The organism is Leptospira haakeii (assembly GCF_002812045.1).
Lineage (GTDB): Bacteria > Spirochaetota > Leptospiria > Leptospirales > Leptospiraceae > Leptospira_B > Leptospira_B haakeii.
On sequence record NZ_NPEG01000002.1, the window covers coordinates 403700 to 461370 of the forward strand.

Below are 57671 nucleotides of genomic sequence, written 5' to 3' on the forward strand. Positions count from 1 at the left end.
CTTACTGCTTATATGACTAAGCTGGACCAAAACGATAAGGCTCTTAGACAAGTCGGGATGTATCGTTGGTTAAAATCCAAAGGTAAACTGATCGCTCAAGCTGGTGCAGATTCGGGAGAAGGGGCTTTCGTCCAAGCCGGATGGGAAAACCAACCAGGTGTTGCTGCTGCAGTTGCAAGAGGAAAAGCAACCTTCCAAAGAGATTGTGGATCTTGTCATAATGATAAAGTGGGTTTGAACTCGAACGAGAAGATGTTTAAAATAAACGAAGTCGGAAGATTTTTCGCACCGACCATTTATCATAAACAACAACAATCTATTCGAGCCACTTTCTTAAGAGATATGTATTGGGTGCAGCATAGAGGTTTATTGAGTGACGGTCACGTTCGTAACTTAGAAGACCTGGTCAATCCTGCTCGATGCACGGAAGGATCTGCTCTTTATAACCAGTACTATACTTTACACGCACCTGTTTCTCCTGCATTGGGCGGGCCGGATCATCCGGAACCTTATCCTCCTCAAAACAGGAAGTCGGACGTGTTTAGAGCATTTAAATCTCCCAATAATGACGCTGGAACAAAAAGAAACAGATTCATCGAAAGGCATAAATATTTCGTAACTGTTCCTTGGGATCCGGATTGGTACTATTGGGATTACCAGAAGATGAGAAGAGAATACGGTGTTCAAGAGTTGGGAACTTCCCAGCCTATCGGAATGCCTGCCGCTCCTCACCCATGGTGTTCTGCCTCTGCAACCGAGGTGGATGATCTAGTGGAGTATATCCTCACTCTCTAACTCTCTACGCCCGGGGAGAAAGATCGAATACCAGATCGATCTCTCCGGGTCCTTATTTCGGGGAACTCTCCCCGAAATATTTGTTTTTCAGAATATTCTAAAATTCTACTCCAACATACTTCTGAGCATCCAAGCAGTTTTCTCATGGATCTCCAATCTTTGGGTAAGAAGATCAGTAGTTACCTCATCCCCTCCCGAATCTGCAGAAGGAAGGATTGCTCTTGCGGTCCTAATCACTGCTTCATGTCCTTCTACAAGATTTTTTAGCATGTCTTCCGCTTTCGGAACTCCGTCTTCTTCCTTTAAAGAAGTTAAAGAGGAAAATGCTTTGTAGGTTCCAGGTGCCGGATAACCAAGGGAACGAATTCTTTCCGCAACCAGATCCAAAGCGTTCCAAAGTTCAGTGTATTGGGTCATGAACATCAAATGTAATGTATTAAATAAGGGTCCGGTAACATTCCAATGATAGTTGTGAGTCTTTAAATATAAAAAGTACGTATCTGCTAAAAGTTTTTGCAAGCCTTGGTTGATGGCCTCTCTATCCTTCTCCGGGATTCCTATATTCGGTTTCATACTTATCTCCTTTTTAGTTTGGTCAATTTAGAATCATTCTAAACTTAAATCTTAGACAGTGGCAATCTAATTTCTTTCGGAATAATGATGATTTTTTTCCGATTTTGGCGAGAAAGAAAATAAAAAAGCCGCTGTTTCCAGCGGCTTTTTTACATTTTTCAGACCATCTAAGGATCTTACTTTTTGTATTCTTTAATCGCAGCAAAAACCTCTTCCAGTTCGGAATCAGTCATGTAAGGAAATAAAGGAAAATTTAATATTGAATCACAGATCTTTCCGGTTCTATGTTCTTTTCCGAATTTACCTACGATATACGGTTTTGCTCCGGGTTGATCACTCATTGCCCCAGGATAAATAACCGCGAAACCGATCCCCTTTCCTTTTAAAACTTCTTGGATCTTCGGTCTTTCCGCAGGATCAAAAAGAGTAACGTTACAATATCCGTTTTCTTGAAAGTCTTTCGGAGGATGGATTACATTCACTCCTAAACTTGGAAGAACTTGGTAATATTTTTCAGCAGCCTTTCTGCGAGATGTTATCCTTGCATCTAAATAAGGAATATTCAAATTTAAGAATGCAGCCTGAAGAGTATCCATTCTGGAATTCCAACCCACATCTCCGTAACCGTAATGAGAAGTTCTTCCGTGGTTTCCGAGCATTCTTACTTTATTTGCAAGTTCTTCGTCGTTCGTGAAAACCGCTCCACCGTCTCCTGCCCCGCCTAAAACTTTTGCAGGATAGAAAGAAGTAGTGGTGATCAATGCGTCTTGGTAAATAGGTTTTCCTTTATACAAAACTCCGAAGGATTGAGCTCCATCCTCTAATAAGAAAACTCCTTTTTCCTTACAAAGTTTACGGTAATCTTCTAACTTGGAACTTCCCCAACCGTATAGGTGAACAATGATCGCTGCTTTGGGTTTTACTTCTTCGAGCGCTTTTTTGAATTCTTCGAAATCCATTTGCAGATCGTCTGGATTTGTATCTACTGTAGCAGGGTCAGCACCTACGTTTACCACTGATTCAAATGTTGCCCAGAAAGTAGAATCAGGAACTAATACCTTGTCTCCCTTTCCTACTCCTAAGGCTCTTAGCGCTAATTGAAGCGCGTCTGTTCCGTTTGCACATGCAATCGAATATTTGGTCCCGGCAGTTGTTGCCAGATTTTTTTCTAATAATGCGACTTCTTCTCCTCCGATAAAGGAGGCGTTCTTGCTGAGAGTTTTTACTTTATCTTCCCAAGCTTCTAGTAATCCCGGCTCGAATCTTTTAATATCTATGAAAGGTACGCCCATTATGGTCTCCTCCGAACAGCGTCGGAAACGGGTCCTAAAAAGCAAATTATTTTGATCTACTTAAGGACCCGTCATAATGGGGCAAATATAGAAGATTTACTTCTTCTTACGAGGTGCTGCCTTCTTCTTAGGAGAGACTTTTGTCTTCTTCGCCGCTACAACTTGTTCTGTTTTAGGTTTTAAAATCCCATCTATCGTTTTCGGTTCGAATAAAATTTTAGCAACCTCTTCGAATCTAGAAACTGGAAAGAATTCCATTCCCTTCTTCACATAATCAGGTATTTCGTCTAACTGAGGCCTATTATCCGAAGGAAAAATGATCTTATGGACTCCAACTCTTTTTGCTGCCACGATCTTTTCTCTCAAACCACCGATTGCTAAAACTTCTCCAGTAAGGGTTAATTCTCCAGTCATACCGAATCCAAGTTTGATCCTTTTGTTTAGTACCAAGGAAAGAATGGTCGTTGCCATTGTAATCCCTGCACTTGGTCCGTCTTTAGGAGTCGCACCGTCAGGAACATGAAGATGGATCGTTTTTTCTGTGAATAATTCTTCGCTACCTAATAGATTTTTAATATAGCTAAGAGCGATACTGGAAGATTCTTCCATGGATTTTCCGATCATTCCGGTAAGAAGTATCCCGCCTTTTCCTTTTACGAAAACTGCTTCGATTAGTAATGTCGCACCTCCTACAGAGGTCCAAGCAAGTCCTAAAGCTGTTCCAGGAACCGTAGGTTTGGTCATTCTATCATCCGTGTATTTAGGAACTCCTAGAAGTTTTTCCACATCGGAAGGTTCTATATGTTTCGGATATGACTCCCCTTTTACGATCTGCAGTGCGAGTTTTCTTGCCAATTTATCGGATTGTTTTTCAAGACCTCTCACTCCCGACTCTCTTGAATAATGATCGATCAGAGATACTACTGCCTTTTTATCTATTTGGATACCGTATGGTTCTATCCCGTTTTTCTCCAGGACCTTCTTCCATAGATGTTTATTAAAGATCTGGACTTTCTCATCCGTAATATAACCGGAAAGATTGATCACTTCCATACGATCTAAAAGTATTCTACTAATAGAATCCAAAGTGTTTGCTGTAGCAATGAAGAATACGGAAGAAAGATCAAATGGAAGATCCAAATAATGATCTCTAAAAGTTTTATTCTGTTCCGGGTCTAAAACTTCTAAGAGTGCAGCTGCAGGATCCCCTTGCATTCCAAGACCAAGTTTATCTATTTCATCCAAAAGAATTACCGAATCTTTTTCTTTAGTAATTCTTAATGCAGTGATGATCTTACCCGGCATTGCGCCAATATAAGTCCTACGATGCCCTTTTATCTCTGCCTCATCTCTCATTCCACCTACAGAAAATCTAAAAAACTTTCTGCCCATAGCTTCTGCGATAGATTTTGCGATAGAGGTTTTTCCTACTCCAGGAGGTCCTACTAAAAGAAGAATGGAACCTTTCTCAGTCGGCTTTAACTTCTTCACTGCTAAAAATTCTAAAATTCTTTCTTTTACATCATCTAACTTATAATGATCCCTATCCAAAGTTTTTCTGGCTTTTTCTAGATCAATCTCTCGAGAAGGAGCAGCCTCCCAAGGAAGACTTTCCATAATATCTAAATAATTTCGGATGACGTTATAATCTGCAGTGTTTTGATCCGTATAGAAGAACTTATCCATTTCACGTTCTACTTCTTCTATTACTTCCGGATCTGCAGGGATAACTTTAAGTCTTTCTAAGAATTTCTCATACTTCTTCTCGTATTTACCTTCTTTTTGACCGAGTTCAGCTTGGATGGCTTTCAATTGTTCTCTTAGGAAAAACTGTCTCTGCTGTTTATCAATTTTATCCTGGATATTTTCCTGGATCTCTCTCTGGAGGGAAACCAGATCGATTTCCTTTTTCAGATAGAGTAAAACTTTTTCGATCCTATCCTTTAGATTCACGGACTCTATTACGGATTGATAATCTTCCTTCTCTATATTCAAAATACTGCATACAAAGTCCGCCATCTTACCAGGTTCATTCACATTCAGCATTGTTAGTTTCATCTCTTCGGTAAAAAGAGGATTATTCTGAGCGAGTTCCCTTGTCATGATAAGCAAGGTTCTCATCATAGCTTTGATTGTATTTTTAGAAGCGCCTGGCTCTTCTTCCGGATAATTTACTTTTGCTATCAACAAAGGTTCTACGGAAGAAAAAGATTCTACCTTGAATCTGCGAACAGTATTGATAAGTATATTCACAGCACCGTCGGGAAGATTTACCTTCTTCAAGATCTTGGCAACGACTCCGTAATCGTAAATATTCTCTTCCGTTTTCTTTTCGTTCTCCTCATCCCTTAGGAGAACAAGTCCGATGAAAGAATTACCTTTTAAGGCTTCTTCGACAGCCTTTGCAAATTTTCCCCCTGGAACGATCAGAGGAGTAATGATCCCTGGAAATACCGGTCTGGTTTTGATAGGCACCAAGAATAATTCAGGGGGAAGAATGGAGTCTACCGGTATAATACTTCCTTCAACTTCTTCCAAATTATCAAAAAGATCCACGTTTCACCTTCGATTCAAAAAATAATCGGACTGATTCCAGTTTCTGGGTTCGCCCCTAGTACTCAAATCTTTCTTTTTCTTCGACAATGAAAAGGGCTTGAATCTTTAAAGAATTGCGTCAGTCTAAATGGAAAATATAAAACAATTCGACTGTTTTCTAGAACGGGGATGAAACGAATGCAGGCCAAAAACCTATCTCTTCTATTTATAGTTCCGATATTATTTTTTGTCGGGTGTAAAAAAGACGAACCGGACAATACAAAGGCTCTTACAGGCGCAGTTTTAGCAGAAGTTCTTTATAATCCTTACGAAAGGATCACACCTACAGACGGAACCATCTCCATACCGAACACAAATACCACTTATCAAAATAACAGGCCATATTTCCCGAAATGTTTCGGAAATGCCGGGAATACTAAGTTTTATTTTTTCAGAAAAACTGCTTCGGCAAATAATAAAAAATTGCTCATCAATTTTATGGGGGGAGGAGCCTGTTGGAGCAATAACAACTGCTTCGGAAAGAATACCACAACATTCTTCAATTTCCTAAATGATGTACCCGATCTATTCGTTAAGGTCGCTTTCCAGGGAATCCTGGATGCTGGAAATTCCTCTAATCCATTAAAAGATTATGATGTTCTATTTATTCCATATTGTACGGGAGATCTTCATATAGGTTCCAGCGATGTTACTTATGACGACCCATACGTTACGCCTGATCCTTCTACTTATAGTCATAGAGGACATGATAATGTTCTTTCGGTCTTAAAGTATATCCAGTCTAATTACACACAGGTAACTGACGTAGTAGTGGCAGGACAAAGTGCAGGAGGATACGGAGCAATATTAAATTATCCTCATATTCGCCAAGTATTCTCGGAAAGTGCAAAATTCCCAAGCTTCAACAAGATCAGCTTAGTGGCGGATGCTTCTAACGGAGCAGTGATCAATGGATTTTTCTCTGGCATTGTAAAAACAAAATGGGGAAGTGCACAGAATATGCCGGATTGGGCAGTAGGTGCCAGCTACTTAGATGGATCCCCTTCTATCCAGGATTATCTCAGTAAGATCACTACTAAATATCCGACTGATGTTGTGGGGCAATACACTGCAGCATTTGATTCTACCCAAAGATGGTTTTTCAATGTGATGGGAATTATAGCAGGACCTTCTTCTTATTCAGACTCCAGTTCTTATTTCGGACCAGGAGACGCTCGAGATGTAGCCGACCTTCCGAAGGACGCCTCCAATACCCCTTCCAATTGTAATTGGGCGATCAATGCGAATAATGCGATGAATGCTACAACGGGTTCTAAATACTATTTTTATAGAGCTCCTGGAGATATTCACACAATCACTACAAGCGATACGATGTATGGACTCGTAAGTAACGGAGTAAATTTTAATACATGGTTAAAATCAATCGTATCCAATGTAGGATCTCCTTCAATTGTAGATTGTTCTGACGGTTCAGGCTCTCATCCATGCACCGATAAAAATTTCGGGTCAAACTCCCTGAATGACACCCTAGGAAGAGCCACCTCCCAGGACTCGTTCGATAACGGGAAAGATCTTTACGAGACCTGCTTCGGTCCTTGACATTCTATAAACCAGGAATAAAATAGAGTCTATATCGCCTTTTTCAAGGCGATATCAGGCTTTTATGAAACTCCGACTGATAACGATTTGCTTATTATTCTTTCAAATATACTGCACGAAAGATAAAGACAATACCCAACAACTCCTTGCCACTGCAGCCATTGTAGATCTGGTTACAAGTCCGTTTACAAGGATCACTCCAAAGCCTGGAACATTTACTACCCAGGTGGATCATGGAGCCACGCCTTACACTTATACGGCAACCTTTGATCCGAAATGTAGTGGGACTGAAGGAAATGTGGATTTTTACTTCTTTAGAAAAACTGTAGCAGCGAATAATAAAAAACTTCTGATCAATTTTATGGGAGGAGGAGCTTGTTGGGACAATGCGAATTGTTTCGGAAGTAATACCGTCACTTATTTTAATCAGTTGAATGTAATCCCAGATTTTGCCTTAGACCTCATATTCAAGGGAGTCATAGACCAATCCGTGGCCGAGAACCCATTCAGGGATTATGATATTATTTTTGTGCCGTATTGTACCGGAGATCTACATATAGGAAGTAAGGACAAAACTTATACAAGTGGGACCATCAAACACCACGGTTATGATAATGTGATCTCTGTTCTGAAATTTATCCAAAGTTCTTATCCTCAACTGGACCGAGTTTTCGTGACCGGCCAGAGCGCGGGAGGTTACGGAGCTATATTAAATTATCCGATTATTAGAGAAACCGTAACCACAATAGATTCAGGTGCTCAAGTAAGAATGTTATCTGATGCTTCCAATGCAGTTGTGCCTACTGCCGCCTACGCCTTAAGTAATCCTGCGTTTTTTCCATTATTAGAAAGTTCTTGGGGAGTAGAAACAAATGGGATCGGAAGCGGAACCGGCTTTTCTAATTCGAATCTTCCGATTTGGGTGAATGGGATCAGCGCAAATTATACAACCGGTGGCTCACCTTCTATCAATGACTTCTTCAAAAAAGTAGCTACTGAATATCCAGGAGATGTTTTAGGGCAGTACACTGCATTATTCGATGGTAACCAAAGATTTTTTTATCATACGATGGGACAGATCAATAAGATCAATAATTCGGTTTTAACTTATTCGACTGCAACTACTCCTGATCCTTACCAAGCAGGAAAATCATATTCTGTCATTTACGGAGACAGCGACGGAAGTTCAGTCCCGGATGGAAGTTCTTCCAGTTCCAATGATTATACTACTTGTGATTGGTCCAAGCAGGCAGTTTCTAAAATGAAAGACGCGGCTACCAAAACCAACTATAGATATTATATTGGCCCTGGAGATGTTCATACGATCACTACTTATAATGATATGTATTCTTTAAATAGTGGAGGAGTTAATTTCGCCACATGGCTGAATACTTTGGCGAATGGAGCAAGCCCTCCGGCAAACGTTCAATGTAATGATTCTTCAGGATCTTGCGTGAATACGAATCTATTCGACAGCACAATCAATGGAAATTTTGGAGCGGCGATTTCGGACCAAGCTTATGGCTCTAATCCTAGATTGGATCTATATACTACCTGCGGAGAAGCGGCAGGAATAGGTCTTTAATATATTAGAAGGAAGAGATCCCTTCTTTAAAATTTACCCCGGACTGATTTAGGATTTCCTCATATAGATCCTTTGTTTCCTGATCGAAACATACGAAGATCAACTTCCTTGGGAACTGATCCTTATGCTCCAAAACAGTTCGGATCGCAATAGGGGCAGCCAATTCTTTTGGATAAGCATAAATCCCAGTGCTAATGCTTGGAACAGCAATCGATTCAAATGCACGATCCGAAGACAATTGTAGAACGTTCTTATAACAGGTTTCTAATAGAGAGGCTTCTTGATAATCTCCTCCCTTCCAAACAGGGCCGACTGCATGTATCACATACTTGGTAGGAAGTTGCCCTCCAGAAGTAAGAACACATTGACCAGTAGGAAGACCGTTCGGATATTTTTTGATCTTTAATATCCTGGATTCTTCCATGATCTTTGGGCCGCCCACCCTATGAATGGCACCGTCTACACCACCACCTCCTGCCAAGGAAGAATTGGCAGCATTTACTATCGCATCCGTTTGAATGGACGTGATATCACCTTTCCAAACAAAAATTTCCATCGACATTTAAAGAGACCAAAAACAATCCCCTTGCAAGTAGAATTTGTATTTTATTTTTATAATTCGTTTAATAATATAAAAATATATTGGCGGTTTGGCGAGAGAGGATAGGCCAAATACGGTAGTTCAGTAAAATTTTAGAATAAAATAATGGTTATTTTATAAAAGAGAGGGCTTGGCGAAGGTTCGGAGATACGATTGCATTTGCGAGCATGGGCGCAAGTTCGCACATGCGAACTGATTTTTCATCTTGCTTGACAACTATAATAATTTTTCAACCGGTCTCCCCGCCCCAATTTGTTGCAATCCATTCTAAAACAATTACCATTGGTTAGAACTCCTACAAATTTATTAAGTTCTAACTAGAGGGATCAGAAATGGAAAAAGACTTTTGGTTAAGTAGATGGAAAGAAAACAATATCCCTTTTCACGAAAGCGAAACAAACCCGCTTCTATTCAAATATTTTAAAGAACTTTCTTTGGCAAAAGATAGCCGCATTTTTATTCCATTATGCGGAAAAACATTGGATATAGCCTGGCTTCTTTCGAATGGATACAGAGTTGCGGGCGCGGAACTCGTCGAAATGGCAATCCAACAGCTATTCCAAGAATTAGGAGTAGAGCCGAAAATTTCCAAATTAGGTAAACTGATCCTGTATAGCGCGCCAGGTATTGATATTTTTGTAGGAGATATATTCGATTTATCTAAAGAAGTTTTGGGCCCTGTGGATGCTGTATATGATAGAGCTGCATTAGTGGCCCTTCCCCAAGAAACTAGAATTCGTTATTCTGTACATTTAACTCAAATCACGAATAGAGCTCCTCAACTACTGATTACATTCGAATATGACCAAACCAAAATGGCAGGTCCTCCTTTTTCTATCCCGACAGAAGAAGTTAACTTACATTATAAAAGTATATTTACTTTAAAGAATCTTTTAAGTCAGGAAATGGCAGGGGGATTAAAAGGGCATTCTGCAAAAGAGAATGTTTGGAAATTATCTTAAGAGAGGATAATGCTCGCATATAAAACATGCGAGCATTCAAAAATTGATCCTTATTGGATTTCTTTTCGCTTAGATTGGGCGATTACAAGAATGATAGGAAGTAATATCTCAGGAGTTAAATAACCGATCCAAAGTTCGGGAGGCTCAGGTAATCCAACGATAGAGATAGAATATATTCTTCCAAGCGCAGCAATAAATATACCCAAAGCAATCAGATAAACTAGAGTTTTTTGGATACGAATCGTATAAGCTGCCCAAAAACAAATCAATCCCATCGAAAAATAGATTCCGGCCATGAATCTATGTATATTATCCAACCTGGCGCTAACGCTAGGTTCTCCTAAATACATTTGTAAACTTCCGCCAAAAATTGCGATGGCTGCTGCTAAAAATAAACAGATCTGGACTACGCGGGTACTGATCGATACGGATTGATTTGTTTGCATAATTCTCACAATCGGATCGAATCAATCTCGATCCGTAAAGTGTTAAATTCCTTTTAATAATAGATCGATTGTTTTGGAGAGAACCGCTCTAATATCATCCTTCGCATCTTCACCCGGAAGAACCTTATGATTCCATATTTTCAAACCGAATCGGATGAAAAAATTATCTAAAAACTCGGTTTCTATATGAGTCTTCATAGTTGTTCTGGAAGAATCTCTGTCCCATCGTAGTACGATACTTGTTCCTTTTCCATTATTTGCTTTTACTAGAGTTTCCGTGAACTCATAGATAATGGACTGTAAATTTCCAGGAATGAATATATTGATCGCCCAAGAAGGTGCGAAATATCCGAAAGCACCACTCACATCGAACTCTTCTATTTTGGTTAATTTTAGATTCAAAATACCGGAAGTAGCAGTGTTGGAGAATCTTCCTAATAGCTGAACATCGTTGTTTTCGAGCATTAAACCGTAAAGGTTCGCTTCTAAACTTGCTTTCACGACGAAAGGAAATTCCGAAAGAGAACTAAGCGTAAAGGCTTCCTGAGGATAAAAATTTCCCTTAGTATCATAAGGAATCACTTTGCCGTTTAATGTGAAAAACTTGAAGCGGATCTCTCTCGTTTTGGATTCGATCGCAAATTCCGCCAAAGACCTTCCGGAAACATTGGTAATTCTTAATTTAATAAAACCTAAATATTTGATATCATCCAAATAATCGCCTAGATCCGGATAATCTCTCATCAAGGTTTGTTCAATATTCCCTTCGAATGCAAAAGCAGTAACTCCAGGAAGTTTCCCGTCTTGTTGGACCTTCAACAGGGAATCCAAACCGAAATAATAACCCATAAATTTTGCAAGCGCAGGAAATGATTCAGTGAAATCGTTGATTGCCTTTCTAGCTTCTGGGTCTTTAATTTTTTTGAAAGAAGTGGTCTCCGGTGCGTTGATAGATTTCAGATTATTCGCATCCAGAAAATGTAATCCGGAATCCATAGCACTCAATCCATGTTTATGAGTGAATGGTCCCATATGAGTTAGAACATCCAGATTTCCTGAGTAGGAATTCCCACCGTAAGTAGGATTAGGATTATGTTTTAAGGCAAACTCAGCAGTAAAGTCACCGAAACTAGGGATCGGAACTTCTTTCATACGTATGGTTTCAAGACTTACTTTATACCCGTCGTTAGCAAATCTTCCCCTATAGGTAACATAATGTTGCCCGTTCTCATCCTTATTCATGTATTCAGAATTAAAAAGATTTTTTAATTCGAATCTTTCCAAGGAACGGTCCAGGTATTTATGAAAACCTTCCGCTCTTCCGTCGTACTTGTTTTTGATGATTGCAGTTTTCAAAAATTGGAAGAACTGTCTGGAGATATTTCTTCCATCCGGACCGATAGAATCCGGAATTTGTTTCAAAGAAAACGCTGCGGATAAGGACAGTGCTGATCCACTGATCGCAAGCATTAGGATCAATAAACGGAGTAGCAGTTTCCCGGATGTTTTTTCTCTTTCTATTTTTTGTTTCAGAAGGCTCATTACCGCCTCTCCCTTTTTATAACGTTCGTATTATATAAAGCCAGGGGGCTTGATCTCCGACATTAGTCGTCATTCCGGTACTGTCAAGTCTATAGCAATCGCTACAATAATCTAAACCGGGGTAAATCAGATAACTAACAGTTGTTTCACTAAGGTAAATTCTATTTCGTATACGTAAGATAGATTTTGTATAGAGAAGAAGAAAAAATCATCCCCTAGGAAATAAATTCTCCTGACAGACTTCAATCTTCTCATTTAGTAAGTGGAAGCGTTCTAATTTGCTCGATTTAAATTGCGTTCTATGTTACACTCCCCGGCCGGAGTGTTTTCATGAAATGGTATTTACGACTAAGTCTAAAATCTAAACTTGCGATCTTATTCTCTTCTGTATTAATTCCTTTTTTAATTATATTGGCGCTTTCTCTCATCAATTCCGCTTCTAGAATCAAGGACATAGAAAGTATCCGAAACGATAGATTAATTCCGTTAAAACAGTTAAAAACAATCTCTGACCATTATGCAATTTCAATCGTAGACTGTGTTCATAAGACAAGAAGTGGTGCCTTCACATACGAAGAAGGGATACAAAACCTTGACAAGGCAATGAAAGATATCAAGTCGGAATGGAATACTTATCTCCAAACATACTTGGTCCCAGAAGAAACCGTCCTTATCGAAAAATTAAAACCCTTATTTGAAGAAGCAGATAAGAGTGTAGAAGAAGCGAGAGCTCTTATGATCGCTAAAGACAAACTAGGTTTGGGAGATTTTGCGGACAATAAGATGTATTCTAAGATAGATCCGGTAGCAGGCAATATCGAAAAGTTGATCTCGGTCCAGCTTATGATCTCCGAAAGGATTTATCAAAGAGCGGAGACTGAGTATGCGTTTAGTCTGGCACTTTTCCTTTTTATCTCAGCGATCACTCTTGCATATATCCTATACGCCTCCATTAAATTTTCGATCCGACTTGTAAAGGGATTGAATCGAGTAAGGAATTCCATTCGAGATGCGGATTTTAGTAATCCGATAGAAGTAGAAGAAGATATTTTAAATCTAGACGAACTTTACCTTCTATCTTTGGTATTCCGAAATTTTCAAAGTAAGGTCAAGGAGATGCTTTCATCGATCCTTACTTTTTCGGAATCTATCTTAGTCGCCGCGGAACAACTTTCTAAATCCAGTGACTATCTTTCCGAAAATGCCCAGACCGAATCAGCTTCAGTAGAACAAATTTCCGCATCTGTCGAAGAGATTAGTGCAGGTATGGAACAGGTAACTACAAATGCAGAAGGTCAGTATAAGTTGATACTTTCTTTCTCCGGAGAAATGAAAGAGTTAGACGGTCTGATCACTCAGGTAGGAGATTCAGTTTCTGATTCTTTAGGAAAAATTTCGGATATGTATTCCAAAACGGAAGCCGGTAAAAAAACGATGGGGAGCCTCTCCGAGAGTATGATAAAAATCGAATCAAGTTCGGGAGAAATGAGATCCATCACCGCTATCATCCAAGAGATTTCCGAAAAAGTAAACCTTCTCGCATTAAACGCTGCGATAGAAGCCGCAAGAGCAGGAGAACATGGAAAAGGATTTGCGGTAGTTGCAACCGAGATCACAAGGCTCGCAGAACAGACCGATCAAAGTACTAAAACAATCGAAAGTCTGATCCGAACCAGTAATCAGGAAATTGAATCAGGCAAAAACTTCGTGGATAGTTGTGTGAAAGTTTATGCGGAAATCCTAGAAGGCCTTTCCTTTATAAAACTTTCTTCTGATAATATAGTCTCTACAATGAAGGTCCAACAAGAGAAGAAGTCGACGATCATCACTGCCGTCAATGAAGTGGATTCCAAATCGGAAGAGATCCGAACCTCCGTTAAAGAACAAAAGGTGGCGATAGCTGAAACTGCAAATGCAGTTTCGAATATTTCTGTAACTGTCCAGAATAGTGCTGCAAACTCGGAAGAGATCGCAGGAAGTGCAACCGGACTTTTAAATATCGCAAAAAGTTTAAGAGATACTATGAGCTTCTTAAAAGCTTAAACGTTATCAGGACCTTCGGTGGTTTTCTTCTCAGTGCGAACCAAATAATAAGTCGGATATTGTAAAAAGATATCCGAGGTAAGCATAAAGAAGAAGATCACGATCAATAAGACTTGCCCGAATATAGAAACCATCATTTCTTCCGAATTAGAAATAAGAGAAACCAAAAGATCCGGAACAAACATGATCACGAAAGGTGTCCATGCTGCGACTATATAATCGGAACGTTTGACTACGTTCGGTAATTCTTTCAATCCTTGGATTAAACTTAATTTTGCAAAAAGTGCAGGCAGGATCAGGTGAAGAATAAGTCCTAATACGAATGCAAATATCAGATAGAATCTGACGAATTCTGCAGGAAGAGGAGTGCTTGGCTCAGTACTTTGTTTCTTTAGAAACTCCTGTAATTGTGTTCCTAAAAGAGGTTCTATCAATCTAGCTACGATCAAAAAGAAAAGTATCAAAAATAAAGCTAAGGTAAGTAAGAATATAAAGTATTTGGGAAACTCTATAGGCTTTTCCGGGTCCATTCCGGATCGGATCACAAATCCGTTTACCACATAAGTTCCGAATAATCCTAAAATGATCAGAACTCCGCCCAACGCAACCGCTCCTCCTGCTTGCATTGCAGGAATTGCACTAAATACTAATAAAAATAAAACGGATCGGACAAGTACGATGAATCGAATTTGTCCTCTGGAAAGTACGTACTGTAAGTATTCTTTAAACATCAGCTATCTATCTGTTAGGATTTAAGAACCGGATACGATAGCAAGCAAAGTTCGTTTCTGGAATAATTAAGGAGAGATCACAAATCGGATCGGATTTCCTTTCCTGTCTTCCAGATCTTCTAAACTTCGGTTAATGTCCTCTAATTTCCTCACATCCGTAATCGATCTACTTAGGTTCAGTTTTCCCTGCACATAAAGATCTATCAATTCAGGGATGGCCCTTCTGTCCGAACCATAAGAACCTGCAACAGTGATCTGTTTTTCAATGATGGAGAATGGGATAGAAAACTTCAAGGGTTCTCTTCCTATTCCTACCAGGACCATTCTTCCTCCAGGATTCATTGCGCGAAGTGACTCTTCTATATTTGTCATCCTTCCTGAAAAGTCTGCGAGAAGATCCACTCCTCCTTTGCAAATTTCCTTTAAGGTTTTACCCGGATTTTTGATTTCTCTTAAATTTACTACTTCGTCTGCACCGTAAGCTCTAGCATTTTCTAAGGCGCCATTGTCCACATCCAAAGCGATTACTTTACCTTTGGTAAGAGCCCTCGCAATTACTACTCCATGAATTCCAAGTCCACCACATCCGAAAACGGCAACATTGTCTCCGTCTTGTATCTTTCCTCTAAACTTGATAGCGTTATAAGGTGTGGAAACTGCGTCGGCCAAGATCGCTCCTTGTTCAAAAGGAACCGAATCAGGCAAGGGATAAAGATAACGTTCTTCTACTATATTATATTCTGCAAAACTACCTTCTCTATCAAAACCGAATACTCCGATCTCTTTGCAAAGATTTTCTCTTCCCGCAAGACAATGAGCGCATACACCGCAGCTAGTTCCTGCAGCGATCACTACTCTATCCCCTTTTTTTATACGAGTGACTTTTTCTCCCACTTCTTCCACTACACCGGAAGCTTCATGTCCAGGGATTTGAGGATAATGTTTACACTTTAAGGTTCCATGTAATACTAAATGTAGATCCGAACCGCAGATTCCGCAAGCTTTGATCCTTACCTTAGCTTGTTCTGGTCCAAGTTGAGGGATAGGAACCTCTTTGATGATCAAATTTCTTTTTCCGGATTCTAATACTGCGGCCTTCATCGTGAACTCCTCGACGGAAATGAGATTATAAACTGGCAGGAATCGGTCAAGGGATTTGAAGAAGAATTTCGGACTTCTTCCCTTTCAGTTCGGGAGCAAAACAAATACACTGTTCGTTACAGTCTTATCTCGAATTTCGTCCTTGTTAGAGAACTTTAAGATTTTTCCATGGTAGTTGAAAAGATAATATAAACAGATGACTGCGGAAGACATTTATAAACATATCAAAGCCAGCCAGAATGGACAAGACTGGCATCATAAGAACTGTTTCGGTTGTGGACCGGAAAATAAAAGAGGCTTACACGCAAGCTTTCCTTTTCATGAACCAAGTGGAGAAGTCCGTTTCGCTTGGACCATTGAAAAAGATTTTGAAGGAGCTCCCGGTTATGCCCATGGAGGAGCGCTCGCTACTCTATTGGACGAAGCACAAGGTGTTTTATGTTTTCATTTAGGTCATTTCGTGATGACCGACCAATTGTATATGCGTTATTATAAGGCATGCCCTTTGGGAGAGGAATTAGAGGTCCGCTGCTGGGTCACCATGGTCAGACGCAGAAGACTTTACACGAAAGGAACTGTACATCTGAAAAAGACGGGGGAACTTCTTCTTTCCTCTAAAGCCCGTTGGTATGATATGCCTGATCGAGTTTTTTCAAGAATGTTCCAGGGCACCGCGTTTCCTGTGGATATCATCCTGAAAGTTTTAGAAGAGAACCAAAAACGAGGAAAAGAAATCAGGAAACGACTCAAAAAAGAGAAACTGAAATCCGAGTAAGTTTATTTTTTGCTCGCATTAATCCGATTCAAGTTCGATTCTATGCTCCGTCAATCTTTGCATTTAGGAGTGTAGAATGGAATCTTCTTGGCAGGTCTTTGCGGTCGTTTCAGTAATTCTATTTTTAAAATTACTTTCCACTTCCATCGTTCAAGGTTTGGTCAGGATCAAAACCAAAACATTCCGCTGGAAAGAAGATGCAGAATTTTTCACAAATTCATTTCCGGCCACTGACGATCATACGATAGTCGCAACTGCAAACGGGGTATTCAGGAACGATCTGGAGAATATTCCAATTTTCTTATTCTTACTGATTGGATATATCCACACATATAGCTGGCATGAGGGAGCAATCATCTATTCCGGAATATTTATAGCATCCAGGATACTTCATGCGATTTTCTATTTTCTTCATAAACAACCTTGGAGAAATATAGTATACGATTTGGGAATTTTGAGCATGCTCCTTCTATCCGGACATATCATTCATTCTGTATTTTTTGCCTGATCTCTAAAATTCTTTGCAAAAATGAAAAGGATTTACTCCAAAAGAATTCCAGTGAGAGTCTAAAAATTATCGCCCATATCATATCCGGATCTTTCCGGCCGAATCATAGGAGAATCATTTGATCGAATTATACACTGCGGGGACGCCTAACGGAAAAAAAGCTTCCATCATGCTGGAAGAATTAGGGATCCCTTATACAGTACATCCAATCGACTTCAGCAAATTAGAACAAAAAGAAGAATGGTATTTAAAAATTAACCCGAATGGCAGAATACCCGCCATCGTAGATAAAGAAAATGGGGATTTTCCAGTTTTTGAATCGGGAGCCATTCTGATCTATCTCGCAGAAAAATACGGAAAATTTTTACCTAAAGACCCGAAAGAAAGATCCATCGCTATACAGTGGCTCATGTTCCAAATGGGTGGAGTCGGCCCAATGCAAGGCCAGGCAAATCATTTCGTTAAGTTTGCACCGGAAAAAATTCCTTATGCAATGAACCGTTATGTGGATGAAACAAAACGTCTATATTCCGTTTTAGAAAGACGACTTAAAGAATCGGAATACCTTGCCGGAAGCGAATTGAGTATCGCAGATATCGCCACTTGGCCTTGGGTCAAAGCAAGATCCTATATTGATCTTTCCTTGGATGATTATCCAAAACTAAAAGTATGGGAAGAAAAACTGGGAGCAAGACCAGCTTTCATCAAAGGAAGCGAAGTTCCTAAAAAATCCTAAAGTAGAAAAGCCGCTTTCTAAAGAGAGCGGCTTTTTAATATTTAAGCGTGCTTATCTATCGCTGCCCCAATCGCTGCAGATACAAATAAGATCTGCACATAACGAAGACCGATCTGAACAAAATAATCACTCACACTCATTCCGCTTAAAGGAAGAAGGATCACAAAATCCAAGATCCAATTCTCGATCAGCCAAATCGCTCCGATAAATAGAAAGGTTTTAAACGCAGGCCTTGGGACTCTTTTAGAAAGTAGAAATAGAAGATAAGAACCTGTTGCAGTTCCTACAAGAAGCATGACCGTTTTGAAAGTGAACATATCCACCAGAAGTTTTCTTTCCGGGGAGAAGAAGCCCATAGCCACCACAAAAGGTACTAACCAAACCAAAAAACCGAAACTAAGCACTCTAACCAAAATGTTTTTCATTCAGGAACCTATATATGTTTTCTTTAAAGAGTAAACTGATCTTTGGAAGGACGGAAATAAAAAATTAAAAATTAGAAATCCGTCTAAATCAGAATTTTTTCCGCCAAAGGCAGATGGACCCTGAATGTGGTCCTTCCTGGAGAAGAATCAAAATCTATTTTTCCTTGGTGTCTTTCCACAATCTTTCTACATATATCCAGGCCCAGACCGCTTCCTTCTCCTTTTTCCTTCGTAGTAAAGAATGGTTCAAAAATCCTATCCTGAATTTCTTTTGGAACACCAGGGCCATTGTCGGTAACCGAAACGATGAGATAATCATCTTTGATATGGGATTCCAAATCCAATCTGCCTTGGTAAGAGATCGCTTGGAATGCATTATTGATCAAATTAGCCCAAACCTGAGTCAACTGGTCTGCTTGTCCCTTTACAAGTGAATTGTCTGCAAAATTCCTGCGGATCTCAACTCCTTGTTTTACTTTATTATAATATAGCGTAAGAACAAGATCCATTTGTTCACGGATATCGATCAAACTAATACCTGTATGATCCTGATACACGTAGGTTTTTAAAGCACGAATTACTCTCGCAGCTTTGGAGGCGGCTTCTCTGACAACATTACTGTATCTTAAAATTCCAGAGAGATTATAAGCATTTGCAACTAAGGTAGGAAATTTTTCTTTATGAATTCCTTGCACTAAATCCGGGATATCTTCTATTTTTATTCCTAATTCAGCCAAATTTTCAGACAAAAACTCTGAAGATGGAAATCCAAGATTTTGTAATGTTTCACGGATGATCTTTCTGTTTTTCCTTTCTTCGGAAGAATCATAAAAATCGGGGAATATACTTCCTTTGGTGAAAATTTTCTTCCAAGTTTCTCTTTCTTGAGTATCCAAGTCTGCAAATTCACAGAGCAATTTTTCCCAATCTTCGCGAAACACACTTTGAATTCCTTCGTTGGAGGAAATGATCGCACCTAAAGGAGTATTCACTTCATGAGCTATACCTGCGATCAATTGTCCGAGCACTGCCATCTTCTCGGATTGGACTAGCTGTGCCTGAGTAGACTTTAATTCTTCTAATGTTAACAATAGATCTCTATTTGTATTTTCTAAATATGTATTTGTCGCCTTTAGTTCTTCCGTCCTTAGAACTACTTTTTGCTCTAAATCTTCGTTTAATTTTCGAATCTCTTCTTCCGCTCTTTTTCTTCCGGAAATATCTCTTACAATCGCTTGTAATAAGGCTTTTCCGTTCAGAGTAACGGAAGTTAAGGTCACCTCCGCATCAAAATTTGTTCTGTCTTTTCTGCAATGTAACCAATCAAAAGTTTGTGTTTTCCCTGCAAAGGCTGCCTGTATTTTTTGGAATGCTTTTTGAGAAGAAGGAACGCCATCCGGTTGTGTCTCTGGAGAAAAATCCACGGGAGAAGCACCTATAATGTCTTCTCTTTTACAACCGAACATCTCTTCTGTCTTAGGATTACATTCCAAAAAGACCCGATCGTCCATAAGAAAGATTGCCTCTCCTGCAGATTCGAATAATGTTTTAAATTTGACCTCGTTTTCTTCTAATGCTTCTTGCGCGATACGAATGTCCGAAAGTGTTACTGCTAATTTCTCTTCTGTTTTTTTTCTTTCTGTCAGATCCTCGAAGATTAAAGTAACACCAAAAACACCTGAATTATCAAAAAGAGGATTCACTCTAATTCGAACCTGCAATGTGAGTCCACTGACTGTAGTATTATAAGGCCCTTCGTAATCGGAAGCTTCTCCGCTTAAACCCTTGCCGATCAATGAGGAAACTCTTGTGTCTTTTAGATCGGAATAAGAAAGCCCGATGATCTTATCTCTACCTGCTCTTAGAAAACGTAGAGTAGAATCGTTTGCTTCTATAATTTTCCCCTGCCTATCGAAGATCATGAGTCCGATAGGGGATTGTTCGAATATATCACGATATACGTTTTCGTTCTTAGGTCCGCTCATAAAGATCTGGAAAAAAAAATTCGAAAGCTCGCACAACTCTGTACGGGCAATTTTTCACATCAACCTAATAATTAGGGCGAGGCAGGAAGGATAACGTAGAATGTCGTACCTTCTTCCGAACTTACAAATCGGATTGCTCCTCCATGTTCTTCTGCCACATTTTTGCAAATGTCTAGACCAAGTCCGGTACCTTCTCCAGGAGACTTAGTAGTGAAGAATGGATCAAAAATCCTATCTTTGATCTCGGTAGGAACTCCACTTCCAGTATCCTGGACCGAAATTTCCCAGAACTCGCCTTTTCGTTCCGCATCTACGAATATTCTACCCGAATAATTCATGGCATGTAACGCGTTTGTGATCAGATTAGTCCATATCAGGTATAATCTTTCCGGATCTCCCAATACCTTTGCGGACTCTGGGATATTGATATCCACGATCACCTTATTTTTCATTTTAGAATAATATAATGTGATAATATTTTCTATCTGTTCCTTAGGGGAGACAGATTCCGAGTGAGGTTTCCAATCTCCTTCTCCTGAAGCATAACTTTTTAATGCTTGGATTACTCTAGAGGCTTTAATAGAAGCTTCCAAGATTAGCTGGCTAGATCTGGAAATACTGGAAAGTGCAGATGCATTACTTACGATCATCCATCCTCTTTCTCCTTTCGGGATCTTCCCCACTAATTCCGAAACCTGATCGGGAGAAATCCCCAGATCAGTTAAAGCATCCGCCATCACCAGGGAGTTTTCTATGCCTGATTCTTTCAGAATGATTTCCGATTTTTTTCTTTTAGATCTTTCTTCTTTGGAATCGAAATCGGAATTAACTGTTCCACCATTCTTGAATAAGATACCCCAAAATTCTCTTTCTTCTTTGTTAAAACTAGAATAATCTTTTAGGAGTTTTTCCCAGGGTTCGCTCAGAATAGAACGTATTCCTTCAGTGGATGAACGAATTGCGCCTAACGGAGTATTTAATTCATGTGCAATTCCCGCAATCAGTCTTCCCAAGACAGCCATTTTCTCTGATCTGACCAAATTCTCCTGGGTTTTCTTGAGTTCTTCCATTGCCGATCTAAGTTTATCATTGGCAGTCACTAAATACGTATTAGTAGATCTTAATTCTTCGGTTCTTTCCGCGACCGTGACCTCTAATTCTTTATTCGCATTTCGGATCACAAGTTCTGCAGTTGCCAAATCTGCCACGAGTAAACTTTGCCTCAGGCTCGCGATCACTACCATTACACCTGCAGAAAACCAAATCACTAACCGAATGATCTCCGGAAGGCCCGGTAGAGTTAAAGAAAGGATGATTGCAGCGGAACAAACAATCACTTCCAACAAGGGAAGAATTCTCAAGAGTCCACTTTCTGTTCCGGATTCTCTTTCCATCTCTCCATCAGGTGCCCAAGTCAAGGTGCCGTACCCTAAAAGTAAAAGACTAGCTGAAAATCCTGCATTAGTTAAGGTTCCATCTTCCGGAACAACTATCAAAAATATAGAATTCCATTGTAACCAACTGATTCCCATTCCTGCGAGTCCGATTATTAAACATAAAAAGGAAAAGTCCGCCTTTAAACGTAAGGAAGGTTTCATCAAAGCACCGATGCATGCAGCGGAAAGCGTGAATACAGGATAAACCGACAAGGTTAATAACTGGAACCAGGGCCTATCTTCCTTTTTAGAAAGATATAATACTAGGGTGACTGCAAGAACTGCGATCGCAAGTCCCAAGGCATCCATCACTGCCACCTTCATTCTGTTAGCTGGAACTCTATCCTTTAAAAATCGAGCAAACCCTATTGCGAAAAATGGCCCTAACCATGGATAGAATAGATCGCTTGGAGCAGGAAAACTATAGAACTTGGAAATTGCTTGGATATCCCAAACGACTTGGCCAATAAAATAAGAAAGAAGCCCTAGGAAAAACCAGAATCTAAATCTTTTAATTTCTCCTTCGGAGGATTTATAACCGAACCAAGCAGTGATCGTAGCGATTGCGATAGACGAAGTCCAATGTATATTATCGTAAATCCGTAATAATTCCGTTTCATCCGTGAAATATATGAGAAGAAATAGTACTAGAACGAATGCCGATCCTAAGTATATGGATAGAAATCCTAAATTTCTATCCTTTGAGGAACGAATCTCTAGTGTAGATACTAAGGAATTCATGCGGATTAGCGGGGCAAAATCTTATACCTTTAAACATCTAAGTCCACACTTTTTTATTTCCAAAAGGCTGCACCTTGCTGTTGGAAGTTCTACAAACGTTTTACAACAAACTTCTTATCATTAGAACAAGTTTGGATTTAATATAAGGTTCGCGCACTTTTATCCGGAATATGAGGAAGGAAATTTAAACTCACAGGAATATATCTACCTCTTACCCAACGAAACATACTCACAGAACTATTCCAGATCCAAGGCATCCATGTAAAAACATCTTCGTCTTGTTTGAGTATCCTTTTCAAGGTTAAGGAAATAGGAGTACCTGAAGTAAAGATAAATGTCCTTTCTGAATTAGAAGGCTGAAAATATGTATCACAAGCCAGATCCACTCTGGATTGAAAGTTTTTAAAAGTTTCAATCCCTGGCGGAGTGAAGTCTCCTTTTCTCCAAACGGATAAGATCTCCTCAGTCAGTTTAAAAAACAAAGCAGCAGATCGAACCCCACCTTTTAATCTAACTTTAGAAAATTGTAATAAGGATCTTTGAAATTCGGGTCTGGTCCCGGAAAGATATTCAGCGTATTTTTTCCATAACTCGGAAGGAAATTCATTCCAATTTGCATCGAAAGAATGAAAATCAACATCCGTATTGAGATCGGAACGAACTGTATGGATCCCCTTCATAAAAAATTCTGCAGTTTCTTTATGCCTTCTCATTGTCCCGGAGATAATCTTATCCGGAAAATCCCCATTAGAAGCCATATACTTTCCAAGGGCAAAGGCTTGTTCTTTACCCTTATCGGTCAATAGATCGTAATCTTCTCCCGTGGAGTTCGCCTGTCCGTGGCGAATCAGATATATTACGGACATGTTTAGGATTCCGTAGTGAATCTAGGATTTACGATCTCAACTTTTTCGATTACGGATTCTTTTATATGTTTCCAGTATTCCGTATCTTCCAAAGATTTTTTTTCCTTTCGGATAATATCTCTCAGCTCTTCATTCCAAGTAGAAGTAAGACTCTTCTTTTCATTCCAAGTTTTAGGGAACTCTGATTTTTTTTTGAGTAAAGAAGCAAGCCTGGTAAGTTCTTTGTCTATAGATTCTTCTCCGGAACGTATTTCCCTGGAGATTACTCCGAGCATATTCCAACTTACTAATGTTTTATATGCGAGAAGGTCCTTGTCCCTAAACTCAGGTAGGACTTCCTTCATCAGAAAATCCTGGATCGCTTCCAATAATTCCGTGGCGCTTGGTTTATCCTGCATTATGATTTCCTTATTTTATGGACTCTTCAATGAGTCGCATTGCCTCGTATTCCATCTCACAGGCCCTTCTTCCTATGGATGCGAGTTCTATTCCTTTATCTTTTCCGGAAAGATGACGTTCTGCTTGGCCGATACAACCGATTGCCCAGCGAAGATTCCCCATCACTTCCCAATATCTGATTTTGATAGGATCCAGTTTTACACCGGAAGCCTTTTCGTAGATCTCATAAAACTCGGAACGATCTGCGAAACCACCTGCTTCTTTATTCAGTTTTCCGAATCTCCAATCTCTCATACATAACCATGTCAGATCTTCGTGACGATCTCCCCAATGAGCAAATTCCCAATCCACAATTCCTTGTAGACCTTCCGAATTCACCATGAAGTTTCCCGTTCTAAAATCTCCGTGAATCAGAACGACTGCATCACTTTCCGGAGCATTCTTCTCTAACCAATTCAAAATGATTTCCATAGCGGGATAAGCTCCTTCCATGGATTCCAATTGAGAACGTAATGCTTGGACAGATCCTTGGGCCACCGTTTTGCCGCTTACATGTTGCCCAAGATTCAAAACTTCTTTTAGTTTTTCATCCTTACATTTTTCAGGAGTCACTGAATGGATACTCGCAAGATTTTCTGCAAGTTCTTGTGTGATCTGTTTACGGACCTTATTTAAACTTGGATCTTTTACTACGAATCTTCCCGTAGCTTTACCTTGGATCCTTTTCATAAAGTAGAATGGATTGCCAGTAACTGAGTTATCAGATTCAAGCCAAAATGGTTCAGGAGTTTTAACACCTGCTTCGAATGCCATTCTACAAACCTTGAACTCGTTGATCCTAGACAAAGAAGCGAGTAAAGAAGCTCCCTTATCGGTTCTATATACTGTTTGGTATTGACCTGATTCAGGACCACCATTCACTTTAATGTCTGCGGAAAAATTTTCCTGGCAGGCTCCTCCCGAAAGAGAAACCATATTAGCGATTTCTACTGTTCCTTGGAGCCTTTTTCCTAAATATGATTCCAGCCTTTCCTTCAATTCGGAATCTTTCACGATTAGAAGCTCTCCTTTCCGGATATTAAATTCCTGCCGATCACCATCTTATGGGTTTCGGTTGGACCGTCAGCGATCCTTGCGGCCCTCGCATCTCTATAAAATAATTCTAATTTAAGATAACGGCTAAAACCATGAGATCCACAGATCTGGATTGCCCTATCAATACATTTGTTCAATGTTTCACTGACCTGCCACTTAGCTAAAGAAACGGCCTGTCTTGCATCCCCACCTTTACGAAGAATGTCGGCAGCCTTTAACGTAAGTAAAAAACCTGATTCTATTTCTAAAGAAGATTCAGCAAACATCCATTGGATACCTTGGTGATCGGCTAATTTTCCGCCGAATAATTCTCTTTTGATCGCGTATTCTCTTGCAATCTCCATAGATCTTCTGGCAAGTCCGATCCATCTCATACAATGTGTAAGTCTTGCAGGCCCTAGTCTTTCTTGGGAAAGTCGGAAACCTTCTCCTATTTTTCCGAGTACTTGTGACTCATGAACTTTTACATTTTCAAATTTTAATTCACAGTGCCCGCCTGGACCATGTGAACCTAAAACCCCGATTTCCTGCACCATTGTATAGCCTGGCGCATCGGTAGGAACTAAGAACATAGAAGTTCTTCTGAAACTATCATTCACCTTGGACATCACGATCAAGAAAGAAGCACCATTCGCCCCGGTGCAGTACCATTTATGGCCGTTAAGAATATAGTGATCTCCGTCTTTCACCGCGTTAGTCGAAAGAGTAGTAGGATCCGAACCCGCGCCTGGAGGAGGCTCTGTCATTGCAAACCCCGAGCGGATTTTTCCTTCAACAAGAGGATGATAATACTTCTTCTTTTGTTCTTCGTTTGCGGCTAAATGAAGAAGATGCATATTCCCCTCATCGGGAGCGTCGCAGTTGCAAAGATAAGGAGCGATAGGAGAACGTCCCAACTCGCTGAATACAAGTGCGGTTCCAACTAAGTCCAGTCCTAATCCGCCTTCCGATTTAGGAAGATGAGCGGTCCATAATCCTCTTTTTTTGGCTTCTTCTCTTAACTTTTGAACGATAGTCTCCGGCATTCTACCATGATCGTAATCGTAATGATCTTCGGCTGGGATGGCGATCTCATCCACGAATGCCTTTGCTTTTCCCCTGATTTCGTCTAATTCCTTAGGTATGGATAAATCCATGATATATTCAATTTTCCTTATTTATTCTTTTATTAATTCAGGAGGAAGTTTGAACTTTCCTATCCTGTCGTTATGAAGACTCCCTAAATAGATATACTCCCCTTTTCTTTTCACGGAAGTGATCTCTTTTAGATGTTTTCCTTTCGGCTCCTGGAAACTTGCTTCTACTATTCCGTTTTCATCCAGAACGACTGCGAAACCGTACGGTTGAGGCTTAGGCCAAAGGAATTTAGGTAGTTTAGCTACAATTGATTTTGTCCAAGGACGAGGATGTAGGATTTTATCCACCATATTATTCCGAACGGTGAATAACGCTAGATAGAAATGCCCTTTACGATCCGAGGAAATATTATCCGGAAACCCTGGAAGATTTTCCGCCCAGATCTCGCTTGTTCCAGCCTTAGGCCCTTTGATCCAATATCTATGGATCCTATATTTATAAGTTTCGTTTAATACTAAAAAGTCCTCATTTTTAGAAAGTGCCACTCCATTCGGAAAGAAAAGATCCTTCATTAGGGTTGTTGTCTTTTTAGTATGAGGATCGTATTTTAATAAACGACCGTGAGGAACCGACTCCATTAGATCATACAGATATTCTGCAGAACCGTATTTATCACTCGCATCTGAAAAGTAGATCGTTCCATCTTTAGCAACATCTAGATCGTCTGTGAATTTGAAAGGAATACCTTCTGATTCAGTACTAAGAACTTCTACCTTCCCGTCTTTGCTGATCTTTAATAACCCTTTGATCGCATCCGCAACTATTATGGAACCGTCTCCTAATAATTTCATTCCAAGAGGTCGGCCCCCCGTGAATGCGTGTGCCTTCATTTCTCCATCTTTGGAGATAAGATACACTTTGCCATCTTCACTCGCAGAATAGATATTACCTTCGTCGTCGGGTTCGATATCTTCTGGACCATGTATCTTTCCGAGTGCGATTAGTTCTGCGGATTCCAAGGCTTTGTTTTCCTGGAAGCCACCAATCAAACCTGTATCGATAGGAGGTTGGTAGGCAATTGGTTTAATAGGAGAAGGTTTGAGTGCAAAACCTATTATAAAAATGATAATGAACGCTGCAGAGAGCAGGAGGATTTTTTTCGTGTTCACGATTCCCTCCTTAGGGAAAACGAATGAGACGCTACTCACGAAGGTCGGGCAGTCAACGTAAAATTCTGAGGTTCCCGCCTTCTTACCAGAATAATTGATTGCGGCTCCCAACCAATCGCCGATATCGTACATGAGGACTGAAAACTTTTCCAGTCCGTTTTAGCATGAAGATCTCCGAAGATATGGTAAACAAACACGGCCTCCGCTTTAAGGAATCCGCTGTTATTTTCGATGAGAACGAACCTGCAGATCAAATGTATCTGATCCTTTCCGGAAAAGTAGGGATCCATAAAAAAGTAAAAGAAGCATTCAAACTTCTTATAGAACTAAAAGAAGGGGATATGTTCGGTGAGATGGCACTGGTGGATCGCAAACCCAGAAGCGCAAGAGCCATCGCAAAAACCGACGTATTATTATTTGCGATCACCGAGAGCGTGTTCTATAACCTAATCCAGACCAATCCTTCTTTTTCTTTAAAGATGGTTAAAATGCTTTCTTCCAGATTAAGAGAGACCAACCAAACCATAGCTAGTCTTTTAAAAGGAGACAGGAAGAATATTGTAACTTCTGCGCTCATTACTTTCGCACAAACGAGAGGAGAGCAAGAAGATGGACAATACAAAGTACATTTGGCGGCATTTATGAAATGGGCCATCTTAAGAGTTGGATTAGAACATACGGATCTTGTATCCGCGATCAATCTTTTGGTAAAAGATAAGATGGTCGAACAACCTAAAAACGATCCCAGCCATATAATGATACGGGACACGTTTTTTAAATACACATTGGACCAGTAATTCTTGGCTGAGCAAAGCTTACCGGCCAAACAAAACAGGCTCGATTATTTAGACAATCTCAGATCCTTCGCATTATTATTAGGATTAGCATTCCATGTGGCGATCGTATATGCCGCAATCATCATATATCCATTACGGAATGATGATAGATCAATCGCGTTCGACGTATTCGGGGAATGGGTACACCTTTTCAGGATGCCGATGTTCTTCGTACTCTCCGGATATTTTACGGAGAGGATTTATCTTTCTAAAACATTAAAAGAATTCTTAAGATTAAGGGCATTAAGGATCATTCTTCCTTTGATCCCAGGGATCATATTATTCGCACCGATGCAATATTATGTGAACGCATTACAAGAAGGCTATCAAGGGAACTATTTCACATTTTTATGGGAAGAATTCTTACTTAAAAATCCAGCCCCTTCTCACCTTTGGTTCATTCTATATTTAGCATTATATACATTTTTATATTTAGGTGTCCGGCCCGTAATCTCCAGGATCGGAAAATTTTTACTTCCTTCTTCCAGATATGGAGAAGAAGGATCCGAAAAAAGACCGAGCATAAAATGGGAAACATTACTGATCGCTGGAATTTGGTGCACAATATGGACCTGCGGTATTAATTACTTTTTCCTAAAAGACCAAAAATACCTGAACATAGAGCCGGTACAATTCATATACGATTTCAGCTTCTTCTTATTCGGAAGTTTTTTGATCGGGAAAGAAAGTACGATCTTAAAAGGGAAAACAAATCGTCTCGAGATCATCCTACTCGGATTTTTAGCCTTTATATTTTTCGGATTATTCTATTGGGTAAGCACAATCGATCCATATTGGTCTTATTTCGGATATACCGGATTCGGAATGAGAATACTTCACATTTTTCTAAAATGTTTGGGTGGTTGGATCTGGATCGCGTTTTTTATCCGGCTCTTCCAATTATTCTTTAACAAAACAGGAAAGCTCAGTTCTTATTTAAGAGAATCCAGTTTGCCAGTGTATTTAATCCATCATCCTATTTCTCTTGGGGTCGGATTTTTGGTAGTAGGCACAGGTCTTTCTATTTGGATCAAATTTTCACTTCATATCTTCTTTGTATACGCTCTGACTTTTTTAGTGTATCATTTCATTATTCGAGATTCTAATTTTTGGCTGACTGTACTTGGAAATAAAGGGATCAGCTTCAAGAGAAATAAATAAGATAGCCGAAATCGCCGATTTTCTGTCAGATCCTCTTGGATTGTCCTTTTCAAATATCCGCGTTTTCTCTTCGGCTTCTACTTATAAAGACTATCGAATCTAGTAACTCTACGAATAGAAATTTATTTACTTACGGGTCATAATTTTCCTACAAAGGCAAGGAAATCATGAACCTCAATCGAAAAACTTGGATCTATATTCTTTTATTCTACACGATAGGACTTGTAGGTTGTACGAAAGACAATAACAGCACAGATCCTTTAATGTATTTGGTCGTCCTTAATGGACTTCCTGTTGCAGATATCGTATTTGAAAAAGGTTTTCCCGGCTCAGACAATACTCTTACTACAAATAATTTCACAGGAGTTGCGGGGGATTATTCGATTACGATAGGTGGAGAAGCAGCCACTGGGATCAATCTTCCCGGAGATGGAAGTTTAGAATTTATTATGCCTACGATCTCAGGGATCACTGAGAACACAACTGTTCCATTGGTGGTTACCAAAAATGGAAATCCATTACTTTCTAAAACCGTAAGATACAGGCCGATTATAGACTTTACTATAGGAGCACCGGATAGTTATGGCAGACTCATCAGTGCCGCAGATAAAAACAGTTACCTCAAGATTACGTTAGGAAGCACAGGAGATGTTCTTTTTAATATATTCGGATATGTCGGAGCCAATCTAAATTTATACTATTATAGCAGTCCTACAGGTTCCAAGACCACGATCGTAGAAAATGAAAAAACGGGAGCCCAATTTAAAAAAGTAAATCTAGCCAGTGGAACTTATATTATAGAAATCAGATATTCTGGCGGCGTATTTCCTGCAAGTTACAGAACCAATATCGCAAACGGTCAAATTCAGGCAACCTCGGTTTCCAACCAGATGGACTATGCCAGATGTTACGATACTTTAGGAGGAGGAACTACGTACGTAGGTGCTTCATACGATTGTAACGGCTTAAACGGAGGCTCATTTACTCGTAGTGGAAGATGTACTTACCCTACCGATGGCGGAATTACAACCAGAAGTTATTATACCAGCGGAACTGGGTTTGGAGGATTCGACCCTTGGTATGCGCAAACCACTTGCACCCAGCCTGGCTATGGATCTTATAATGAATACGAAGCTATTTATGAATTTAACTAAGGAAAAGTCCTTCATAATTTTATAATATTTCTGCGGGTTCGGAAAATTTTAAGGATTGCCATTGGTGATATATTCTCCAAAATCCGAGAAGATGTCCGTCCGAACCCGTCCTAAAATATTTTTGATAGACGATCATCCAATCGTTCGTTCCGGATTAGAATCCGAGCTCAAGGCTTCCGGTGATTATGAATACTCAGGCTCTGCCTCTTCTATAAAAGAAGGCACCAAAATGATGAGCTTCACCAGACCGGACTTGCTGATCTGTGATGTTTCTCTCCAGGATGAAAATGGGATCAAAGAGTTAGATTCTATTCGTAAAAAATTTCCAGATATGAAGATCGTATTTTTGACAATGCATAGGGATTGGTCCTATTTGCAGGATGCTATCTCCGCTGGTGCAGATGGATATATTCTCAAAAGTGATTCCATGGAATCTATCATGGCCTCCATTAAAAAAGTATTAAACAGAGGTAAGGTATTTCCCGGAGAGATCGCGAATTTCAGCTATGACGAAAAACATATTAGAGAAGTTGCCGAGATCGTTAAAAAACTCACCAAAAGAGAAAGCCAGATCTTGAACTTTCTATCCAAAGGAAAATTAAATAGAGAGATCGCAGAGGAATTAAAACTAAGCGTTAGAACGGTTGAGGCTCATAGAGCATCCATTTTCAAAAAGTTAGAAGTGGACAATATGGTTGAATTGACCAGAGTCTTAGTTCAACTCAAGTCTTTAGACACGGACTAAGAACGAATAAGTATCGTAAATCTAGTCCCCTTACCTTCTTCCGAAGAAACAAGTATCTCTCCGCCGTGTGCGGATACAATTTTACGAATGATAGAAAGTCCAAGTCCTGTTCCGTAAGGTTTTTTACTTCCGAAACCTGAATCGAAAATATATTTTTCCATATCCTTACTGAAACCTTCTCCATTATCTTCGAAGATCAGATAAACAACATTCTCCTCTTTTTCTATTCTGATAGAGAAGGTCCCCTTTTCATCGGTAGCTTCTGCAGCATTTTTCGCCAAATTAAAGATCAACCTACGGATACGAAGTGGATCCAGACGAATATTTCCTTTTGCATTTATCTTAGAGACCAGTTTCATCTTAGTAGATTGGAAGAAGGTCCCTAAATCTTCGAAAATTCCCTTAAAATAGGTTTTTATATCCACGTTCTGCAGATCCAAAATAATCCTATTTTTAGAAAAATCTAATATATCCAAGGTAAGATTTGTAAGCGCATCCACCTCCTTCTCCGCTTGAAAAAGAAGACTAGTTTTGGATTTACCTTTTTGAGATCGTATATTTTTCAAATTTTGACGGATCATCGCGATTGGATGTCCGAGATCATGAACGATCTCTGCCGAAAGTTCTCCTATAATAGCAAGCTTCTCTCTATCTTGCCTTGCAATATTACGCACGGAAAATGCAAGTGCATCTGCGATCCCTCTAACCCAATCCACTTGAGAATCATCCGAATAACCTTCAAAAGGAAGATCGAAGATCAATTTGTAAAGTTGCTCATCCTGAGTAGAAACGATCAGTCTATTATTTTGAATCACTGGCTCAGCAAGTGAAGAAGGTTCCAAACCCAGAAGATCCTGCACATCATACTTATAAACTTCTACAGTTTCCAAGCCGCCCCCGGAAGAAATAGAGTATCTTTTCCAAACTGAAGAATTGGGTTCTTCTAAATAGACAAAGACTGTTTGTTCTTTTCTGTCTTCATGAAGCATCTTTAAAGCGGTGTCCGCAGCCTTATCATAAGAAGAAGATTGCATAATCTCCCTAGTAGAGAACACCAAAGATTTCATTTTCGTTGCCAATGTATCAGAACGTCTAAATGCTTCTGAGAAAATTTTAGAGATTAAAATGGAATATGCAAGAATCAATGCAACTTCTCCATATTGGATCAAATACGTACTCTTCCAAAATCCTAAAAAGAACATAATATCGTTTAAAGTACATAAGCTGATTACTATATAGCCTGCAAATAGAATGACTCCCCCCTCTATTCTTCTTTTCAAACCTATTAAAAGAAGGACTAACCAAATAGGCATTGTGACCAAAGGCATATATAATGCTATTGGGAGAAGTGTAAGTGTATAATATGTGTTCGGAAAAAATAATACGATAATGACGCTTATATAGTAAGGAGCACAGAAGTATTGGCCGAACCTTCTCCAAAAATCCGTTTTACAGTACCTATATAAAAAAGCATATAGTGTCGGCCCAGAAGCATATACACTAATATATTCCAGACGATTAGGAAGCTCCCAGGAAATTCCCTGCAAAAATTCATAAGCAAGCCTGGAATCACCATTTGTCATAGATCGGATCATGATCAGGAAACAATGAAATGCGAATAATAAGTGGGCGGATTCGTTCCTTCTAAAAAAATAAAAGAATACATTATAAAAAGACATTGTGGCTGCGATAAGCACCAAGGCCCATTCTAAGTCCCGACGTTTCTTTACGTCCTGCAAAACATTTTCCAATTCTCCCAGCTGTATGGAATTCCAAACTCCTCCCCATCTGTTTTGAAAATTAGAAACATGAAATACCAACTCCAGATTTTCCGAATCCGGGATTAGAGGAATTTTTAACTCATACTTTGCCTTGGATTCGGATTTGGATTTTCCGAGAGTTCCAACACTTGCTATCTTCTTTCCGTTCGCATAAAGTATATAAGAAGTTCCCAGATCAGGGATCTTGAGAACTAAGGCCTGTCTCCTTTCCCCCAATTTTAATTTAAGCCGATAGGTAGCATAACCATGACCTGCAATATCAGGATCTTTAGAAAAATTTTCTGTCCAAACAGAAGGAACAGTTACGAACTTTTTTTTGGATTTAAATATTGGATCGGAGAAGTTACCTGGAGAAATAAATTCTTCCCAATAAAATTCCCACTCCCCATCTAATGGAATGATCTTACCGTTTTGAAAAGAATGTTTACTTAGATCCAGAAATCCATTCTTCGCAGAAGAATGTTCCGAACCCGATCCGATAAGACTGCAGTGAAAAAGAAAAGAAGAGATTAGGAGGGTAAAGCAGGTTGTTTTTCCGAATCTCACGCGGCAAATCTATGGTGAATCTTGAAATCCGTAAATGCAAAACCTGTCTGTTATTCTAAAAATCCCTTGCCAGAGAATCTCGAATAAAAATCATGTCTCTTACCGGGCCTGTAGCTCAGCTGGTTAGAGCACACGCTTGATAAGCGTGGGGTCATAAGTTCAAATCTTATCAGGCCCAGGTAAAACGGTTTAGATAGAGTGGAAAGTCGGACTTCCGACAAACTTCTAAACCGTGAAAAAGTTTCCACTCATCCCTGAAACAAGGGGCGTTAGCTCAGCTGGGAGAGCATCTGATTTGCATTCAGAAGGTCATCGGTTCGATCCCGATACGCTCCAATGTTCTTTATTCCCTTCCCGTATTTTTTTTCCAAGAATTGATATCCGCTTTTTTCAATAGGATAAAGTTTTCGATCTCTTTCACATTCTTCGTAGAGAATACATAAATTTTAGCTCCAGGACATTCTTCTTTATGCGCCCCTGGACCGAAAGTTTTTGATAAAACGTCCTCATCTAATTCATTTAAGATCGCAAAAGAATAATTCCTATCAAGCTGATACCATCTAAACGTATTTTGCCAAGGCCGGATGTTTAGATCAGGTTCGTAATAATCCGAGACTAATCCTATTTTAGAAAAATTTCGAACGGGAGCAGAAGTCCAAAAACCTCCCATACCTCTTTGCCAATGATTCTTTCTTCCTAAATCATCTAAACAAGATATCCAATCCGGATAGTATTCGATCTTTAGAGGTTTATTTTGAATGATATAAGAAGTTAAATAACTTCCTCCATAGATAATAATGAAGAAGGTAATTATCTTTAAGGTTCTTCCTTTGATCAGAATACACAAAAGCCCAAATAAGCTTGGAACCAAAATTCCTAAATAACGAAATGGGACTTTTTCAGGTAGGGTATCTTCTGAAACATAAGCGATTAAAATAAGGAAGAACGGTAAGATAACTCCGGAAAATAAATAAAATAGATCCAAGTTCAAGGACTGCTCATCGTCTTTTCTGAATTTTCTTAAACCAAAAAATAAAACGACAGACCCGAAGGATAGGATCCAAAGTATTCCGGTGATTGAACTGAAAAGAATAGATAAACTATTCCAAAAAGAAGGATCAAGGATCAGTTTAAAATTTCCGAATATACTTTTTTCAAAATATCGATATGGAAAGAATACTGTATTATTTTTAACGAGTAAAGAATAAGTTTTAACTCCTAAAAACAGACCTAAAACAATCGGGATCCATTTCATCAAATCTGGAATCAAAAGTTTTGGTTCCTTAACTATCCTACTCGACTTCGTAAATAATTCATACAAAAGAACAGGGATCAAAAAAGAAGGCAGAAATAATGGGTCCGAAAGAACTGCTATAAATATAAGTAAAAACTCCAGTGCATAATAAGCCTTGTTCTTTTTAAGAGTAAAAAATAGAGCCCAAGAAATCGGAAGCAAACACCAAGTTCCTGTATGGAACCCAGGAAGAAACAGAGGCAGGAAACGACTCTGTAAAATAAAAAGCCCACCTAGAACAAACCAAATAGAGATCCTATAAAGAAAACTAATATTAGATTCTTTCGGAAGGAATCGTTTAAATAGAATATTCCAGGAAAGGAACAAAAATGTCCATTGTAAGATCGTGTACCCCAGATGAACGATTTCGATGGAAGCGTTGATCGGAATTGCAAGTAGCCTAAGTAGAAAATATAAAAGTAGATCAGGAAATAAATAAAACGCAGGAGTCCAGGTCCAGTCCCTCAATCCATAGAATACGTTACCTTCTTCGTATCCTTTAATAAGCTCCGAAAATACATTTGCAAAAAATAAAGAATCAGTGGAATAGAACGATCTTGCTGTTGATTCAGAACCGGAGATACTCCCTAAACTGATAAGAAAAATTGAAAAGGAGATAAGAAGTAAGGATAGTTTTATTTCCTTACGATCCAATAACTGATCCATTAAACTCACTTCAGAAAGACTCCTTATCTAAATTGGACGGTCAAGCGGATTCTAATCAGAAAAAGACTGGATATAATCCTGCTTAAAGGAAGAATTCGGATCATGAAACTTTCCTTCTATAGATCCTTTCTAATTTCGGCAATTTCCCTAATATTCTTCACTATCTCCTGCGACGATATACGACGTCTGTTGGTAGCCAATGTAGATGACATGGCAAAATACAAAGCGGAAGGAAAAGAATCCGGCTTGGTCGCAGTCTTCAATCAAAACGATGAAAAAAGGAAAAAGATCAAAATCAGTCTTACTACGATCGGAAAAGGATTCGAACAACCTGTAGATCTACTCATGATCCCTGGACCAGATATCTTTTTAGTCGCGGAAAAAACAGGAGCCTTAAAATGGTTGGACCCAAAAGACGGAAGTTCAGGTATATTACTAAAACTTGATGGAATTTCCACAGATTCTGAGCAGGGACTTTTAGGCGTAGTATTACATCCCGAATTTCCTGAAAAACCCCTTCTATATTTGAACTATGTTGCAAAGAAGAATGGAGAGACCAGCAGAGTTTCCGAATGGACTATAGATCTTCCCAAGGATCCCAAAAAGGCTAAACTTTCTAAAGAAAGGATCTTGATGGAGGTCAAACAACCCTACGGAAATCATAACGCAGGGCAATTGGCATTCGGAAAAGACGGCATGCTATATATCGCTTGGGGAGACGGAGGATGGATGGGAGATCCGAAAGGTAACGGACAAAATCCTTCCACATTCTTAGGCTCTGTCCTGAGAATTGATGTAAACTCAAAAGATCCGGGCAAAGAATATTCAGTTCCAAAAGATAATCCTTTCTTAAAAGATCCTGCATTCAAACCGGAAACATTCGCTTACGGTTTTAGGAATCCATGGAGATATTCTTTCGATCCTTCCGGAAGATTGATCATCGCAGATGTAGGTCAAGATCTATTCGAAGAAGTTGATATAGTAGAAGCAGGAAAAAATTACGGTTGGAACAAAATGGAAGCAACTCATTGTTTCGAGCCTAAAACAGACTGTGATAAAAAAGGATTAACAGATCCGATTTACGAATATGGTAGAGAAGACGGAAGTTCAATCACAGGAGGTTATGTAGTCACTAATGATCGAATCTCAGACTTGCATGGCAAATATGTATTCGGGGATTTTGTATCCGGAAGGATCTGGGCAATCGATCTTCCTAAAGATGGAAGTCCTGCAAAAGAAGCATATTCCTTAGGAAAATGGCCCGTATTAATTTCCAGTTTTGGAAAAGATGCAAGGGGTTCTGTTTATATCGCGGATTTCGGAGCAGGACAAATCCTAAGGATAGATCCGGGTAAATAATGTATACACCGGAACATTTTAAATTAGAAAATCTTGATATAATCCATGAAATCATCGGCAAATACCCATTTGCCGTTTTCATTTCAACAACCGGAGAAGGACTTGAGGCAACTCACCTCCCTCTCCTTCTTTCCGAAAATAAATCCAGTTTAGTCGGTCATATGGCTTCCGGAAATCCACTCTTACAAGAGAACTCACAGGTTTTATGTGTATTTCATGGCCCTCATGCCTATATTTCCCCTAGTTGGTATGAGTCGGAGCAAACGGTTCCGACTTGGAATTATATCTCAGTGCATGTGAAGGGCATATTCCGTCTTTTAGATAAGGATCAAACCGAAAAAGTACTACAAGATTCTATTCAATATTTCGAGTCAGAAAATTCCGGATATAACTATCAATCTCCTAAACCAGAGATCAGAAATTCCCTTTTAGGCAAAATAAAAGGATTCGAGATCTATAATCTAAGCTACGAAGCAAAATTAAAACTCAGCCAAAACCATTCTTTAGAAAGAAGAAAAAGAGTGATAGATACTTTAGAACTTTCTAAACAAGACCAAGATATCGAATTGGCGGAATGGATGAGAATGATAAACGATATCCAAAAATTTTAATATCTGGAAGTAGAAAATTTCCAAAGATCGATCTTGCCTCGGTTTTCCTTTACAAACTCCAGACTCTTTTGGGGATTTTCAAAGGTATAGATAGGGATTTTCTCGCAATAAGAAACCGAAACTGGCTCTCCCAATTTTTCTCTTACGATTTTTTCATCCACACCATCTATAATCGCAAAAGTATAAGCTGGGTTTTCTCTTTCGAACCAGTTTAAATTATTCTGCCAATAGAATAACATTAGATCATAAAGATAATCATCCGGCTCTAAAGCTTTTTTAGAAAAGATCCTCATTGGCCTTACATACCAAAAACTTGCAATCCCTCTCTTCCAATTATACCTTTCCGCAAGCTCATCTAAACAGGCAACCTTTGCAGGGTAATAAGTTAGTCCCAAACCTTTGGAATAAGAAGAATAAATCCCTAAAAGGATCCCCATAGAGAATAAAACACCCAATATGGATTTTGCGACCGGAATATCAGAAATTTTTAAAATACAAATTATCCCAATCCCTAAAAATCCCAGAAGTATCTCTCCAAAATATCTATCGATCCCTTGGATACCAGCTCCTCCAGTTAGGCCGAAAATAAATCCATATACCAAAAAAACGAACGGAACTATAATCCCGAGAATTAAGAAAAGATAGGCCGGTTTATTTAAATTTGTTTTTTCTTCATTCTTGGATAAAAACCTTAAAAATCCAAAAAACAAAATGATCAAAACAAGATAGATCCAATTTTCTTTAAATAAGTAATAAAAAGAATGGAAGAAGTTTTCCGTTTTCCAAGATAAGATTGCCTCCCCTATTTTTTTTGGTACGGCAGTTCCGGGAAAGAATACAAAATTGTTTTTGCGTAAAATTTGAAAAACGATTCGGGATGCTACAATTCCTAAAAAAATAGGAAAGTAAGCATATGCTATTTTTCTGATCCTATGAATGGATCTTTCTTTCAGCAGCCAATCTAAAAGATGTAATCCTAATGTAGGGATCAGGAAATAAGGAATAAAAAGTAGATCACTTAAGGAAAATAAGAACGTTATTCCGGTAACAAGAATGAAGTCTCGCTTGGAGTTACTCTCTCCCCATTGATAAAAAAACCCCCAAGCCCAACAGAGAATTGCGAGATTCCCTCCATGAAATCCCGGCAAAAACACGAACAGATCTTGTTTAAATAAAATTAATATGGTCCCTGTCAAAAAACCGAAAGTTAGAACTAAACTTACCTTTTCGTAGGAAATTTTTTCTTTTGTAAACTTCTGCAAAAGGAATATGATCCCGAACAAAAGAAAGACCCATTGGAATAAAGAATAGGATAAATGGGTCAGTTCCCAAGCACCATTCTCCAGTGATAAAAAAATGGTCCTAAGTGCAAAATACTGCACCAAATCAGGGAAAAAATATAAGGCAGGGGTCCAACCAAAACCATTCAAAGATATTAAAAAGTTTGCCCCGGGTTTTAGAAAAAGTTCCTGGTAAATTACTGAGAAAAAAAGAGAATCAGAGTTATAAAAGGAGTCAGCCAATATCGGATCAACTGCCACTCTTCCTAAGGAGATGCAGAAACCAATAAAGCCGAGCGCTACAATGATAAAAAAGAAAAATCGGTTTTTTGTATTGAATCCTTGCAAAAAATCCATCCAGCAGGAGTTTTCTTTTTAGATCAGAGCGGGCAAGCCGATTTCAAAACATCTGCAATACTTATGAGCTTATTATCCTTTGTTCCTAAATACTTTGATTGGTTAAACAACAACGCTCCTCAGGGTGAGGCGGAAAAATATCCTGAAACAAATTCAGAATTCGAGAGTTCCATTCAAGGAATCTATATCTCAGGAGATCTGACAGGCATACCTCTTCTAAAATATTCTGTACAAAGTGGTGTTTCTGCTATCCGGAACATTCTCGAAAAACCTAAAAAGAAAATAAAAGGTAACCTGGACGTTTTGATCGTAGGTGCCGGACCTTCCGGGATCGCGGCGGGAATTGAAGCGAAGAAGAATGGCCTGGATTTTCTTATCTTAGAAGCAAATCAGCCTTTTCACACAATCACAAGTTATCCAAAAGGAAAACCTATCTTTGCAGAGCCTTCTGAACTGGAAGTAGATTCTCCAATCCATATTAAAGATACAACCAAGGAAGACCTTTTAAAATCTCTGGAATCCGTATTAAAAAAATATAAACTACCTATTATAAACGGGGAGAAGGTAGAATCTATTGTTCCTTCCAAAGGATCGGAGACCGGCTTCGAAATCCAAACAGAGTCAGGGAAAAAATTCAATTCCTCTTATGTTCTACTCGCAATCGGAAAATCAGGAGATAGCAGACGTTTAGGAGTTGTAGGAGAAGAACAAGAAAACGTATTCCATAGACTGATTGACCCTAAGGATTTCCAAGGACAAAATACATTAGTTGTAGGAGGAGGAGATAGCGCTATCGAAGCCGCATTATCTTTGGTTGATGTTTCTTCTTCCGTCACTCTATCTTATAGAGAATCTGAAATTTCCAGGCCAAAAGAAGAGAATAAACTTAAATTCCAAAAAGCAGTCCAAGAAAATAAGATCCGATTTTTACCAAATTCTAATCCGGAAAAATTTGAACCTAAACAAGTTCGCCTCAAACAAGGATCCAAAACAAGAGCTGAAAAAATAGATTCTTCTTTGGTCTTAATCGGTTCAGAAGCACCAATCTCATTTCTTAAAAAATTAGGACTAAAGATCAGAAATTCATTCAATTCCAAAGAAATCCTTGGATTTGTTTCACTATTCTCATTTGCATTATTTTTATATTTCGGAAAAGCATCCTTTTATGCCGCCTTTTGGTATTCCTGGGTTGCATTAGCTTCGGGGGTAGTATTTGCAATTACTTCTATTAGATTTTTACTTTCCAAAGAAGCATTCTTTCATTGGAGATGGAGAACATTCAAAAATCTTTATTTAGTTTCCTCGGCAATTTACTTTTCAGGAGTTTATTTAAGCGCTAAATACTTAGGATTTTATTTATTCGGAAAATATCCAAGCTTTCATTATACAGTTCTATATTCTACGACCATATTATTTTTCGGGATCAGGAGGATTTGGGTCAGACCTACACAATATATCAAATTACAAACCATCACTCTTATTCTAATTCAAATCTTTCCACTTTTCTTATTGCCCGAGATCATTCTGCCTTTCTTGGGTGATAAAGGATTATTAGGGCCTTCTAATGGATTCCTGCTCACTCAGGTTTTTCCTGACGGCGCTTATTGGAAAGCATACGGATTTATTCTGGCCTGGCCTTTGAATATGGGAGTTCTATACGATGGGGGGATCACAACCTTCTGGTTAGTTTACGGATTCTTAATGAGCTTCGGGCTCATCCCTTACATAGTCTATAAATTCGGAAAAGGCGCGTATTGTGGATGGATCTGCTCCTGTGGTGGTTTGGCAGAGACCTTAGGTGACGAATATCGAAATAGAATGCCTCACGGAAAATTGGCATATAAATTAGAACATTCAGGCCAATGGATTCTGCTTATAGCTGCGATTCTTACCATCGCAAAACTGATAGGAAGTTCAGGACAATTTTTCTGGCCATTGGAATTCGGCGCAGACTCAATCAAAGTATATTATGATTTAATTGTGGACCTAGGCCTTGGAGGAGTTGTAGGAGTCGGAGCATATTTTATGTTCTCCGGTAGGATCTGGTGTAGAATGTTCTGTCCACTCTCTGCACTCATGCATATCTACGCTAAATTCAGTAAGTTCCGAATCTTCTCCGAGAAAAAAAAATGTATCTCTTGTAATATTTGTACATCTGTTTGCCACCAAGGAATCGACGTAATGAATTATGCTAATAAGGGAAGACCAATGGACAGCGTTCAATGTGTCAGATGTTCAGCTTGCGTGGTAAATTGTCCTACCCAAGTCCTTTCTTTCGGAAAATTAGAAAAGAACGGACAAGTATTGGATAGGCTGAAAGCTGTATTATAAATATTTTCGGATTTTTCTTTCCTAGGCTCCTCTAACTGGATTTTTTCTTGTCAATTTATTGTATTGAGGGACAATCCCTTGCCTATGAGTTCTTTTCTTACACATGTCCAAGATAGACTAAAAGTCTGTGGTCCCCTATCTTATAAAAATATGTTCGGAGGATTCGGAGTCTACTCCGGACCTCAAATCTTTGCGATGGTCATTAAAGACCGTTTATATTTTAGAGTAGGACAATCCAATCAGGCAGAATACGAATCTGCAGGAATGGCACCTTTCACGTATGCAGGGAAAGACGGCAAACTTGTCCGAGTCTCTTATTGGGAAGTCCCGGAAGAAATTTTAGAAGATGATGAAGACCTTGTATTTTGGTTCCGAAAATCTTTGGCAGAAGCGAATAAAGCTTCTTCTCTAAAAAAGAAAACGATTCCTAAAAAGAAATCTATCTCAAAGAAAAAGATCACAAAATCAAAAGTTTCTTCTTCCAAAAAGGCTGTTGCAAAGAAAAAAGCCGCCCGCAAAAAATCGATCAAACGTACAGTTAAGAAAGTAGCTCCTAAACGTAAGGTAGCGGCAAAAAAGAAGAAGGTCCGTTCACGTTAGAACTCCTACAAACTGAGAAATATCAATCCTCTGAGCCAAGGCTGGCAGGTAGTTTTTTCAATTTACTTTATTGAGCCGACTGTTACTCTGGAAGAATGAAATCGAGATCTTTGAAAGTCCTGGTGGCCTGCGCCTTACTTTCTATTCTCGTACCCGCTTTTAATTGTGGTCCCTTTTGCGAAATAGAAGCCGGAACTTCCGAATCTTCTCCCTGCCATCAAGATCAAAACAGAGACAGCGGACCTGTATGCGATTGGGACCTAGTTTCCGTCAAAAAGGAATTAGAAGAGTCCCGCTCTATTCTATCCTTTCCAGTCCAGGTTTTTGAACATTTCAGAATAGGTTTAGAGGATTTGGTTCACATTTCTTCCTTCTATCCTTTCCAGATCGAATTCCAAAAACTTTCCAGCTCGGAAACAATTACTCATCTTTCATTTATCAGAATTTTAATTTAGATCTCATATTATAATTTTCTTTTTTTATAATATGAGGTTATTGTGCGTTATTATATACTAGTATTCTTATCTTTTTTCGGGATATTATTCCTCCCTGCCCAGGCTTCGGAGGATGATACAGGAAAAGAATTAGATTTAAATTCAATTATGTCGATCGCGGAGAAAAATTCTCCTTTGCTCACTGCGATCCATTCCGACCTAGAAAGCCTTTTTTACAAAAGAAGACAGGAAGGCAAAACCCAGAACCCTTCCGTTTATATTGATTACGGTCAAAGAAAGGCAGCAGATGAATCTGGAGCAGAATATGCACTCCAGATAGAACAACCTGTTTATTTTCCGGGAAGGAAGGAACTCAAACAACTTTTGGTGGATAATGATTCCAAGATCAAAGAAGTCCAACAAATCGAAGCATTTAATTCTATCCGACTCAGTTCGATCAAGTTTGCCTACCGTTACTTGGTGGCAGCCGATAAGAAAAATCATGTAAAGGAAAGACTAAAAAGACTCTCTTTAATCGAAAGTTATATCAAGGCCAGGCCATTCTTCACTCCTCAGGCAAAAACCGATTTGTTTATCATAGAGACAAAAATTTTAGCTCTAAGAAAACATTTTAACGATTTAGAACTTGGAGCAGCAAAAGATTATGAATCCTTAAACTTGTATTTAAGACAAGAGTTCACTCCTAATCTAAAAATTCCTTATTTCAAATCCGGAGTAAAATTCGATCGGAAAGATTTGGAAAAAAAGGCGGTATCCCAAAACCCTTCTATCCTTGCCGCTAAAGGAGAATTGGATAAGGCTCGAACAGAACTCAGATTGGCAAACTTAGAAAAATATCCTGATTATTCTATCACTAGCCAGATCGGAGAAGATAAATCCGGGGTTGCCAACAGATTTTACGATTTTGGATTGAAGTTCAGAATCCCAGTGTGGGACCAATTCCAAAACAAGGTTGCTTCTGCTGAGACAAATATGAAGTCAAAACAAGATAGGCTAACATATCAGGAAAATTTAATACAAACCTCCTTTAACCAAGCATTTTTGGAATATGAACAATCCAAAACGAACCTAAAACTTTATGACCTGGCCCAGTTGGATCGGATTGATAGGGATCTGAACTTCGCGGATATGGAGTTCAAGCGCGGAAGGATCCAACTTATAAGTTACCTGGAGTTGGAAAACCAACTACACGAAACACATCATGCGGTTCTGGATGCCCAAATTTCACATTTGGAAAGTCTTCTGAACCTACTTTATATCACGAACGAAAAAGATATTTTAGGAGTAATGGGCAATGCTAGCCAGACTTTTGAATACCAGCCTAAATAACCCATTCTTATCCGTAGGACTGGTCTCATTTTTATTAATATTTTCATTTTATACTTTAAACGAAGTCCCGATAGATGCAGTACCAGATATTACGAATGTACAGGTGATCGTCACAACGGACACTGGTTCTTTAGATCCCGAACAAGTGGAGAAGGTGATAACTTTTCCTTTAGAAACAGAACTTTTAGGACTACCGAATCTAATAGATGTACGCTCCGTATCTAAATTCGGTTTATCTAATATATCCCTGATCTTCAAGGAAACTACGGATATCTACCAGGCAAGGGCCATGGTAGCTGAAAGAATTTCAAGCGCTAAGGAAAAACTTCCTCCAGGTGCTACTCCTACGATCGTTCCAAATACGACAGGTCTTGGAGAGATTTTCTTTTATTCGGTAGAGGCAATTCCGGATTCCGAATTAGACAAACTTCCCGAAGAGAAAAAACTTTTATTCTTAAGAACTGTTCAGGACTATGTGGTCCGCCCCCAGATCAAAGCCATGGTCCCTGGAATTGTAGAGGTAGATTCCAATGGAGGTTACGAAAAAGAAATCCATATAGATGTGGACCCTAATCGAATGAAACGTTGGGGACTCTCCATTGATCAGATCATCCGAGATATTTCTACAATAGGAGAAAGTTTCGGCGGAGGATTCATAGAGAACTCAGGAAAAATTTCGATCGTAAGAGCTTATGGACTTAAAAAAAACCTGAATGAGATCTCTGCAATTTCTGTCAGAAGGACACTTACGGGTGCTTCCGTAAAAGTTTCGGACATAGCTGATGTGAACGAACATGGAACTCCAAGATTAGGAGGAGCCAGTTCCAACGGGAAAGAAATCGTACTCGGTACAGCATTAATGCTAAAAGGAGAAAATAGTTATAAAGTAAATGAAGATCTCCATAAAGCAGTATCGAATTTAAGTCTTCCTGAAAATGTAAGAGTGAGGATCTTATTAGAAAGATCTTTTTTGATACAATCCACCATCAAAACAGTCTTAAAAAACCTGGGCGAAGGTGCAATATTAGTCATACTTACACTTTTTCTAATATTATTCAATCTAAGAGCCTCTTTGATAGTGGCATTGATCATTCCGGGTTCCATGTTACTTGCTTCGATTTGTATGAGGTTTTTCGGGATCTCTGCCAACTTAATGAGTTTAGGAGCAATAGATTTCGGATTATTAGTAGATGCCTCCATCGTAATTACGGAAAACGTTCTCTCTAAATTCGAAACGGGAAAATTTACAAACAAAGAAGAAAAACGAAAAGTCATTTTGGATTCCTCTTTGGAAGTATTGAAGCCTGTATCTTTCGGTATCTTAGTGATCATGTTAGTCTATGTTCCCATCTTAACTTTAGATGGGATCCCGGGAAGAATGTTCCGGCCCATGGCGGAAACGGTGCTTCTTGCGTTAGGGTTTAGTTTATTCTTGGCAGTTTTCCTTCTCCCTCCCCTTTTATACTTCTTTTTGGCACCAAAAAACTTAGGAGCACATAGCAAGAAGAAGGATAGTAAGATCGTAAATTGGTATGCTGAAAAATTACCTAAGATCTTGGATCAGCCTCGTAAGATCATTATATATTCTTTAATATTCTTCACAGTTACGCTTCTTATCTATTTCAGAATGGGAACAGTATTCCTTCCCAAGCTAACGGAAGGAGATCTAATGTTAGTGATCGTCCGTAATGGAAACACAGGATTAGAAGAAAGTTTAAAGGAGCAAAAAGAATTAGAACTTTTCCTTGGGCAGATGCCTGAAGTGGAAAGTGTATTTTCTAGGATAGGCACGAGCTCGGTTGCAAACGACCCAATGGGTCCATTCAATGCGGACACTTTTATCATTCTAAAAAAGGATATCTTGCCGGATCTTTTGGAAAAGAATACTTGGGAAAAATTTTTGGATAAGATAGAAACATCCGTAAAAGAAAAATTCCCGGAATCGGAACTGACCTTAAGCCAACCTTTAGAAGCCCGATTTAATGAATTATTAGAAGGAAGTAGAGCGGATATTAGTGTCAGGATCTTAGGAAAAGATCTAAACATTTTATTACAACTACAGGAAGAATTAAAAAACGCATTAGAAAAGATCCCTGGAGCAGCGGAAGTTGAATTAGATCCCATCATGGCATTAAGAAAATCGAATGTAATCGATGTGATCCCGGATAGCACAAAACTCAAATATTATAATATCTCACTACCTCTATTTAACTCCGTACTAGAAAGTTCAATGAGCGGATTTGAATTAGGAGGATTTTATGAAGAAGAAGTCAGATTCCCTATCAAGATCAGACTTTCGGAAGAACACCGGAATAGAGAATCTGAAATTGGAGATATCAATGTAGGAACGGAAGATGGAGGAACAGTACCTATCCGACTTTTAGCCTCTATCCAAAAAAGGGAGAAGGTAATGACCATCTCCAGAAATAAATCCAGAAGATTCGTAGCGGTTTCCGTGAATTTAAGAGGGAGAGATTTAGAAGGATTTTATAAAGAAGCTATCTCTGAAGTTTCTAAATTAAAGATCCCCAATGGATACTCGATTTTTTGGGGAGGACAAATAGAAAATCTTTCCCAAGCCAAACAAAAACTTTCCGTAATTGTGCCTATGACCTTATTCATGATATTTACTGTCCTATATTTAGGACTTAGATCTATCAAACAGGCCTTATTAGTATTCTTCTGTGTTCCATTCGCATTAACCGGCGGAATCTGGTTCCTATATTTAAGAGGAATGGATTTAAGTGTATCGGCATTCGTAGGCTGCATCGCTCTTTCAGGAATCGCGGTCTTGAATGGACTGGTAAAATTATATACAATCGATCGGATCAGAGCTGAGAGTAAACTCGGCGTAAGAGAAGCTGTATTAGAAGGTGCAGTCAGTCGTATACGTCCAGTAGTCATGACTGCACTCGTCGCTTCTTTCGGATTTATTCCGATGGCATTCGGAACAGGATTAGGTGCGGAAGTCCAAAAACCTTTGGCCACAGTTGTGATCGGAGGGATTTTTTCTTCCACAATCCTAACCTTGGTATTACTGCCTGCATTCTATTATTGGTTAGAAAAGGAATAAACCTAATATACCATCCGGTTGAGATTAACAACCGCAGCCGGATGATTTTTGGGATTCTTTCTTCCTTTTAAAAGAAAACCAAAACCATATTCCTGAGACTGCAACCCCAATCACTGGGAGCAAATATCTTTCCAAATCCAAAAGATTTCCTAAAAGTTCTGCGGAGAACCAACCAAAGAGTAAAGGTGCTAAACAAGATAAACATAAGATCCCCGCGAGCAATACAGAAAGTTTGGCAAACGATTTGTGCTCGATCGGAGTTATAATCTTTTTCTGTTTAAGGTTTAGAAAAGCGGATCTAAAAAAATTGATCCCTTCTTTATTGGAAGAAATCCGGATCGTATGCCCATTCAGATTTTTTTCCAGTTTGAATTCTAAAAAAGGACAACATTGGTGTTCTTTAGAAAACCATTCCGTTAGTTCTCCTGTGGATAAAGAATGATCAAAGTAGAGTTCAAGTCCTTCTTCCTTTTCCAAAAATCCTTTGGCTTGATCTAATATTTTTTCTGAATGAGAAATATGAGATTTTCTTTCTTCGTTTGTAAATACTGTTAAATCACAGGCGATAGGAGCTTCTTTTTTTGTTAACATAGTCAACCTCCTGACTGAAAACAGGTCCAATATAAAGGTTGGAGTTAAGTCCAATGTCAATAGCAGGGATAAAAATTTTATGCAAGAAAACAGAAATTTTTTAATAGGCCGATTGGCTGAGAGGGCGGGAGTCTCAACAGATACTATCCGTTATTATGAAAAAGAAGGACTTATCCGTTCTCATAGACATACGAATAATTATAGAGTCTATTCCGAATCGGATCTTAAAAAGTTAGGTTTTATTTCGAAGGCTCAGGGATCAGGATTTACTCTCCGAGAAATAAAAGAACTTCTGTCCTTGATAGATGAAGGAAGAAGAGACTGCTCCGATTATGAAAATGTTGCTAAACAAAAGATCGACGAGATAAAATCTAAAATCAAAATTTTGGAGGAATATAAAAATTCTTTAATATCCTCGTTAGAATGTTGTAGCCCGCAAACAAAAGAATGCAAAAGTCTGCCATCTTTTATCTGCTCATAATCAATTCTCCGGTTATATCCGCTCTTAAACTATGCCGCCACAGCTTGCAGTTTTTTCTTAAGAACTGTTGCGGCCAAGGCATAACCTCCGCCTGCCCCATCTATAAAATGGACTTCTCTTTCCGTTCCTGCATGTAATAAACAAGTCATCAAAGCTCTATCAGAAATATGGATCCCAAAATTTAATTTTCCGGACTTCTCCGCTTCTTCTAAGCTGGACTCTAATTTTTTACGATCAATGGTATCTGTTGCAAATACCATCTTGAAAGTTCCGTCGAACTTCCTAAAATCGGAAGAGATGATCTGATAATTCTTTAACTTATTGAGTTTATAATGAAAGGCTTTTAAAGGAAGATTCCAACGAATCGCAAGCTCCGCGCCGTAAGTCTCGAATTTAATTTTCCATAGATACAATTTTTTTAATATACTATTTCCTTTAGAAGAAGCGGTTGCCTCCTTATTCAAAACTGAAGAAGAATGTTCTATGATCAAATTCTCTTCTCTTAAAGGATGATATTCCCTTTCAGAACCATACAAAGAATCAATCATAGATAATAATCCGGATAAAGTTTTTGCAGCTTCCGAATCGGAATCTGAATTGATCTTAACGATCAGCGAAACCATTTCTCCTTTCGGACTTTGGATATCCTTCCATCTACAGGTAAAACCGGAAAAATCGGCACGAATATTCGGAATATAAGAATTATCCGTTAAATACCTGGAATTCGGTTCCTTGATCTTAATCTCCGCATAAGCCACGCCGGTTCCACCTAAAACGGCCTGAGTATAATGTTTGGAAATCCTAAGTTTAGCCATTGTCAGACTATAACCCGCTTCATAAATATCAGAAACAGGCACAAATCCGATCCGAAGATCCATTTTAAAATAGTCTCTTACAAACTCTCTCGTATCCGCAAGAATGTCCCGGATCTCACTCAATCTAGAACCTGGAAGCAAAATGGTCACACCATCTCCACCAAAGAAAAAAGGGAACTCCATGTCCTTGAGGAGATTTGTAATCCCCATCAAAGTCAATCCCCCGGCCATATTTACATCCTTATATCTACCTTCTAAAATCGCCTCGGTAGATTTTACTATATCTGTAACGATTACAATCCAATCGTCCGGAACCTTTCTATAATGTTTACTGTCCGTAACTTCTGAAAATTGGGAAATCTCAGGAAGCTCCTTATAAAAGTTTATGGTAGAATGTGTTAGAATATTCATTAGTAGGCCTACCGAACTTTGACTGTCTATTCGTCCAAAAGGCAATGCTTTTTTCCAACTCGTAATATTTGGTTTGGGAATAGTGGATGCAAAAGCTTTTTAGAAAGGTTCGCATGGCAAAACCGCTTGGATCAGAACAAAATAGAATGAAGGCTACAGAAGAAAACGAACCTAAAATAATTACTTCTTCCTCGGATCTTCAAGATAAGATCTTGGAAAAAGGAAAGGAATTATTTCGTTTAAGCGATTCTTTCGAAGACAGTTTTTTTAGCACTTACAGATTATTCTCGAAAAGCCTTTTGTTTTTGGAAAACCGCCCTCTCCTAAAGCTGCAGGCATTTAGATTCGCGGATCTATTTCCGAGCTTGAGCAATCTCTCGTCTATCTCTCGTTATATCCGAATCTATTTTGTTGAAACTCCTACAGAACTTCCGAAATGGATCTTGCTATTTCTTTCTTTATTCTTGTCCAACCGACTCACCTCCGTATTCGTTGCATTAGGCGCTAAGATCGGGATCAGACTTACTGCAAAATTTTTTATATTAGGTAGGACCTACGGCTCTGATCGTAAAAAGATCATAGATAGATACAAAAATGGAATCTGTTCCACAATAGACATATTAGGAGAAGCCGTACTCTCCGAAAAAGAAGCAGAACGTTATATCTCTGAGTATTTACTTTTATTGGAAGAAGTTTCCAAGGATAAAGAACTTTCGAAAATACGCGACTCTCAATTTCCGGAAGAACCGACAGGAAACGTTTCCGTAAAATGTTCTTCTCTCTATTCTCAATTAGATCCACTCGCACACGAATCTTCAGTGATTCATTTAATGGAGAAGTTACGACCAATCCTTAGTTCTGCAGTTTCTAAAAATATTTTTATCAACCTAGATATGGAACAATATGAGACCAAGGATATCATAATGGATACTGCGTTTAGAATTTTCGCAGAACCGGAATTCCAAGATTATCCACATTTCGGGATCGTAGTCCAGGCATATCTGAAAGTTTCCCAAAAAGATCTACAAAGAGTGATAGAATATTCTAAAAAACGAAAATACCCTTTGACTGTTCGTTTAGTGAAAGGTGCTTACTGGGAATATGAAATGACCCAATCCGCTCAAAAAGGTTGGGAACCTCCTGTTTTTCTTATAAAATCCGAAACAGATAGGAATTATGAAGAATGTTCGGAGCTCTTATTGAAGTCCTATCCCCATATCCGACCTGCATTCGGTTCTCATAATATACGAAGCCTTTCTTCCGCATTTGTAAAAGCCTCAGAATACTCGGTCCCAGAAAACTTTTTCGAAGTACAGATGTTATACGGAATGGGAAACTCCTACAAACAGGCAATTCGTAGTTTAGGAATTTCCGTCAGAGAATATTCTCCTATCGGAGAAGTGATCCCAGGAATGGCTTATTTAGTAAGAAGGTTACTCGAAAATTCAACTAACGAAGGCTTCCTTAAGAACATCAACGCGAATAGTAAAGATAGGGAACAACTATTGTATTTGGAGAATACAAAATCAAAATGAACTTTCATAATAATTCTAATTTTCAAAATGAAACCCTAAGAGATTTTTCGAAAGAAGAAGAAAGATCCATCTTAAACAAAGGATTCGTCTCTATCAGAAACGAATTCCCAATACAAGTTTTTCCCATCATCTCCGGAAAAACGAAAAAATCCTCCCTTATAGTTCCCGCCTTAAATCCAGCAAATACATCGGAAAAAGTTGCGGATATACATTATTCCTCCATAACGGATGCAGAAGAAGCGATAAAAGACTCGGTCCAATTTTTTGAAATATGGAAAAACACAAAGCCGGAGATCAGGATTGGTTTTTTAAAAAAAACGGCAGACATTCTACGCTATAAAAAAGCAGAACTCTCTGCACTGATGTCTTTAGAAGTAGGAAAAGGGATCAAGGATATAGATGCAGAAATTGCAGAAGCAATCGACTTCTGCGAATTTTACGCTAAAGAAGCGGAACATACTTTTCAACCCAGAAAAAGAGATCTGTTGGGAGAAGAAAATATTTACACCTATATCCCCAGAGGAGTCACATTAGTCGTAGCTCCTTGGAATTTTCCTCTGGCAATCCTTTGTGGAATGACGGTAGCTCCATTAGTCGCAGGAAATCCTGTAATAATGAAACCGGCAGAACAATCTTCCGCAATCGCATTCAAACTTTTTAATATATTAATTGAGGCTGGTATCCCTTCTTCTGCACTTCATTTTTTACCGGGAAAAGGAGAAGAAATCGGAGCCTATTTAGTAAAACATCCTGAAATACATACGATCAATTTTACGGGCTCCAGAGCGGTCGGATTGGGGATGATCCGAGAGGCGGCTTCTCAAAATCTAAAATTTGTAAAAAAGGTAATCGCCGAAATGGGAGGCAAAAACGCTTTAATCGTGGACGAAGACGCAGATCTGGACGAAGCGGTGATCGCATCTATACAATCCGCATTCGGATTCCAGGGACAAAAATGTAGTGCACTTTCACGCATTATACTTTTGGAATCTAAATACGATACATTCAAAAACAGATTTATAGACGCATTACAATCTTTAAAACCCGGATTACCGGAAGATCCTTCCGTCAAAGTTGGACCGGTCATAGATTCGGAATCAAAAAAAAGATTAGATGGAATAGCATCCCAGTTCTCTTCTAAAATTTTAAGCAAACTTGAGATAACGGATAACCAAAAACATTCAGGCTATTTTGTAGAGCCTATCATTTTTGAAAGTGAAGATCCGATTTCTCCTTTGGGACAAACAGAATTTTTCGGACCTTATGTTACTTTATTCAAGGCTAAAAATTTCGAAGAGGCTATCAAAATAGCGAATAACGTAGATTATGCACTTACCGGCGGAGTTTTCTCCAGAAACCCTAAGAACATACAATATGCAAAAGAAAATTTCGAAGTCGGCAATCTTTACATCAACAGAGGGATCACCGGAGCTGTCGTAGATAGACAGCCATTCGGAGGTTATAAACTTTCCGGAGTAGGGGCAAAAGCAGGCGGCCCAGATTATCTAAAACAATTTTTAGAACCGATCAGCATAACTGAAAATACAATGAGAAGAGGGTTTATTCCGGAAACTTAGGATCTTCTTCTTTTTTTCTTGATTCTATCCGTAAGATACCCTCCAATAAGGGCCCTCGGATCCGAATATGAAGATCGTCTTATTACACGGAATGTGGTCCAGATCAGATACCCTGGACTCGGTTAAAAAAGTATTAGAACAAAAAGGCCATGAGGTCTTTGCGCCTACACTACCGTTCCATGTATTAAACACAACGCCCGATCCCTCATTGGGAAAATATAGACTCATAGACTATGTTGGATTTCTAAAACAGGAAATTCAAAATAAAGGTTGGGAAAAACCCACATTGATCGGCCACTCTATGGGAGGATGGTTGGCACAAGCATTGGCTGCAGAAGGTTTTGCATCCAGGATCGTATTGTTTGCTCCGGCAGCCCCCTCAGGAATTTTTCCATTAGGACCTTCTCCTTTATATACTTTATTAGAAGTTCCTTTTCGTTGGAAGTTTTGGGCCAAACCTTTCAAACCTACGTATCGTGGAGCAAATTTCGGTTTATTCAATCGAATTCCTAAAGATAAAAGAAAAGAATATTATGCTTCTTTAAATTATGAATCAGGTAGGGCACTTTTCGAACTTGCGTTTTGGTTTTTTGATCCTTTCAAAGGAAGTAAAATCCCTGCAGAAAAAGTAAATTGTCCAGTTCTAGTTTTAGCCGGGGAGAAGGATAGGATCATCCCGATCCGAGTTACGAAAGCAGTCGCAAGAAGATACGAAAATTCAGAATTTGTGGCTCTTCCCAATCACGCACATTGGCTTACGGACGAGCCCGGAAATGAAAAAATTTTCGAGATCATGTTCAATTGGCTGAAACAAAATAGTTAAAACGTTCAAAAAAGCCAAAAGTCATCCGTTATTAGTAAGAAATACATATTCGGAGAAATATTAATGAAAGAAGAGATAGGAACATTCGTAAAAACTGCAGTCAAAAGTTCTGCAAAAATATTTTTACTTTCTTCCATAGCGCTCTTTCTTGGATTCATTTTTAATCTTTTTTTATTGGCGTTTTGTTTTCCTGAAATGAAAAGTATCGCGTCCAATCTGGGGCCGATGCCAATCGCGAGAGCGGGAGGAATAGGAGCAGTTCTTGCATTAATCGTAATAGTCTTAGAGCTCTGGCCGATCGTTCTTTTGGTGATCGGATTTGCATTTGTATTTCCTTTTCTTTACTTCCTTGGGATCAAAAAATATCTTTTAGGAAGAGAATTAGGAAATCTGGTCTCAGAGAACAAAGCTTGGTTCACTGATAATGTTTCAAAAACACTTTCTGAAATGATCAAAAAAAGAGTTGGGTCAGAAAAGATCGATAATTGGGGTAAGTTTATCTCTTCTAAACTTAAAGATCTGCCTACATTTTTACAAGAAAAGGAAAACTTGCCAAAAGTTCTTCGTTTCATTTTGCAAACTTTCTTAAAAAAGATCGGAATCGCAGAATTTGCAGATGAAGTTGCAGCCGCTTACGAACAAAAAGGAACCCAGGATATTTCCGTTTTAGAAGAAATCATCAAGGCAAGTTTGAATAAGGCAATAGACAAACAAATGGAACCTTCTCCTCCGTTATTTTTCTATATCGTATTCGGAGCAAATTTCGGGATCTTCTTACTCGTTAAAATCCTAATATAAAAAAGTCTAGTTCGTCGTAACGATTTCCAGATAGGACGAACTAATATTTAGTCCTTTTCGGATTTCGTTTATGAAAAAATATAAACTTCTTCTTCTATCCTTAATTTTTTGCTGCTGCAGCAGTTATGAAGAAATGAATATGGAAGAAGATAAAGCCTTTCAGAAACTCAAAGAATCAGAGATATTCTACCAAGAGTATTTTATTCAAAACAAAAAAGAAGAGACTCCTGTCCATTGGATCAGCACTGGATGCAAACCGGATAAAAAGAAGGTTCTCATCTTTGTCCACGGGTCTCCGGGCAATTGGTCGAATTATCTCAGATATTTAAAAGATCCTGAATTATTAAAGGTCTATTGTATGTTTGGATTAGACCGACCAGGTTTCGGAAAATCTCCCGGCACAATCGCAGATGTGAGCGGCCAGGCGGAAAAAATTTTAGACAATCTATCAAAACTTCCTGAAATACAAAAAGGAAAAAAATCGATTTCTATATTAGGACATTCTTATGGAGGTCCAGTCGCCGCAAGAATGGCTTCCATTTCTCCTGAAAAATTTCAATATCTGTTTTTATTAGCAGCCGCTATGGATCCGGAAAAGGAAGAAATCAAATGGTATAATACGATCGCAGATACTTGGATTGCCGGCTGGATCTTACCTGAAGAATGGACCCATAGCAATTCAGAAATGTTACCCTTAAAAGAACAGTTAAAAAGTTTAGTCCCTGAATGGAAAAGGATCACGGCAAAAACAATTGTGATCCAAGGAGAAGAAGACGGTCTTGTAGATCCAAAAAATCTGGACTTTATTCAGAAAAATTTTTTGACGGAAACGAAAACTTATCTTCTTCCAAAGGAAGGACATTTTCTTCCTTGGAAAAACTACGATCTAATTCATAAATTATTAATAGAGTTCTCGAATTGATCTAAACTTCAAGGACCAGGTTTTTTCCAAGAAAAGTAGCATATTCTTCGGCTGCTTTCTTCAGTTTCTTTTTTAGATTCGCATTTAACGGTTTATAAGGATTTACTTTAAGGACAACATCTTCCTTTTTGAATTCCCTCTGCCAAATCCCGCTTACCCAACCATTAATAACCAAGGTAGGCCTGAAAAGATCATCCGCCGGAGTTAAAAGCCTTTTAGGAGGCGGATCCATACAATCTTTACGATCCGTAAAGGCCAGTAAAAACTCGTCAAACGCAGGAAGCAGAAATAATGTATCGGAATCCTTTTCTACTATATTCATTTTTTTTGGAATATAGTAAATCTGATCATCCTTTTGAAAACTGGTCAATTTAGAGCCAAAACTTTCCACACCTGCCTTCGCATCCTTTACATTCAACCCGGACCACCATACAAAATCCGCCAAGGTAGCCGGAGCCCTGGTGTCGAAATATTGTTTAGTGAGATGATAGAGCGCTTCTTCCTTTGGCTTTATAACCTTTTTGATCTTTGGGATCCACTCTTCGATCAATGTGTAGGTAAAATCTTTATCTCTTCTGGGACCGAAACAGATCAGACCTTCTAAACCTGCTCTTTGCAGAATATGAGACAATCTAGTAGTATTTGTTATAATTCCGGATTTTTCCAAAATAGAGGAGATTTCTTTTCTGGTAAGAAAGTTTTGGTTCGCAAGATTTTTAGAAAGAATAGAATAACATTTTTTTAATACTTTAGGATCTAACTCTATCTTTTTATAATGAGCTGCGTATTTGGAAATTGTGGGGGGACCCAATAAGTCCAATAACCAATAGATATCCTTAGCGGAAACCACATGTAATGTTCCTCTCAAAGGCCAAGATCGAATGATCTTTTTATCCAGAAACGCGGACTCTATATCTTCCTCATTCAAACCGGGGGCCCTAAGTCCAATGGCCCATTTAGAGGCAGCATAGTCTTGGCCTTGGATAGCAACCAAATCTTGTACCAACTTTTCAGGAGAAGAATACATAGAATTCAGAACATTCAGATGTTTCAGCCTTGTTAATGCAATATTCACGTAAGTATTATCTAATCTATAAAATATGATTTTTCGGGAATCATTTTACTATTTCCGAAAGAAAACCGACGCAAGTATCGTTATTAAATATTTCTGCAATCATCAAGACTTTTCCAAAGTCAATAGTGAAAAATACTACCTATAAAAAGTCGTAAATGGACCATAATAAAATTTATGGCGGAAGCTCTTAAGAACTTTTATGACGACAAGGTTCTCTTGGAGTTAGGAACCCTATTCTCCACAATATTATCTCATAAAAAACCGAAAAATTGGGTCCAAGAGATCAAACGTAACGATTGGAAGAAGTTAGAACTCAAACAAAGGATCAAAAGAATTGCAGAAGTATTATCGAACTCTCTTCCTAAACCTTTTCCAAAAGCAGTCTCACCTTTATTAAAAATTTCGAAAGTCCTTGAGAAAAAATTCCCGGGAACCCAAAGGTTTTATATTATCTTCTTAGGAGATATCGTAGAAATTTCGGGAATCGATTATCCGGAAGAATCCTTACATTGTATGGAGAAGATCACTCAGATCATTTCTTGTGAATTCTCCATTCGAGAATTTCTAATTCGATATCCAGATATCACTTGGAAAAAAATGTTAGAATGGTCCAAACATTCTCATCCAGGAACAAGAAGATTAGCAAGTGAAGGTTCTCGTCCGAGATTACCATGGGGGAAAGGAATTCCTGGATTAAAACAAGATCCCCAAAAAACTCTTTCCATTTTGGAAAATTTAAAAAACGATCCTGATGAAGTAGTTCGCAGAAGTGTGGCAAACCATCTGAATGATATTTCTAAAGATCATCCAGACTTAGTAATATCGCTTGCGAAAAAATGGAAGGGTATATCCGAAAATACGGACCTTCTACTAAAACATGCGCTCAGGGGTTTATTAAAGCAAGGCAACTCGGATACACTTTCTATCTTTGGGTTCCCAAAAAATAAATCCGCTAAAATTTCGAAATTGGAGCTCCTACCTAAAACCGTAGAGATTGGAAAACATCTGATCTATAAGTTCGAAATGAAATCGGAAGCGAAAGAACCCACACTTTATAGATTAGAATCCAAGATCTATTATCTAAAACCTTCGGGGAAATTTTCAGTAAAAGTATTTCAAATAGAAGAAAAAGAATTTTCTCCGAATGAAACAAAAGTTTATGAAAGAAAACAATCTTTTCAACAAATGACAACCAGAACCCATTTCCCCGGAATCCATAAATTGGAAATTATAGTGAACGGAGAAACAAAAACAAAAGCAGAATTTAAAGTTTCAAATCCTAAAACTACAAAATAACATAAACATATGAATCTACTATTACCGATAATTTTCGCGCTTCTTTCAGGACTCGCTATGTCCATACAACCAGGCATCAATTCTATATTAGGAAAAAATATAGAAAGCCCATGGCTTGCCTCTACAATTTCTTTTTTCATTGGAACCATCGCCTTAGGAATTATAACTTTCGTGTTGGGAGAGATGAAATCGACTGCATTCATAGTGCAAACAATCAAGGAACAACCTTGGTGGATCTGGATCGGAGGATTTTTAGGAGCAATCGTAGTCACTTCCTCTTTGGTTTTTGCTCCTAAGATAGGAGCCACGAGTTGGATCGCTTTATTCTTATTGGGTCAAGTTATAACTTCTATCTTATTAGAAAAATGGGGCGTATTAGGATTTCCTGAAAAACCGATTTCAATTCAAAAGATGGTCGGATTAGGATTGTTAATTGTAAGCGCTTGGTTGGTTAAAAAAGGGTAACTGAATTCCAACAAAGCACCGATTTCACTCGGAATCCGCATCCAACAATGCTGCGGTAGTGATGCGAAGGTCTTTAGTCCGGGCTTGGCCCGGATGAGCGCGAATGCGCGAAACCGTAGCAGCACGACTCCCGCGAAGCGGGAGGACCGCCCAAATAAACCATAAAAAAGATAATTAACTTTTTTTAATAATCTTCGTCGGACCAGCCAACATCATTGAGGAAGTCTTCGTAAGAACCGTCGAAAATCCGAATCGTATCGTTATCG

General features: G+C 38.8%; 50 protein-coding genes and 2 tRNA genes (2 of these 52 running past the window's edge). 29 read left to right on the top strand and 23 right to left on the bottom strand.

Annotated features, from left to right (window positions below):
- Positions 1–795: the 3' end of a hypothetical protein gene (locus CH377_RS07370; protein WP_100723245.1), read on the top strand. It extends 1509 nt beyond the left edge of the window; the window shows 795 of its 2304 coding nt (coding positions 1510–2304); its start codon lies off the left edge, out of view; the stop codon is at positions 793–795.
- 105 nt (positions 796–900) lie between these two features.
- Here the strand turns inward: CH377_RS07370 and CH377_RS07375 are convergent, their stop codons facing one another.
- The 3 genes from CH377_RS07375 to lon all read right to left on the bottom strand — a co-directional run bounded on the left by CH377_RS07375 (position 901) and on the right by lon (position 5216).
- Positions 901–1368 carry a Dps family protein gene (locus CH377_RS07375; RefSeq protein WP_016543993.1) on the bottom strand — a complete coding sequence of 156 codons (468 nt, stop codon included), beginning with the start codon at positions 1366–1368 and terminating at the stop codon, positions 901–903.
- A 176-nt stretch (positions 1369–1544) separates the two neighbouring features.
- A complete protein-coding gene (locus CH377_RS07380; protein WP_100723167.1) occupies positions 1545–2660 on the bottom strand; it encodes a DegT/DnrJ/EryC1/StrS family aminotransferase in 1116 nt (371 codons plus the stop codon).
- 96 nt (positions 2661–2756) lie between these two features.
- Positions 2757–5216 carry an endopeptidase La gene (gene lon / locus CH377_RS07385; protein ID WP_100723168.1) on the bottom strand — a complete coding sequence of 820 codons (2460 nt, stop codon included), beginning with the start codon at positions 5214–5216 and terminating at the stop codon, positions 2757–2759.
- Between the two features lie 177 nt (positions 5217–5393).
- Between lon and CH377_RS07390 the strand changes: the two genes are divergently transcribed.
- A complete protein-coding gene (locus CH377_RS07390) occupies positions 5394–6815 on the top strand; it encodes a pectin acetylesterase-family hydrolase (RefSeq protein WP_100723169.1) in 1422 nt (473 codons plus the stop codon).
- Positions 6816–6879: 64 nt separating this feature from the next.
- Entirely contained in the window at positions 6880–8400 is a 1521-nt protein-coding gene (locus CH377_RS07395; protein WP_100723170.1) for a pectin acetylesterase-family hydrolase, read from the top strand.
- A 4-nt stretch (positions 8401–8404) separates the two neighbouring features.
- On the opposite strand, the gene CH377_RS07400 is transcribed toward CH377_RS07395, so the two are convergent.
- Positions 8405–8962 carry an O-acetyl-ADP-ribose deacetylase gene (locus tag CH377_RS07400; protein ID WP_100723171.1) on the bottom strand — a complete coding sequence of 186 codons (558 nt, stop codon included), beginning with the start codon at positions 8960–8962 and terminating at the stop codon, positions 8405–8407.
- 371 nt (positions 8963–9333) lie between these two features.
- Here CH377_RS07400 and tmpT point away from each other — a divergent pair, with 371 nt between their 5' ends.
- Entirely contained in the window at positions 9334–9963 is a 630-nt protein-coding gene (gene tmpT, locus CH377_RS07405) for a thiopurine S-methyltransferase (protein WP_100723172.1), read from the top strand.
- 50 nt (positions 9964–10013) lie between these two features.
- Here tmpT and CH377_RS07410 read toward each other — a convergent pair whose 3' ends face one another.
- Together CH377_RS07410 and CH377_RS07415 are read right to left on the bottom strand one after the other, a co-directional pair.
- Positions 10014–10409, bottom strand: a complete 396-nt coding sequence (locus CH377_RS07410) for a DUF4345 domain-containing protein (RefSeq protein ID WP_100723173.1) — start codon at positions 10407–10409, stop codon at positions 10014–10016.
- 42 nt (positions 10410–10451) lie between these two features.
- Entirely contained in the window at positions 10452–11951 is a 1500-nt protein-coding gene (locus CH377_RS07415) for a hypothetical protein (RefSeq protein WP_100723174.1), read from the bottom strand.
- Between the two features lie 330 nt (positions 11952–12281).
- On the opposite strand from CH377_RS07415, the gene CH377_RS07420 reads away from it, so the two are divergent.
- Positions 12282–13994, top strand: coding sequence for a methyl-accepting chemotaxis protein (locus tag CH377_RS07420; RefSeq protein WP_100723175.1), 1713 nt, complete (start codon positions 12282–12284; stop codon positions 13992–13994).
- Here the strand turns inward: CH377_RS07420 and CH377_RS07425 are convergent.
- Together CH377_RS07425 and CH377_RS07430 are read right to left on the bottom strand one after the other, a co-directional pair.
- Positions 13991–14725 (bottom strand): hypothetical protein, encoded by a 735-nt coding sequence (locus tag CH377_RS07425; protein WP_100723176.1) that lies wholly within the window; start codon positions 14723–14725, stop codon positions 13991–13993. The two genes, CH377_RS07420 and CH377_RS07425, sit on opposite strands and share 4 nt — an antisense overlap.
- A gap of 66 nt (positions 14726–14791) precedes the next feature.
- A complete protein-coding gene (locus CH377_RS07430; protein WP_100723177.1) occupies positions 14792–15826 on the bottom strand; it encodes a zinc-binding dehydrogenase in 1035 nt (344 codons plus the stop codon).
- A 196-nt stretch (positions 15827–16022) separates the two neighbouring features.
- Between CH377_RS07430 and CH377_RS07435 the strand changes: the two genes are divergently transcribed.
- The 3 genes from CH377_RS07435 to CH377_RS07445 all read left to right on the top strand — a co-directional run bounded on the left by CH377_RS07435 (position 16023) and on the right by CH377_RS07445 (position 17845).
- Positions 16023–16601, top strand: coding sequence for a PaaI family thioesterase (locus CH377_RS07435; RefSeq protein WP_100710294.1), 579 nt, complete (start codon positions 16023–16025; stop codon positions 16599–16601).
- 76 nt (positions 16602–16677) lie between these two features.
- A complete protein-coding gene (locus CH377_RS07440) occupies positions 16678–17109 on the top strand; it encodes an MAPEG family protein (protein WP_100723178.1) in 432 nt (143 codons plus the stop codon).
- Positions 17110–17227: 118 nt separating this feature from the next.
- Complete coding sequence (locus CH377_RS07445) at positions 17228–17845, top strand: glutathione S-transferase family protein (RefSeq protein WP_100723179.1); 618 nt, start codon at positions 17228–17230, stop codon at positions 17843–17845.
- Between the two features lie 41 nt (positions 17846–17886).
- Here CH377_RS07445 and CH377_RS07450 read toward each other — a convergent pair whose 3' ends face one another.
- From CH377_RS07450 to CH377_RS07485, 8 genes are all read right to left on the bottom strand, one after another.
- Positions 17887–18270, bottom strand: a complete 384-nt coding sequence (locus CH377_RS07450; protein WP_100723180.1) for a hypothetical protein — start codon at positions 18268–18270, stop codon at positions 17887–17889.
- Between the two features lie 83 nt (positions 18271–18353).
- A complete protein-coding gene (locus CH377_RS07455) occupies positions 18354–20255 on the bottom strand; it encodes a sensor histidine kinase (RefSeq protein WP_100723181.1) in 1902 nt (633 codons plus the stop codon).
- A 71-nt stretch (positions 20256–20326) separates the two neighbouring features.
- A complete protein-coding gene (locus CH377_RS07460) occupies positions 20327–22432 on the bottom strand; it encodes a sensor histidine kinase (protein WP_100723182.1) in 2106 nt (701 codons plus the stop codon).
- Between the two features lie 137 nt (positions 22433–22569).
- Complete coding sequence (locus CH377_RS07465; protein ID WP_100723183.1) at positions 22570–23298, bottom strand: histidine phosphatase family protein; 729 nt, start codon at positions 23296–23298, stop codon at positions 22570–22572.
- 2 nt (positions 23299–23300) lie between these two features.
- Positions 23301–23696: a DUF6285 domain-containing protein gene (locus tag CH377_RS07470; RefSeq protein WP_100723184.1), complete on the bottom strand. Its 396-nt coding sequence runs from the start codon at positions 23694–23696 to the stop codon at positions 23301–23303.
- A 10-nt stretch (positions 23697–23706) separates the two neighbouring features.
- Positions 23707–24750 (bottom strand): phosphotransferase family protein, encoded by a 1044-nt coding sequence (locus tag CH377_RS07475; protein WP_100723185.1) that lies wholly within the window; start codon positions 24748–24750, stop codon positions 23707–23709.
- Between the two features lie 2 nt (positions 24751–24752).
- Positions 24753–25928: an acyl-CoA dehydrogenase family protein gene (locus CH377_RS07480; protein WP_100723186.1), complete on the bottom strand. Its 1176-nt coding sequence runs from the start codon at positions 25926–25928 to the stop codon at positions 24753–24755.
- Between the two features lie 21 nt (positions 25929–25949).
- Positions 25950–27170: an SMP-30/gluconolactonase/LRE family protein gene (locus CH377_RS07485; RefSeq protein ID WP_100723187.1), complete on the bottom strand. Its 1221-nt coding sequence runs from the start codon at positions 27168–27170 to the stop codon at positions 25950–25952.
- Positions 27171–27202: 32 nt separating this feature from the next.
- Here CH377_RS07485 and CH377_RS07490 point away from each other — a divergent pair, with 32 nt between their 5' ends.
- From CH377_RS07490 to CH377_RS07505, 4 genes are all read left to right on the top strand, one after another.
- Positions 27203–27835: a Crp/Fnr family transcriptional regulator gene (locus tag CH377_RS07490; RefSeq protein WP_100723188.1), complete on the top strand. Its 633-nt coding sequence runs from the start codon at positions 27203–27205 to the stop codon at positions 27833–27835.
- 3 nt (positions 27836–27838) lie between these two features.
- Positions 27839–29035, top strand: coding sequence for an acyltransferase family protein (locus CH377_RS07495; protein ID WP_100723189.1), 1197 nt, complete (start codon positions 27839–27841; stop codon positions 29033–29035).
- Between the two features lie 167 nt (positions 29036–29202).
- Entirely contained in the window at positions 29203–30189 is a 987-nt protein-coding gene (locus tag CH377_RS07500) for a hypothetical protein (RefSeq protein WP_100723190.1), read from the top strand.
- A 91-nt stretch (positions 30190–30280) separates the two neighbouring features.
- A complete protein-coding gene (locus CH377_RS07505) occupies positions 30281–30934 on the top strand; it encodes a response regulator (RefSeq protein ID WP_243402012.1) in 654 nt (217 codons plus the stop codon).
- Here CH377_RS07505 and CH377_RS07510 read toward each other — a convergent pair.
- Positions 30931–33261: a sensor histidine kinase gene (locus tag CH377_RS07510; protein ID WP_100723191.1), complete on the bottom strand. Its 2331-nt coding sequence runs from the start codon at positions 33259–33261 to the stop codon at positions 30931–30933. The genes CH377_RS07505 and CH377_RS07510 overlap by 4 nt on opposite strands.
- A gap of 104 nt (positions 33262–33365) precedes the next feature.
- On the opposite strand from CH377_RS07510, the gene CH377_RS07515 reads away from it, so the two are divergent.
- Positions 33366–33439 (top strand) — tRNA-Ile (locus tag CH377_RS07515).
- 85 nt (positions 33440–33524) lie between these two features.
- Positions 33525–33597: transfer RNA gene (locus CH377_RS07520), tRNA-Ala, on the top strand.
- A gap of 7 nt (positions 33598–33604) precedes the next feature.
- On the opposite strand, the gene CH377_RS07525 is transcribed toward CH377_RS07520, so the two are convergent.
- A complete protein-coding gene (locus CH377_RS07525) occupies positions 33605–35221 on the bottom strand; it encodes a hypothetical protein (RefSeq protein ID WP_243402018.1) in 1617 nt (538 codons plus the stop codon).
- 102 nt (positions 35222–35323) lie between these two features.
- Here CH377_RS07525 and CH377_RS07530 point away from each other — a divergent pair, with 102 nt between their 5' ends.
- Together CH377_RS07530 and CH377_RS07535 are read left to right on the top strand one after the other, a co-directional pair.
- Complete coding sequence (locus tag CH377_RS07530; protein WP_207797601.1) at positions 35324–36580, top strand: PQQ-dependent sugar dehydrogenase; 1257 nt, start codon at positions 35324–35326, stop codon at positions 36578–36580.
- Positions 36580–37191, top strand: a complete 612-nt coding sequence (locus tag CH377_RS07535; protein WP_100723194.1) for an FMN-binding negative transcriptional regulator — start codon at positions 36580–36582, stop codon at positions 37189–37191. Before CH377_RS07530 ends, CH377_RS07535 begins: the two co-directional genes overlap by 1 nt.
- Here the strand turns inward: CH377_RS07535 and CH377_RS07540 are convergent.
- Positions 37188–38732 (bottom strand): hypothetical protein, encoded by a 1545-nt coding sequence (locus CH377_RS07540; protein WP_243402013.1) that lies wholly within the window; start codon positions 38730–38732, stop codon positions 37188–37190. The genes CH377_RS07535 and CH377_RS07540 overlap by 4 nt on opposite strands.
- A 159-nt stretch (positions 38733–38891) precedes the next feature.
- On the opposite strand from CH377_RS07540, the gene CH377_RS07545 reads away from it, so the two are divergent.
- The 5 genes from CH377_RS07545 (at position 38892) to CH377_RS07565 (ending at position 46616) form a co-directional block, all read left to right on the top strand.
- The gene (locus CH377_RS07545; RefSeq protein ID WP_100723196.1) at positions 38892–41159 is read left to right on the top strand and encodes an NAD(P)-binding domain-containing protein; all 2268 of its coding nucleotides are present in this window, start codon (positions 38892–38894) and stop codon (positions 41157–41159) included.
- 84 nt (positions 41160–41243) lie between these two features.
- Positions 41244–41759, top strand: a complete 516-nt coding sequence (locus CH377_RS07550; RefSeq protein WP_100723197.1) for a TfoX/Sxy family protein — start codon at positions 41244–41246, stop codon at positions 41757–41759.
- A gap of 95 nt (positions 41760–41854) precedes the next feature.
- Entirely contained in the window at positions 41855–42214 is a 360-nt protein-coding gene (locus CH377_RS07555) for a hypothetical protein (protein ID WP_243402014.1), read from the top strand.
- A 42-nt stretch (positions 42215–42256) separates the two neighbouring features.
- Positions 42257–43543 (top strand): TolC family protein, encoded by a 1287-nt coding sequence (locus CH377_RS07560; RefSeq protein ID WP_100723198.1) that lies wholly within the window; start codon positions 42257–42259, stop codon positions 43541–43543.
- The gene (locus tag CH377_RS07565) at positions 43509–46616 is read left to right on the top strand and encodes an efflux RND transporter permease subunit (protein ID WP_100723199.1); all 3108 of its coding nucleotides are present in this window, start codon (positions 43509–43511) and stop codon (positions 46614–46616) included. Before CH377_RS07560 ends, CH377_RS07565 begins: the two co-directional genes overlap by 35 nt.
- A gap of 24 nt (positions 46617–46640) precedes the next feature.
- Here the strand turns inward: CH377_RS07565 and CH377_RS07570 are convergent, their stop codons facing one another.
- Positions 46641–47207 carry a hypothetical protein gene (locus CH377_RS07570; RefSeq protein WP_100723200.1) on the bottom strand — a complete coding sequence of 189 codons (567 nt, stop codon included), beginning with the start codon at positions 47205–47207 and terminating at the stop codon, positions 46641–46643.
- A gap of 79 nt (positions 47208–47286) precedes the next feature.
- Between CH377_RS07570 and CH377_RS07575 the strand changes: the two genes are divergently transcribed.
- Positions 47287–47688 carry a MerR family transcriptional regulator gene (locus tag CH377_RS07575; RefSeq protein ID WP_100723201.1) on the top strand — a complete coding sequence of 134 codons (402 nt, stop codon included), beginning with the start codon at positions 47287–47289 and terminating at the stop codon, positions 47686–47688.
- Between the two features lie 29 nt (positions 47689–47717).
- Here the strand turns inward: CH377_RS07575 and CH377_RS07580 are convergent, their stop codons facing one another.
- The gene (locus CH377_RS07580; RefSeq protein ID WP_100723202.1) at positions 47718–48914 is read right to left on the bottom strand and encodes a DUF3095 domain-containing protein; all 1197 of its coding nucleotides are present in this window, start codon (positions 48912–48914) and stop codon (positions 47718–47720) included.
- A gap of 86 nt (positions 48915–49000) precedes the next feature.
- Between CH377_RS07580 and CH377_RS07585 the strand changes: the two genes are divergently transcribed.
- The 5 genes from CH377_RS07585 (at position 49001) to CH377_RS07605 (ending at position 54569) form a co-directional block, all read left to right on the top strand.
- Entirely contained in the window at positions 49001–50449 is a 1449-nt protein-coding gene (locus CH377_RS07585) for a proline dehydrogenase family protein (RefSeq protein ID WP_243402015.1), read from the top strand.
- The gene (locus CH377_RS07590) at positions 50446–52026 is read left to right on the top strand and encodes an aldehyde dehydrogenase family protein (RefSeq protein ID WP_100723203.1); all 1581 of its coding nucleotides are present in this window, start codon (positions 50446–50448) and stop codon (positions 52024–52026) included. The genes CH377_RS07585 and CH377_RS07590 overlap by 4 nt, the downstream gene beginning before the upstream one ends.
- A gap of 67 nt (positions 52027–52093) precedes the next feature.
- On the top strand, positions 52094–52849 hold the full coding sequence (locus CH377_RS07595; protein ID WP_100723204.1) for an alpha/beta hydrolase: 756 nt from the start codon (positions 52094–52096) through the stop codon (positions 52847–52849).
- Positions 52850–52912: 63 nt separating this feature from the next.
- Positions 52913–53647 carry a hypothetical protein gene (locus tag CH377_RS07600; protein ID WP_100723205.1) on the top strand — a complete coding sequence of 245 codons (735 nt, stop codon included), beginning with the start codon at positions 52913–52915 and terminating at the stop codon, positions 53645–53647.
- A 70-nt stretch (positions 53648–53717) separates the two neighbouring features.
- On the top strand, positions 53718–54569 hold the full coding sequence (locus CH377_RS07605) for an alpha/beta fold hydrolase (protein ID WP_100723206.1): 852 nt from the start codon (positions 53718–53720) through the stop codon (positions 54567–54569).
- Position 54570: 1 nt separating this feature from the next.
- Here the strand turns inward: CH377_RS07605 and CH377_RS07610 are convergent, their stop codons facing one another.
- Positions 54571–55644, bottom strand: coding sequence for a winged helix DNA-binding domain-containing protein (locus tag CH377_RS07610; protein ID WP_100723207.1), 1074 nt, complete (start codon positions 55642–55644; stop codon positions 54571–54573).
- Between the two features lie 174 nt (positions 55645–55818).
- On the opposite strand from CH377_RS07610, the gene CH377_RS07615 reads away from it, so the two are divergent.
- Positions 55819–56940: a DNA alkylation repair protein gene (locus CH377_RS07615; protein WP_100723208.1), complete on the top strand. Its 1122-nt coding sequence runs from the start codon at positions 55819–55821 to the stop codon at positions 56938–56940.
- A 9-nt stretch (positions 56941–56949) separates the two neighbouring features.
- Complete coding sequence (locus CH377_RS07620) at positions 56950–57405, top strand: DMT family transporter (RefSeq protein WP_100723209.1); 456 nt, start codon at positions 56950–56952, stop codon at positions 57403–57405.
- 184 nt (positions 57406–57589) lie between these two features.
- On the opposite strand, the gene CH377_RS07625 is transcribed toward CH377_RS07620, so the two are convergent.
- Positions 57590–57671 carry the 3' portion of an ABC-F family ATP-binding cassette domain-containing protein gene (locus tag CH377_RS07625; RefSeq protein WP_100723210.1) on the bottom strand. It continues 1415 nt past the right edge of the window, so 82 of the gene's 1497 nt are visible here — the last part of the coding sequence; its start codon lies beyond the right edge, outside the window; its stop codon occupies positions 57590–57592.

Coding starts and splice junctions, on each gene's coding strand:
- CH377_RS07455 (WP_100723181.1), bottom strand. CDS start 20,255: ATGAGCGGACCTAAGAACGAAAACGTATATCGTGATATATTCGAACAA.
- CH377_RS07500 (WP_100723190.1), top strand. CDS start 29,203: ATGAACCTCAATCGAAAAACTTGGATCTATATTCTTTTATTCTACACG.
- CH377_RS07425 (WP_100723176.1), bottom strand. CDS start 14,725: ATGTTTAAAGAATACTTACAGTACGTACTTTCCAGAGGACAAATTCGA.
- CH377_RS07580 (WP_100723202.1), bottom strand. CDS start 48,914: ATGAATATTCTAACACATTCTACCATAAACTTTTATAAGGAGCTTCCT.
- CH377_RS07380 (WP_100723167.1), bottom strand. CDS start 2,660: ATGGGCGTACCTTTCATAGATATTAAAAGATTCGAGCCGGGATTACTA.
- CH377_RS07605 (WP_100723206.1), top strand. CDS start 53,718: ATGAAAAAATATAAACTTCTTCTTCTATCCTTAATTTTTTGCTGCTGC.
- CH377_RS07485 (WP_100723187.1), bottom strand. CDS start 27,170: ATGTACGATATCGGCGATTGGTTGGGAGCCGCAATCAATTATTCTGGT.
- CH377_RS07505 (WP_243402012.1), top strand. CDS start 30,281: ATGTCCGTCCGAACCCGTCCTAAAATATTTTTGATAGACGATCATCCA.
- CH377_RS07470 (WP_100723184.1), bottom strand. CDS start 23,696: ATGCAGGATAAACCAAGCGCCACGGAATTATTGGAAGCGATCCAGGAT.
- CH377_RS07460 (WP_100723182.1), bottom strand. CDS start 22,432: ATGAATTCCTTAGTATCTACACTAGAGATTCGTTCCTCAAAGGATAGA.
- CH377_RS07410 (WP_100723173.1), bottom strand. CDS start 10,409: ATGCAAACAAATCAATCCGTATCGATCAGTACCCGCGTAGTCCAGATC.
- tmpT (WP_100723172.1), top strand. CDS start 9,334: ATGGAAAAAGACTTTTGGTTAAGTAGATGGAAAGAAAACAATATCCCT.
- CH377_RS07535 (WP_100723194.1), top strand. CDS start 36,580: ATGTATACACCGGAACATTTTAAATTAGAAAATCTTGATATAATCCAT.
- CH377_RS07400 (WP_100723171.1), bottom strand. CDS start 8,962: ATGTCGATGGAAATTTTTGTTTGGAAAGGTGATATCACGTCCATTCAA.
- CH377_RS07480 (WP_100723186.1), bottom strand. CDS start 25,928: ATGGATTTATCCATACCTAAGGAATTAGACGAAATCAGGGGAAAAGCA.
- CH377_RS07585 (WP_243402015.1), top strand. CDS start 49,001: ATGCAAAAGCTTTTTAGAAAGGTTCGCATGGCAAAACCGCTTGGATCA.
- CH377_RS07575 (WP_100723201.1), top strand. CDS start 47,287: ATGCAAGAAAACAGAAATTTTTTAATAGGCCGATTGGCTGAGAGGGCG.
- CH377_RS07530 (WP_207797601.1), top strand. CDS start 35,324: ATGAAACTTTCCTTCTATAGATCCTTTCTAATTTCGGCAATTTCCCTA.
- CH377_RS07450 (WP_100723180.1), bottom strand. CDS start 18,270: ATGAAAAACATTTTGGTTAGAGTGCTTAGTTTCGGTTTTTTGGTTTGG.
- CH377_RS07395 (WP_100723170.1), top strand. CDS start 6,880: ATGAAACTCCGACTGATAACGATTTGCTTATTATTCTTTCAAATATAC.
- CH377_RS07435 (WP_100710294.1), top strand. CDS start 16,023: ATGACTGCGGAAGACATTTATAAACATATCAAAGCCAGCCAGAATGGA.
- CH377_RS07375 (WP_016543993.1), bottom strand. CDS start 1,368: ATGAAACCGAATATAGGAATCCCGGAGAAGGATAGAGAGGCCATCAAC.
- CH377_RS07440 (WP_100723178.1), top strand. CDS start 16,678: ATGGAATCTTCTTGGCAGGTCTTTGCGGTCGTTTCAGTAATTCTATTT.
- CH377_RS07525 (WP_243402018.1), bottom strand. CDS start 35,221: ATGGATCAGTTATTGGATCGTAAGGAAATAAAACTATCCTTACTTCTT.
- CH377_RS07565 (WP_100723199.1), top strand. CDS start 43,509: ATGCTAGCCAGACTTTTGAATACCAGCCTAAATAACCCATTCTTATCC.
- CH377_RS07615 (WP_100723208.1), top strand. CDS start 55,819: ATGGCGGAAGCTCTTAAGAACTTTTATGACGACAAGGTTCTCTTGGAG.
- CH377_RS07600 (WP_100723205.1), top strand. CDS start 52,913: ATGAAAGAAGAGATAGGAACATTCGTAAAAACTGCAGTCAAAAGTTCT.
- CH377_RS07390 (WP_100723169.1), top strand. CDS start 5,394: ATGCAGGCCAAAAACCTATCTCTTCTATTTATAGTTCCGATATTATTT.
- CH377_RS07590 (WP_100723203.1), top strand. CDS start 50,446: ATGAACTTTCATAATAATTCTAATTTTCAAAATGAAACCCTAAGAGAT.
- CH377_RS07420 (WP_100723175.1), top strand. CDS start 12,282: ATGAAATGGTATTTACGACTAAGTCTAAAATCTAAACTTGCGATCTTA.
- CH377_RS07465 (WP_100723183.1), bottom strand. CDS start 23,298: ATGTCCGTAATATATCTGATTCGCCACGGACAGGCGAACTCCACGGGA.
- CH377_RS07545 (WP_100723196.1), top strand. CDS start 38,892: ATGAGCTTATTATCCTTTGTTCCTAAATACTTTGATTGGTTAAACAAC.
- CH377_RS07570 (WP_100723200.1), bottom strand. CDS start 47,207: ATGTTAACAAAAAAAGAAGCTCCTATCGCCTGTGATTTAACAGTATTT.
- CH377_RS07490 (WP_100723188.1), top strand. CDS start 27,203: ATGAAGATCTCCGAAGATATGGTAAACAAACACGGCCTCCGCTTTAAG.
- CH377_RS07550 (WP_100723197.1), top strand. CDS start 41,244: ATGAGTTCTTTTCTTACACATGTCCAAGATAGACTAAAAGTCTGTGGT.
- CH377_RS07595 (WP_100723204.1), top strand. CDS start 52,094: ATGAAGATCGTCTTATTACACGGAATGTGGTCCAGATCAGATACCCTG.
- CH377_RS07430 (WP_100723177.1), bottom strand. CDS start 15,826: ATGAAGGCCGCAGTATTAGAATCCGGAAAAAGAAATTTGATCATCAAA.
- CH377_RS07415 (WP_100723174.1), bottom strand. CDS start 11,951: ATGAGCCTTCTGAAACAAAAAATAGAAAGAGAAAAAACATCCGGGAAA.
- CH377_RS07620 (WP_100723209.1), top strand. CDS start 56,950: ATGAATCTACTATTACCGATAATTTTCGCGCTTCTTTCAGGACTCGCT.
- CH377_RS07555 (WP_243402014.1), top strand. CDS start 41,855: ATGAAATCGAGATCTTTGAAAGTCCTGGTGGCCTGCGCCTTACTTTCT.